Origin of the sequence: Mesorhizobium sp. M6A.T.Ce.TU.002.03.1.1 (assembly GCF_003997275.1) — a bacterium.
Classification (GTDB): domain Bacteria; phylum Pseudomonadota; class Alphaproteobacteria; order Rhizobiales; family Rhizobiaceae; genus Mesorhizobium; species Mesorhizobium mediterraneum.
In genome coordinates this window covers 1-40,617 of record NZ_RZTI01000048.1, presented here as the reverse complement: position 1 = coordinate 40,617, position 40,617 = coordinate 1, and the positions used below count along the sequence as shown (strand labels likewise).

The 40,617-nt window shown below is 61.2% G+C and carries 48 protein-coding genes, 1 tRNA gene and 1 pseudogene; 21 read left to right on the top strand and 29 right to left on the bottom strand.

Annotated elements, in window-relative coordinates:
• A partial coding sequence (gene metW, locus EOC93_RS16315; protein WP_127205129.1) for a methionine biosynthesis protein MetW occupies window positions 1–537 on the top strand: 537 nt, incomplete at its 5' end.
• A gap of 15 nt (window positions 538–552) precedes the next feature.
• Here the strand turns inward: metW and EOC93_RS16310 are convergent.
• A complete protein-coding gene (locus EOC93_RS16310; RefSeq protein ID WP_095485946.1) occupies window positions 553–873 on the bottom strand; it encodes a DUF1330 domain-containing protein in 321 nt (106 codons plus the stop codon).
• Between the two features lie 241 nt (window positions 874–1,114).
• Here EOC93_RS16310 and EOC93_RS35570 point away from each other — a divergent pair.
• From EOC93_RS35570 to EOC93_RS16295, 4 genes and pseudogenes are all read left to right on the top strand, one after another.
• A pseudogene (locus EOC93_RS35570) lies at window positions 1,115–1,194 on the top strand (methionine biosynthesis protein MetW); the annotation flags it as partial.
• 11 nt (window positions 1,195–1,205) lie between these two features.
• Entirely contained in the window at window positions 1,206–1,388 is a 183-nt protein-coding gene (locus EOC93_RS16305) for a methionine biosynthesis protein MetW (RefSeq protein ID WP_245329896.1), read from the top strand.
• Between the two features lie 122 nt (window positions 1,389–1,510).
• On the top strand, window positions 1,511–2,503 hold the full coding sequence (locus EOC93_RS16300; protein WP_095485945.1) for a glycosyltransferase: 993 nt from the start codon (window positions 1,511–1,513) through the stop codon (window positions 2,501–2,503).
• Window positions 2,504–2,741: 238 nt separating this feature from the next.
• Window positions 2,742–3,674 (top strand): glycosyltransferase family 2 protein, encoded by a 933-nt coding sequence (locus EOC93_RS16295; RefSeq protein WP_095485944.1) that lies wholly within the window; start codon window positions 2,742–2,744, stop codon window positions 3,672–3,674.
• Window positions 3,675–3,687: 13 nt separating this feature from the next.
• Here EOC93_RS16295 and EOC93_RS16290 read toward each other — a convergent pair whose 3' ends face one another.
• The 3 genes from EOC93_RS16290 to EOC93_RS16280 form a co-directional block, all read right to left on the bottom strand.
• Window positions 3,688–4,500, bottom strand: a complete 813-nt coding sequence (locus EOC93_RS16290) for a DUF1194 domain-containing protein (protein ID WP_245461475.1) — start codon at window positions 4,498–4,500, stop codon at window positions 3,688–3,690.
• A 200-nt stretch (window positions 4,501–4,700) separates the two neighbouring features.
• Complete coding sequence (locus EOC93_RS16285; RefSeq protein WP_127205127.1) at window positions 4,701–6,527, bottom strand: ABC transporter ATP-binding protein/permease; 1,827 nt, start codon at window positions 6,525–6,527, stop codon at window positions 4,701–4,703.
• A 120-nt stretch (window positions 6,528–6,647) separates the two neighbouring features.
• Complete coding sequence (locus tag EOC93_RS16280) at window positions 6,648–7,424, bottom strand: methyltransferase domain-containing protein (RefSeq protein ID WP_127205126.1); 777 nt, start codon at window positions 7,422–7,424, stop codon at window positions 6,648–6,650.
• Window positions 7,425–7,521: 97 nt separating this feature from the next.
• Between EOC93_RS16280 and gloB the strand changes: the two genes are divergently transcribed.
• Together gloB and EOC93_RS16270 are read left to right on the top strand one after the other, a co-directional pair.
• Window positions 7,522–8,289 carry a hydroxyacylglutathione hydrolase gene (gene gloB / locus EOC93_RS16275; RefSeq protein ID WP_127205125.1) on the top strand — a complete coding sequence of 256 codons (768 nt, stop codon included), beginning with the start codon at window positions 7,522–7,524 and terminating at the stop codon, window positions 8,287–8,289.
• Window positions 8,290–8,312: 23 nt separating this feature from the next.
• Window positions 8,313–8,753 carry a cupin domain-containing protein gene (locus tag EOC93_RS16270; RefSeq protein ID WP_127205124.1) on the top strand — a complete coding sequence of 147 codons (441 nt, stop codon included), beginning with the start codon at window positions 8,313–8,315 and terminating at the stop codon, window positions 8,751–8,753.
• Here EOC93_RS16270 and EOC93_RS16265 read toward each other — a convergent pair.
• Genes EOC93_RS16265 through EOC93_RS16255 form a run of 3 tightly spaced genes read right to left on the bottom strand, consistent with a single transcriptional unit; the run spans window position 8,728 to window position 11,100 of the window.
• Window positions 8,728–9,396 (bottom strand): lysoplasmalogenase family protein, encoded by a 669-nt coding sequence (locus tag EOC93_RS16265; RefSeq protein ID WP_127205131.1) that lies wholly within the window; start codon window positions 9,394–9,396, stop codon window positions 8,728–8,730. The two genes, EOC93_RS16270 and EOC93_RS16265, sit on opposite strands and share 26 nt — an antisense overlap.
• Window positions 9,396–10,283, bottom strand: coding sequence for an EamA family transporter (locus EOC93_RS16260; protein WP_127205123.1), 888 nt, complete (start codon window positions 10,281–10,283; stop codon window positions 9,396–9,398). Before EOC93_RS16260 ends, EOC93_RS16265 begins: the two co-directional genes overlap by 1 nt.
• A gap of 28 nt (window positions 10,284–10,311) precedes the next feature.
• Window positions 10,312–11,100, bottom strand: a complete 789-nt coding sequence (locus EOC93_RS16255; RefSeq protein WP_127205122.1) for a DUF3108 domain-containing protein — start codon at window positions 11,098–11,100, stop codon at window positions 10,312–10,314.
• 254 nt (window positions 11,101–11,354) lie between these two features.
• On the opposite strand from EOC93_RS16255, the gene rpmB reads away from it, so the two are divergent.
• The 3 genes from rpmB to EOC93_RS16240 all read left to right on the top strand — a co-directional run bounded on the left by rpmB (window position 11,355) and on the right by EOC93_RS16240 (window position 13,118).
• Window positions 11,355–11,651, top strand: coding sequence for a 50S ribosomal protein L28 (gene rpmB, locus EOC93_RS16250; RefSeq protein WP_006328411.1), 297 nt, complete (start codon window positions 11,355–11,357; stop codon window positions 11,649–11,651).
• A gap of 81 nt (window positions 11,652–11,732) precedes the next feature.
• Complete coding sequence (locus EOC93_RS16245; protein ID WP_127205121.1) at window positions 11,733–12,413, top strand: queuosine precursor transporter; 681 nt, start codon at window positions 11,733–11,735, stop codon at window positions 12,411–12,413.
• Between the two features lie 3 nt (window positions 12,414–12,416).
• Window positions 12,417–13,118, top strand: coding sequence for a hypothetical protein (locus EOC93_RS16240; RefSeq protein ID WP_126104719.1), 702 nt, complete (start codon window positions 12,417–12,419; stop codon window positions 13,116–13,118).
• A gap of 41 nt (window positions 13,119–13,159) precedes the next feature.
• On the opposite strand, the gene EOC93_RS16235 is transcribed toward EOC93_RS16240, so the two are convergent.
• The 4 genes from EOC93_RS16235 to EOC93_RS16220 form a co-directional block, all read right to left on the bottom strand.
• Window positions 13,160–14,191, bottom strand: a complete 1,032-nt coding sequence (locus EOC93_RS16235; protein ID WP_095485932.1) for an esterase-like activity of phytase family protein — start codon at window positions 14,189–14,191, stop codon at window positions 13,160–13,162.
• Window positions 14,188–16,086: a cobaltochelatase subunit CobT gene (cobT, locus tag EOC93_RS16230; RefSeq protein ID WP_127205120.1), complete on the bottom strand. Its 1,899-nt coding sequence runs from the start codon at window positions 16,084–16,086 to the stop codon at window positions 14,188–14,190. Before cobT ends, EOC93_RS16235 begins: the two co-directional genes overlap by 4 nt.
• Window positions 16,087–16,097: 11 nt before the next feature.
• On the bottom strand, window positions 16,098–17,084 hold the full coding sequence (gene cobS, locus EOC93_RS16225) for a cobaltochelatase subunit CobS (RefSeq protein ID WP_095485930.1): 987 nt from the start codon (window positions 17,082–17,084) through the stop codon (window positions 16,098–16,100).
• Window positions 17,085–17,207: 123 nt separating this feature from the next.
• Window positions 17,208–17,837 carry a J domain-containing protein gene (locus tag EOC93_RS16220; protein ID WP_095485929.1) on the bottom strand — a complete coding sequence of 210 codons (630 nt, stop codon included), beginning with the start codon at window positions 17,835–17,837 and terminating at the stop codon, window positions 17,208–17,210.
• Window positions 17,838–18,030: 193 nt separating this feature from the next.
• Between EOC93_RS16220 and EOC93_RS16215 the strand changes: the two genes are divergently transcribed.
• The gene (locus EOC93_RS16215; protein ID WP_127205119.1) at window positions 18,031–18,333 is read left to right on the top strand and encodes a BolA family protein; all 303 of its coding nucleotides are present in this window, start codon (window positions 18,031–18,033) and stop codon (window positions 18,331–18,333) included.
• A 3-nt stretch (window positions 18,334–18,336) separates the two neighbouring features.
• Here the strand turns inward: EOC93_RS16215 and EOC93_RS16210 are convergent, their stop codons facing one another.
• The 4 genes from EOC93_RS16210 to EOC93_RS16195 all read right to left on the bottom strand — a co-directional run bounded on the left by EOC93_RS16210 (window position 18,337) and on the right by EOC93_RS16195 (window position 21,896).
• Entirely contained in the window at window positions 18,337–19,140 is an 804-nt protein-coding gene (locus EOC93_RS16210) for an alpha/beta hydrolase (protein WP_127205118.1), read from the bottom strand.
• Between the two features lie 82 nt (window positions 19,141–19,222).
• Window positions 19,223–20,116: a transporter associated domain-containing protein gene (locus EOC93_RS16205; RefSeq protein ID WP_127205117.1), complete on the bottom strand. Its 894-nt coding sequence runs from the start codon at window positions 20,114–20,116 to the stop codon at window positions 19,223–19,225.
• Window positions 20,113–21,294, bottom strand: a complete 1,182-nt coding sequence (gene aroB, locus EOC93_RS16200) for a 3-dehydroquinate synthase (protein ID WP_127205116.1) — start codon at window positions 21,292–21,294, stop codon at window positions 20,113–20,115. Before aroB ends, EOC93_RS16205 begins: the two co-directional genes overlap by 4 nt.
• A complete protein-coding gene (locus EOC93_RS16195) occupies window positions 21,291–21,896 on the bottom strand; it encodes a shikimate kinase (RefSeq protein WP_127205115.1) in 606 nt (201 codons plus the stop codon). The genes aroB and EOC93_RS16195 overlap by 4 nt, the downstream gene beginning before the upstream one ends.
• Window positions 21,897–22,043: 147 nt before the next feature.
• Here EOC93_RS16195 and EOC93_RS16190 point away from each other — a divergent pair, with 147 nt between their 5' ends.
• The 5 genes from EOC93_RS16190 to EOC93_RS16170 all read left to right on the top strand — a co-directional run bounded on the left by EOC93_RS16190 (window position 22,044) and on the right by EOC93_RS16170 (window position 26,017).
• Window positions 22,044–22,196 carry a histidine kinase gene (locus tag EOC93_RS16190; protein WP_095485924.1) on the top strand — a complete coding sequence of 51 codons (153 nt, stop codon included), beginning with the start codon at window positions 22,044–22,046 and terminating at the stop codon, window positions 22,194–22,196.
• Window positions 22,197–22,220: 24 nt separating this feature from the next.
• Entirely contained in the window at window positions 22,221–23,138 is a 918-nt protein-coding gene (locus tag EOC93_RS16185) for a site-specific tyrosine recombinase XerD (protein ID WP_127205114.1), read from the top strand.
• Between the two features lie 99 nt (window positions 23,139–23,237).
• Window positions 23,238–24,188, top strand: coding sequence for an acetyl-CoA carboxylase carboxyltransferase subunit alpha (locus tag EOC93_RS16180; protein ID WP_095485922.1), 951 nt, complete (start codon window positions 23,238–23,240; stop codon window positions 24,186–24,188).
• A 198-nt stretch (window positions 24,189–24,386) separates the two neighbouring features.
• Window positions 24,387–25,715 (top strand): murein L,D-transpeptidase family protein, encoded by a 1,329-nt coding sequence (locus tag EOC93_RS16175; RefSeq protein ID WP_095485921.1) that lies wholly within the window; start codon window positions 24,387–24,389, stop codon window positions 25,713–25,715.
• A gap of 11 nt (window positions 25,716–25,726) precedes the next feature.
• On the top strand, window positions 25,727–26,017 hold the full coding sequence (locus EOC93_RS16170; RefSeq protein ID WP_127205113.1) for a sulfurtransferase TusA family protein: 291 nt from the start codon (window positions 25,727–25,729) through the stop codon (window positions 26,015–26,017).
• Window positions 26,018–26,031: 14 nt separating this feature from the next.
• On the opposite strand, the gene EOC93_RS16165 is transcribed toward EOC93_RS16170, so the two are convergent.
• Window positions 26,032–27,147, bottom strand: coding sequence for a GTP-binding protein (locus EOC93_RS16165; protein WP_095485919.1), 1,116 nt, complete (start codon window positions 27,145–27,147; stop codon window positions 26,032–26,034).
• Window positions 27,148–27,151: 4 nt separating this feature from the next.
• Window positions 27,152–28,324 (bottom strand): D-alanyl-D-alanine carboxypeptidase family protein, encoded by a 1,173-nt coding sequence (locus tag EOC93_RS16160; RefSeq protein WP_127205112.1) that lies wholly within the window; start codon window positions 28,322–28,324, stop codon window positions 27,152–27,154.
• Window positions 28,325–28,548: 224 nt separating this feature from the next.
• Between EOC93_RS16160 and EOC93_RS16155 the strand changes: the two genes are divergently transcribed.
• Complete coding sequence (locus EOC93_RS16155; protein ID WP_127205111.1) at window positions 28,549–29,712, top strand: M20 aminoacylase family protein; 1,164 nt, start codon at window positions 28,549–28,551, stop codon at window positions 29,710–29,712.
• A gap of 101 nt (window positions 29,713–29,813) precedes the next feature.
• Here the strand turns inward: EOC93_RS16155 and EOC93_RS34115 are convergent, their stop codons facing one another.
• Entirely contained in the window at window positions 29,814–29,960 is a 147-nt protein-coding gene (locus EOC93_RS34115) for a hypothetical protein (protein ID WP_164547102.1), read from the bottom strand.
• Window positions 29,961–30,038: 78 nt separating this feature from the next.
• Entirely contained in the window at window positions 30,039–30,338 is a 300-nt protein-coding gene (locus EOC93_RS16150; protein WP_095485916.1) for a DUF768 domain-containing protein, read from the bottom strand.
• 236 nt (window positions 30,339–30,574) lie between these two features.
• Between EOC93_RS16150 and EOC93_RS16145 the strand changes: the two genes are divergently transcribed.
• A tRNA-Arg gene (locus tag EOC93_RS16145) sits at window positions 30,575–30,651 on the top strand.
• A gap of 266 nt (window positions 30,652–30,917) precedes the next feature.
• Here EOC93_RS16145 and EOC93_RS16140 read toward each other — a convergent pair.
• Window positions 30,918–31,148: a hypothetical protein gene (locus EOC93_RS16140; RefSeq protein WP_127205110.1), complete on the bottom strand. Its 231-nt coding sequence runs from the start codon at window positions 31,146–31,148 to the stop codon at window positions 30,918–30,920.
• Window positions 31,149–31,529: 381 nt separating this feature from the next.
• On the opposite strand from EOC93_RS16140, the gene EOC93_RS34450 reads away from it, so the two are divergent.
• Window positions 31,530–31,745 (top strand): hypothetical protein, encoded by a 216-nt coding sequence (locus EOC93_RS34450; protein WP_206437548.1) that lies wholly within the window; start codon window positions 31,530–31,532, stop codon window positions 31,743–31,745.
• Between the two features lie 248 nt (window positions 31,746–31,993).
• The gene (locus tag EOC93_RS16130) at window positions 31,994–32,530 is read left to right on the top strand and encodes a J domain-containing protein (protein WP_127205109.1); all 537 of its coding nucleotides are present in this window, start codon (window positions 31,994–31,996) and stop codon (window positions 32,528–32,530) included.
• A 444-nt stretch (window positions 32,531–32,974) separates the two neighbouring features.
• On the opposite strand, the gene EOC93_RS16125 is transcribed toward EOC93_RS16130, so the two are convergent.
• Window positions 32,975–33,253 carry an HNH endonuclease gene (locus EOC93_RS16125; RefSeq protein WP_164547101.1) on the bottom strand — a complete coding sequence of 93 codons (279 nt, stop codon included), beginning with the start codon at window positions 33,251–33,253 and terminating at the stop codon, window positions 32,975–32,977.
• Window positions 33,254–33,379: 126 nt separating this feature from the next.
• Between EOC93_RS16125 and EOC93_RS16120 the strand changes: the two genes are divergently transcribed.
• Window positions 33,380–33,685 (top strand): hypothetical protein, encoded by a 306-nt coding sequence (locus EOC93_RS16120; RefSeq protein ID WP_127205107.1) that lies wholly within the window; start codon window positions 33,380–33,382, stop codon window positions 33,683–33,685.
• 294 nt (window positions 33,686–33,979) lie between these two features.
• Here EOC93_RS16120 and EOC93_RS16115 read toward each other — a convergent pair whose 3' ends face one another.
• From EOC93_RS16115 to EOC93_RS16080, 8 genes are all read right to left on the bottom strand, one after another.
• Window positions 33,980–35,029 carry a phosphatase PAP2 family protein gene (locus EOC93_RS16115; RefSeq protein ID WP_127205106.1) on the bottom strand — a complete coding sequence of 350 codons (1,050 nt, stop codon included), beginning with the start codon at window positions 35,027–35,029 and terminating at the stop codon, window positions 33,980–33,982.
• 3 nt (window positions 35,030–35,032) lie between these two features.
• Window positions 35,033–35,722, bottom strand: a complete 690-nt coding sequence (locus EOC93_RS16110; RefSeq protein WP_164759160.1) for an isoprenylcysteine carboxylmethyltransferase family protein — start codon at window positions 35,720–35,722, stop codon at window positions 35,033–35,035.
• Window positions 35,694–36,491: a sterol desaturase family protein gene (locus EOC93_RS16105; RefSeq protein ID WP_127205105.1), complete on the bottom strand. Its 798-nt coding sequence runs from the start codon at window positions 36,489–36,491 to the stop codon at window positions 35,694–35,696. Before EOC93_RS16105 ends, EOC93_RS16110 begins: the two co-directional genes overlap by 29 nt.
• A gap of 105 nt (window positions 36,492–36,596) precedes the next feature.
• Window positions 36,597–37,121: a prepilin peptidase gene (locus EOC93_RS16100; RefSeq protein ID WP_127205104.1), complete on the bottom strand. Its 525-nt coding sequence runs from the start codon at window positions 37,119–37,121 to the stop codon at window positions 36,597–36,599.
• Window positions 37,122–37,130: 9 nt separating this feature from the next.
• The gene (locus tag EOC93_RS16095; RefSeq protein ID WP_127205103.1) at window positions 37,131–37,664 is read right to left on the bottom strand and encodes a tetratricopeptide repeat protein; all 534 of its coding nucleotides are present in this window, start codon (window positions 37,662–37,664) and stop codon (window positions 37,131–37,133) included.
• Between the two features lie 69 nt (window positions 37,665–37,733).
• Window positions 37,734–38,684, bottom strand: coding sequence for a type II secretion system F family protein (locus EOC93_RS16090; RefSeq protein WP_127205102.1), 951 nt, complete (start codon window positions 38,682–38,684; stop codon window positions 37,734–37,736).
• A gap of 18 nt (window positions 38,685–38,702) precedes the next feature.
• Window positions 38,703–39,674, bottom strand: a complete 972-nt coding sequence (locus EOC93_RS16085) for a type II secretion system F family protein (RefSeq protein ID WP_127205101.1) — start codon at window positions 39,672–39,674, stop codon at window positions 38,703–38,705.
• Window positions 39,674–40,617 (bottom strand): CpaF family protein (locus tag EOC93_RS16080; RefSeq protein WP_164759158.1); only part of this gene is annotated, 944 nt, incomplete at its 5' end. The genes EOC93_RS16080 and EOC93_RS16085, both read right to left, overlap by 1 nt.

The window sequence follows — 40,617 nt, the reverse complement described above, 5'->3', positions numbered from 1 at the left end:
GTCGGCTCCGGTGATGGTCTGCTGCTCGAATTGCTGCAGGCGACGAAGCAGGTCGACGGCCGCGGGATGGAACTGTCGCAACGCGGCGTCAACGAATGCGTGGCGCGCGGCCTGTCCGTCATCCAGGGCGACGCCGACAAGGACCTCAAATTCTATCCCGACAAGGGTTTTGATTTCGTCGTCCTGTCGCAGACCTTGCAGGCGACCCGCAACCCGAAGCTGGTGCTCGACGAGTTGCTCAGGATCGGCAAGCACGCCATCGTCTCCTTCCCCAATTTCGGCCACTGGCGGGTGCGCCTTTCGCTGTTCCTCGACGGGCGGATGCCGGTGACCAAGGACCTGCCATACTCCTGGTACGACACGCCCAACATCCATTTCTGCACCATCCGCGACTTCGTCAATCTCTGCGATGAGCTCGGCGCAACGGTGGAAAAGGCAACCGCGCTCGACGCCAATGGCCAGAAAATCGGTCTGTCGATGCCGTGGTGGTTCTGGAATTTCTTCGGCCAGCAAGCGGTGTTCTTGTTGAGACGATGACGGCCGCATTTCATCCTATCCGAGCACGTCGGTGGCCTTGTGCGGGTGCTGGACGCCGTCGACCAGGACCACATCGGACTGGGAATTCTCGGTGCGCAGGGGCAATATCTCCTGATAGGCGGGCGACTGGTACCATCCGCGCGCATGCTGCATGTCCGGAAATTCGATGATTACGAGGTGCCCCGGCCAGGTGTTTTCAACCACTTCCACCTCGCTGCCATGCACAATATAGCGCCCGCTAAACGGCTCCAGCGTTGCATCGATTTTCTGCAAATATTCGACAATCTGCGGCCCTAACGTGACTTGGTGCATATGGGCAACGGCGTAAGCGGTCATGGCTGAGATCCTTGCTGATCGAAGCCAACAATAGGCGGCTTCACGAACGACAATTGCCTATGCGCCCTACGGTGGTCGATTACCTCTGAAGTTATAAGAATGCATACAGGACCAACTCAGCGCATGACCCCTGAAGATTGTAGGCTTTCCGGACCGGCATCATGCGCCAGGCATTCGCGCGTGACTCCGAAAAGTTGCAGACTTTTCGGACCGGCATCATGCGCTAGCCAAAGGCACGATCATGAGTGTCAATCACGCCCAGCGCGTCGACCTCGAAGTCGTCGCCGACCTCATCCCGGCGCAGGCACGGGTGCTGGACGTCTGCTCCGGTGATGGCCTACTGCTCGAATTGCTGCAGGCGACGAAGCGACTTCGTCAACCTCTGCGACGAGCTCGGCGCGACGGTGGAAAAGGTAACCGCGCTCGACGCCAATGGCCAGAAAATCGGTCTGTCGATGCCGTGCTGGTTCTGGAATTTCTTCGGCCAGCAAGCGGTGTTCCTGCTGAAACGGTAGCTCGCTCCAAGGATTGCAGTGTTTCTTGATCAGCAGGCGTTGCTATGTATAACTAACCTGAACCGGTATCGTCGCGAGCCGCGTCGAACAAAGTGACCTCTGATAAATTTTGCGGTGTAAAGATGGTTGAAGAACAGCCAACTTATTCCCTCGTTGTGGAAATGGATAACGCCAAGTCGATCGACTGGGACGAGATCGGCGTTGCGTTGACTGCCTTGGCTCGAGAAATCGCCGTGGTTTCCTCAGCTGGTCTTGCAAGACCGCAGGTTGTCATCTCCCACGGCGGGCGAGATGAGGACGCCGCCTCGCTGCGTAGCAGTATCACAATTGAAGCGCCGCAGTTGGAACGGGTTGCCGACCTGATCTTCACCGCTTGCCCAGGCGGTCGATATTACGACCTCAAGAACAACGGCATCCTGTCAACCAATGGAGATATCGTTATCTTCATCGACTCGGATACCGTGGCAGAATCGGGCTGGCTCCCAACTCTGCTTGACCCGTTTCAAGATCCTGAAATTATTTGCGTGAACGGATATACATATCTTTCGTACGATGATTTCTTTTCCAGGACGTTCGCGCTGCTTTGGTTTTTCCCTATGCCTGAGGCAGATGCACGATTTGCTAACAAGCGAGCGATCAACGCCAATAACAGTGCCTTTCGGCGCGACTGGATTGTCAGCCATCCCTTTGCGAAACACAATGGATTCAAGGTTTCTTGCACTCTGCTGACGCATGAGCTTCGACGTGAAGGCCACAAAATTCTGAACGTCAACGCACGCGTCTATCATTACTCGCCACGTGGTTGGCGGTTCTTTTTCTGGCGCGCGTTGGTAACAGGCCGCGATGCCGACCGGAAGTTTGTGGAGCTGAAGTCGCCCAGTCGCACGCAGCGGATTGTGAAATCGTTCAGCCGATGGTTCACCATGTCGTGGCGCACAATGCGACGCGTAACTGGCCATGCCCGCCAGACAGGCATGCCGCTTTGGCAAATTCCATTATCTCTGATTGTCGGTCTGGCATTCTACAGCTTGGCGTTTTGGGGCCAACTCAGTTTCGCTGCGGGTCTCGTTGGCGACGAAATCGAAGTCGTGCCTGATTATGTCGGACATAGTTAGGCGCTGCTGCGTTCGTGGTTTCGGTCGTTTCTTTGAATGGGTTAGGAAGCGGCCACCAAGCGGCTCTAGCGTGGCATCAAGAATTCGCCAATGCCCGACGAGTTCCGCCGCAATACTTTGTGATGACATGATCGCTTCTTTTTTGTAGCGTCGAATCGAACGCAATCCTGGGGCGGGCATGGAAACGAACATCCAATCCATTCGATGGCTGTGGAACGCGGGGCGTAGCTGAGGCGACATGCCCGAGATGGACCCTGCTCCACTCATCACTGTGATCACGCCGACCCACAATCGGCGCAGCACGGTCTTGCGCGCCGTGGAGAGCGTGCTTGCGCAGAACCTTACCCGCTTCGAGCACATTGTCGTCGACGACGGCTCGACCGATGGCACGGAAGCGGCGCTGGCTGCCATCCGCGACCCTCGCCTTATCTATGTCGGCGCGAAATGGCGAGGCGCCAACGCCGCCCGCAATGCCGGCATCGAACGGGCGCGGGCGCCTGTGGTGACATTCCTGGATTCCGACGACGTCTACTTGCCGAACCGGCTGGAGCGGACACTGGCGTGGTTCGAGGAGAATCCGACGCTTGAAGTGCTCATCAGTTCGTTCGTGTCCCTGAAGGGCGACCGCAGCAGCAAATGCATCAACCGCGGCGCGTTCCTGACACGGAACACGCTGGAAAGGGCGTTGGTCGCGCAGACGATCTTCATAGCCGGATCGGCGATTACCGCCCGGCGAGAGGCCTTGCTGGCGATCGGCGGCTATGACAGCGACATCGCACGGATGCAGGATCGCGAGTTGCTGTTGCGCTTCGCCGGGCGCAGTGGCGCGCAACTGTCCGAAGAGGTCGACTGGAAAAAGTACAATTCGGAGAATTCGATTTCGCGACAACGCGACGGCTATGTCGAAGCCTACGCAAACCTGATCTGCAAACACCCCTACATCATCGACCGTTATCCCGACATTCCGCCTTACATGATCGCACGGCAGATCATCGCCGATACGATTAAGGGCAGGATTTCGCAGGCATTTGCCGGTTATCTGGCCAACCGATCGTCGAAAGCGCTCGGCTACTCGCTGCCGCAACTGTTGCGCGGCTATGTCGGCGGCCGGCGCTGGCGTCGTGATCTCTACGATGAGTTCCGCACCAAATATGGCGCACGGCCAGCCTGAGCCAAACAGAAGCTCATCGGTCAAGTTCCGGAAAATACGGATCGGAGAAAAACCGCCGGCCGCGCTCGCCTTGCAAACAGTCGACTGGTGCTGCCGCGCCGATCCGGATCGTTCCGGGACCGGCCTTGGGATCGGCCCAAGGGTCGGCAACACCGCTTACCTCTAGGACCAGCTTGCGGCGTATGGCGGTCACGAATTCGGAAGCGGCGTAGACCGGCAGCACGAAAGAGCCAGGCCCACCGGTAACGCACTCGGCATAGTATTGGTCGAGATGGCTGAAGCTGGGCGATGGGCTGATCAGGATCGGCAGGCCGTTGATGACGATGCCGTTTGCCACCGCGGCGTCGCGTGTCGTGGTGACGGGCATGCCGATGTTGTTGGGGCCATCGCCTGAAATGTCGATCACCCTGCGTGTCGCGTCGAAAGCGGTTCCACCGAGAAGCTTCGCGCCGAAGGCGAGCGCGCCGGAAATCGAGGTGCCGCGAAAGCTCCTGAACGGGCGGGCCTCGATCTTGTCGGCAAAAGCGCTGGCGCTCTCGGCGTTGTCGATGACCTGCCAGGCAATGAGCGCATCGTCGCGGACGGTGCCTGCCCATTCGAAATAGGCGAGCGCGATGCGGCCCTTCACACCCGAGCGTACCGCCTTGATGAAGTCGGGATGGCGCAGCGCCTCGACATAGCCGGCGCGCTGCAGGGCGAATTCCCTTTCGTCTATCGAGTGCGAAATGTCGACCGCCAGCACCAGTTCGACGTCCACGGCAATGGTATCGGCAGGCGCGGCCAGTGGTGCTGCCTGACCCCAGGCAAGGCAGGCAAGCAGGCTAATGCATGTCGCCCAAAAGTGCGCAGCGGTTCTGGGGTAACGACATGCATAGAAACAAAGACTTAAAGCGTGTCGCATGAATCTCTTCAACGGGACGCGCTTTAAGCGCGTCAAGCATGGGTTCAACGCCGCAGACCTCCGAGCGATACCGGCAATCTTTCGCTGCGATCACGGCGAAATAAAGCTTGGCTGGGTATGGCCGGCTATGTCTCTTGGTAGGCTGCGGCGACGGCCGGGGGAGGCTCGATCGCGCCGGCCCTGACACGGACTGGCTTGAGGGCTGGTCGGCCGACATCTCTCACGATCGCCAAAGAGCGCGGAAAGAATTCACTGTTATGTTGGCCACGGCCGATATTGAGGATCGCGGCGTCGGCAAGACGGGCCTCCAGCATCGACAGCACCCGCCTCAGCGTCGCGCCGTCGAACGTGTCCAAAGCCTCGTCGATGATCACCCATTTCGGCTGCCGCAGGACCAGCCGGGCAAAGGCAAGCAGGCGCTGCTCGTCATCGCTCAATTCACGCTCCCAGCGCGCGGAGCGGTCGAGCGAGGACGACAGACGCTCGAGACCGACGTCGGCAAGCACCGCCGAGATCTCGGCATCGCTGACAGCGGCATTAGCGTGGTCGAGCACCTCGCGCAGTGTGCCGAGCGGAAAATAGGGCTTGCGGGGAACGAAGGCGGGCACCTCTCCGGCCGGCATGCCGATCCGCCCGCTTCCCCACGGCCACAGACCGGCAATGGCGCGAAAGAACAGCGTCTTGCCGGCGCGCGGATCTCCGGTGATCATGACGCGCTCGCCGGCGCGGATTTCGACATGGGCCTCGGCGAGCTTCGTGCATCCATCCCGCGACGCAATCTCGAGTTTCTCGAATGTCAGCCTGCCATTCGGATTCTCGCCGATTGTGATGCGTTCTTCGGCGTCGTGCAGCACATCCGTTTCAACAAGCGCGATGCGGAAATCGGCGACGCGCATCAGCGTGGCGCGCCAATCGGCGATGCCGCCGATATTGTTGATGAACCAGCGCAACGAGGAATGCACCTGGTTGAAGGCGCCGACAGCCATCATCAGCCCGCCGAAGCTGATATCGCCGGCGAAATAGACCGGCGAGGCGACGAGGATCGGCGCGACGACAGTGATCCAGCCATAGGTGTCGGTCACCCAGGAAAGATTGATCTGGGCGCGGTAGATACGCCGCATCGCGCCCAGCACCGTGCCGAGGTCGAACTCCAGCCGTCGTCTCGCGTCGGCCTCGCCGTGCGCAAGCGCGATGGCATCGACATTCTCGTTGACGCGGACCACCGACGAGCGCAGCTCCGCTTCACGCGTATAGCGGTCGCTGTTGAAGCGGATGAGCGGCCGTCCGACCAGCCAGCTCAGCCAGGAGGCGGTGCCGGCATAGAGGATCGCGGCCCACACCATGTAGCCCGGAATGGCCAGCGAATAGCCGCCGATATGGAAGACGAAGCCCGAAGACAGCGACCATAAGACGCCGACGAAGGAAACAAGCAGAATAAACGACTGCAATAGCCCTATGCCGAGACCGGTAGAAAGATCGGAGAGATGCCCGGCATCCTGCTGCAGGCGCTGGTCGGGATTGACGCCGATGGCGCCGGCGTTGGCTAGCCGGAAGGCGCGCGCCGGCCGCATCCATTCACCGATCAGATCGAGGGTCAACGCCTCACGCAGCTTCAGCCGAATCATCTGGTCGAGCCAGGTCTGGCCGACATTGAGCACCACAAGCCCGCCGGCGATGGCGGCAAAGATCATAAGCTGGTGCAGAAAACCCTGCATGTCGCGCCGCGCCAGCGCGTCGTAGAAGGGCTCGTTCCAGCGATTGAGCAGGACCTGCCCGATCGAGGTTGCCACAATGACGGCGACTATGCCGATGCTGGCCCAGAGCAGTTGTTTGCGGATCGGCGAGGTACCCAGCGCCAGCTTGATTGTCGCCAGTTGGTCGCGCAGGCTGCTGGCCTCGATCGACGCGGCAATTGGCTTGGTTTTGGCCTCGACATCCGGATGATCAGCCATTGGTGAAGTCCTTGAATTCGAAAAGCGGTGCTGAAACCGGTGAACATGTCGGCTCAATCGGGTAGCAAACCCGCCCTCGACAGATAGGAGAGAAAAAGCGCGATTCCGATCACGAAAATGTCATCGACGGACTGGCAATGTTGCGTCCCCGGTCCGCGATATCCGGCCGAGCCTTGTGGCGCCATGCGGCGAGAAAACCGGCACGAAGACGCGGCGAGAGGCGCGCTGGACGACCGGCACGCCCTGATAGAGCCGCTTCTGCGCCTCGACCACGATGACGCCGGAAAAGATCGGCCAGAGCCTGCGGCCGGCGCGTTCCAGCACGTTGTGGAGCTGCATCATGAAGCGTCGCCGCGATGGTGGGAAAAACAGGGCATCGGACCAGGCGGCGGGCGTGAAGTTTGCTTCGCGCAGCAATTCGGTGAGCTGGCCGCGCGAGAAAGGCCGGCCGCTGCCGAACGGCGTATGCTCGAAACGGGCCCAGACACCGCGCCGGTTTGGCACGACGATGACGACGCGGCCGGCGGGCGACAGCACCCGCCAGATTTCGTTCAGCGTCTCGCGCGGATTCTCGGCATGTTCGAGTGAATGGACGAGCAGCATGCGGTCGATGGAGGCATCGACCAGCGGCAATTCCTCATCGAAGACCAGCGCGGTCGCGGTCGGCCCCGTGGCCGGCCAGACCACCGCGCCTTGCGTCGCCGGCATGAAGGCAAAGACCCGCTCTGCGTCGGTGCCGAACCGCTCCAGCCACGGCAAGGTGTAGCCCAAGCCGACCAGCCGCTCATTGGGCACAACAGCCCATATCGAGGACAACGCCATTGTGATCGAGCGTTCAGCCAATCGCCCGAGCGTGGTCGAATAGAAAGAGCGGAGATCGACGATATCGGAATGCATGCGCGGGACGGTATCTTCGATGCCGTCCAAGTTCAACAAAGGCGGATGACATCCGCGGGCAAGCGCCCTATGTCTGCGGCGATAAAGGAGAGATGCGATGCCGGTCGAAATCGAACAGTTCATGTGCCGCAGCGACAATTTCGGTGTGCTGGTGCACGACCCCAAAAGCGGCCAGACCGCGATTATCGACGCGCCGGAGGAGGCGCCGATCCTGGCTGCGATCGAGCGTACCGGCTGGACGCCGACGACGATCCTGACCACCCATCACCATGCCGACCATGTCGAAGCCAATCTGGCGCTGAAGGAACGCTTCAAGCTGCGCATCGTCGGGCCGGAGGCGGAAAAGGCCAAGATCCCCGGCATCGACGAAACCGTCGAGCAAGGCTCGGTCATCCACCTCGGCGAGGAGAGGATCGACGTGATCGCCACGCCCGGCCACACGGCGGGCCATGTCTCCTATCATCTGCCGGCGTCGAAAGTGGCGTTCACCGCCGACACGCTGTTCGCGCTCGGCTGCGGCCGACTGTTTGAATGCAAGCCGCCGGTGATGTACGATTCGTTGAAGAAGCTCGCGGCACTTCCGGCCGAGACGGTCGTCTATTGCGGCCATGAATACACGCTTTCCAACGCCCGCTTCGCGCTGACCGTTGACCCGACCAATTCGGCACTGAAGGAACGCGCCGCGAAAATCGAGGCGCTGCGCGCCGATGGCAAGCCGACGCTGCCGACCACGATCGGCGAGGAACTGTCGACCAATCCGTTCCTGCGCTGGCATGATCCGGCAATCCGCAAGCATCTCGGCATGGAGAGAGCATCCGACGTCGAAGTGTTCGCCGAGATACGCAAGCGCAAGGATAAGTTCTGAGCGCCATTTATGGTCTGGAAACCGTGACCACCTCCGCCGAAATCATCGCAACGCTCGGCCTGAAACCGCATCCGGAAGGCGGCTGGTATGCCGAGACCTTCCGCGATGGCGCAGAAGGCGCGCGCGGCCATTCGACCGCGATTTACTTCCTGCTGGAGCAAGATCAATTGTCGGCCTGGCACCGGGTCAAGGACGCGGCCGAGGTCTGGCACTTCTATGCCGGCGCCCCGCTGGCGCTGTCGATGCATGAGAAAGACGGGCCGGTGATCGAGCAGGTGCTCGGCACGGCACTGGCGGCCGGCGAGCGGCCGCAGATCGTCGTGCCGGCAGGCTGGTGGCAGTCGGCACGTAGCCTGGGCGAATGGACGCTGGTCGGCTGCACCGTGGCGCCGGGCTTCGATTTCGCGGCCTTCGAACTGGCCGAACCGGGGTGGAGTCCTAACCCAGCAGGAAACCCATCGTGATCCCCAGCTGGGCGGCGTAATACAGCGCCCAGACCGCGTAGCGCATCCAGGCGCGGTGCGGCGAGATGGCGGACAGCAGGTACTTTTCCGAGGCGAGCAGCCCGTCGGACGCCATGAATAGCACGGCGCCGCTGATAACCCAGAAATTGCTTAGGGTGAGTGCTGAAATCCCCATCGCAAGGATTGCCGCGATATAGACGCTGACCGGAAGGCGCAAGGCGGGACCGACGCGGCGCCAGAGCGCAAAAAGCATGGCGAGCGCGAACACGATCATTGCCACGGCAATCGCCGCACGCCACGGCTCGGCTGGGAGCAGGCCGATCCCACCGCCGAAACGCAGGAACAGCGCGATGTAAAGCCCATGCGCAACGAGAAAACTGGCCAACCCGCCGAGAAAAGCCTTTTCAGCGTCGCGCGACAGGAACGCATCGCCGGTGGCGCTGAGCGTCAGCGCCGCGACGAGCAGCCAGGGACCGCCCTGCAGCGATGCCAGCACGGCAAGCATCGCCACGGCCAGCGTCTTTGCCGCCGAGCGCGCCAGCGTTGGTGACATGTCGATGGTGAAGGCGTAGATCACGGCCGCCACCAGCGAAAACAGCAGCGTCGCATTGGCGTTGGCGTCGATGCCGCCGGGAAACGGCATCACGCCCCGGCCTCGCTCGTTGTCTGCTTGCGTAAGAACAGCGATTTCGCCGCAAGGGCTGCCCCGCCGGTGATCAGCACGCAGGCAGCGAGGATGCGCAAGGACGGCTCGGCGAAACCGGCTGATATCAGCACCAGCGTCGACAGCAGCGGCGCGGCATAGCTCGCCGCGCCCAGCACCTGGATGTTGCCGCGCTTGACGCCGATATCCCAGGCGTAGAAGGCCGCGCCCACCGGCATCAGCCCGAGGCCGAGCACGGCCAGCCACTGGCCGGCGCCGACGGGCAGCACCGTCTCTTCCAGCATGAGATGGCAGATAAGCGAAAGCGCTGCGGTAGCCGCACAGAACCAGGTGACGATGCTTGTAGGCACCGACGGGAAGCGCCGCGACAACAGCGAATAGGACGACCACAGCACGGCGCAGATGCCGGCCATCGCATAGCCGAAGGCATAATGTGCGTCGAAGGCAAGCCCGCCGCCCTTGGTGACGATCAGGAAAGTGCCGGCGAGACCGAGCAGCGCGCCGACGACGTGGTTCCAGGCCAGCCGCTCGCCTGGCATCAGCGCCGACCCGAGCACAATCAGCAGCGGCCATAGATAGGCGATGAGGCTCGCCTCCACCGCCGGCGCGTTGCGCAGCGCGGTGAAGTAGAAGAAATGATAGCCGAACAGGCCGGCAATGCCGATCACCCACACTCGGCGCGGTATCTTCTCGCTCCTGTCGGCGGCCGGCATGAACAGCCGCGCGACGAGCCCGACACCGGTGCCGATTGTGAAGGTGATCGCCGAGAGCAGGAACGGCGGCACCGCGCCGGAAGCGTCCGTAAGCAGCGCCAGCAGCGCCCACATGGCGACCGCCGAGAAGCCGATCAGTGTTGCGCGCCCCATATCCGTCTCCGGCGGCGCGCGATCGCGCCTATTCTGTTGCTTCGAACCGCTCCGCGCTGACGGTGAGAGTGCCGATTTTCGTCGTGACCGTGGCGTGGATCGGCGCATATACGCCGGTTTGGCCAAGCGGCGCAAACGTCACCATGATGCGGCTGCGCTTCTTCAAGTAATTCAATGCCTTGCGGTTCTTGCGATAACCCGCCACCGGCTCAAAACCCATCCTGCAAGTGACGGTATCGCCCTTGTAGCCGCGCACCGAGGTCGAGCCCTTCGAATCGTAGGTCAGCGTCAGATTGGCGCGCATCTCGCCGTCGTAGAGTTTCACCGTGCGCCCGCAGACCTCGTCGAGACTATCGGCATGGATCACGGTGGCGGCCATCGGATCGAGCACCGACGCGAGATCGCCGGCGCCCAGCGGTATCCAATTCTTCGGATTGCGCTTCTTCGGCGCCGGCACGACCTTTGTCGCGGTAACAGTGCCATTGGCGAACTGTATATCGATCATCGACGCCTTCTCGCCCGACTTGTAGTCGGCGCGGAACGCCTGCGGCTGCAATCGCTTGCCCAAAATCTTGCCCTTTGACGAGATCGTGCCACGCGTGTCGTCGAACATTGTGGCGAGGCCGGCGCTGGAGACGCTGCCGTCGATCGAATAGGTGTCGCCTTGGTAACTGCTGGAAAAGGTTGCCTTCGCCACAGAGAGGCCGAGGATCGACACCGTATACTCGCCCTTGAAGGATTGCGGCGTGGCGGCGGACGTTGCCGCCGGCGCCGCAACTGCAAGCAAGGCAGCAAGAGCATGAGACGAACGAAGCATGGCGGGATCGGTCCTCGATTTTTGACCGGAGATGGCAACTCCGGCCTGGCATGTCCCTGTGCGACCGCTTATAGGCTGAATTCCGGCCTTTATGTGAAAGGCGCCGTCACACCATGCGCAAGCCGGAGCTTGACGCATCGGCGAAATGCAACTAAGGAACGCCAACTTTTCCATAAGGCCGCCTGACCGAAACCGCGCGCCACCCGGCGCGGGCTCAAAGGTTTGGCCAGACCGAGAACTGAAGGTTTAGAACCATGTCCCGCACCTGCGAACTCACTGCCAAGGCAGTCATGTCCGGCAACAATGTGAGCCACGCCAACAATAAGACCAAGCGTCGCTTCCTGCCGAATCTCGTCAATGTGACGCTGATCTCGGAAGCGCTGAACCAGAATGTGCGCCTGCGCATTTCCGCCAACGCGCTGCGTTCGGTCGAGCATCGCGGCGGCCTTGATGCGTTCCTGGCCAAGGCCGACGCCAAGGAGTTGTCGCAGCGCGCCCGCCTGCTGAAGAAGCAGATCGCCAAGAAGCTGGCCGAACAGCCGGCCGCTTAATTTTTCAGGCGGCTGCCTTCCAAGGAGTGTCGTCCGAACTCGGTATGACACCCCGCTGGTTCCATTACCCAGGATAAAAAAATGAGTTTTTTCTCCCGATATCTGCCCTTTGTTGCGGCCATGGCGCTTGTCGTGGTGGCGTCGAACATCCTCGTGCAGTTTCCGGTGCAAGGTGCGATCGGCGGCCTGTCGCTGGCCGACATTTTGACCTGGGGCGCCTTCACCTATCCCTTCTCGTTCTTGGTCACCGACCTTGCCAATCGCCGCTACGGCCCGGCCGTGGCGCGCCGGATCGTCTTTGTCGGCTTCATGGCGGCGGTGATCTGCTCGATCCTCATCCCGCCCTTGCTGTTCCGCCACGGCCTGATCGAATTCGAGACGGCCGCCGACCGGCTGGTGCGCATTGCGGCGGCTTCCGGCGCCGCGTTCCTGATCGCGCAATTGCTCGACGTGACCGTATTCAACCGGCTGCGCCGGCAGAGCTGGTGGCGCGCGCCGATCGTCGGCACGCTGGTCGGCTCGGTGTTCGACACCGCCGTGTTCTTCACCGTCGCCTTTTCGGCGGCCTTCGCCTTCGCTGGCCCGAACGATGGCTTCGCGCTCGAAACCGCGCCGCTGATGGGCGTGCTGTCGGTCGAGACCATGCGCTGGGTGTCATGGGCGCTCGGCGACCTCGGCGTGAAGCTGATCATCGCCGTGGTGGCGCTGATCCCCTATCGGCTGCTTGCCGCCCGCTGGAGCCAGCCGGCACTGGCGGCATAGGCAGTGATCCCATGGGTCCAGCTCGACACTGCAAAAACGCCTGACGGCGGCCAGGAGCTTCGCCTGAAACGGCGCGGCGCCGAGTTCTCGATCATGCTTGGCTCGAACGAGCTGATGAACAGCCGCCTCAGCGGCTCCGAGGAAGCGCTGGCCAGCCTGACTTGCCAAAGGATTGCCGGCCGCAGCCAGCCGAAAATCCTGATCGGCGGGCTGGGCATGGGCTTCACGCTGCGCGCTGCCCTTGCCGAGCTTGGCGCCGATGCCGGTATCGTTGTTGCCGAGTTGGTGCCCGCCGTCGTGGCGTGGGCGCGCGGCCCGATGGCCTCGGTGTTCGGCGGCTGTCTCGACGATCCGCGTGTGATTGTTCGCGAAGCGGATGTCGGGCAGCTCATGCGATCGGAAGCCTCTGCCTGGGATGCCATTCTGCTCGACGTCGACAACGGGCCGGAAGGAATCGTCCACAAGGCCAACGATGCTCTTTACAGTCTAGCCGGGTTGAACAGCGCGAGAGCAGCGCTCAAGCCCGGCGGCGTACTGGCGGTCTGGTCGCAGGGACCCGACAGCGGTTTTACCCGCAGGCTCAAGCAGGCAGGCTTCGCGGTCGAGGAAGTCAAGGTCCGCGCCAACGGCAAGCGTGGCGCGCGCCACGTCGTCTGGGTCGCGATCAACGGACTCCGGCCTGCGGCAGCCAGCGCGAAGCTTTAGATTTCTTTTCGGCTTATCGGCCATCCCTCGCCGACCGCCTCTCAATCCTCGTGCAGGACGAATTCCAGGTAGAGGTTGCGTTGCAGCATCGAGTGGTTGTCGTCCGAGATCAGCGACACCATCAGCGCGCCATCGTCGCGGGTCCAGACGTCGAGCCCTTCCATATTGTCGATCTGGTAGGCCATGTCGGCTTCCATCAGCACCGGCCCGTCGGCGACGGCGCCCTTCTCGACGCTTTCACCATAGATGCGCCTCAGCCGCATCTTGACGCCGCCGGCCATCGAGAAGCTGCGCTCCAAAAGCAGAAGGTCGCCGTCCGGCAGGAACGCACCGTCGGTGATGTCGAATTCACCGTTGCGCTTGACGGTGAAGACGCCCTTGTGCGGCCCTTCGATGACAGCCGCATAGATGTTGCCTGATTTGTCGAGGCTCTTTTCCGACACCACGACCAGCCCGCCCTCGTGCTGCCCGTGAGGATTGGCATGGGTGCCTGTCTCAAAGCCGCGATTCCGACGAAGCTCCCAGGCCGGAATCAGGAAGTCCAGTTGCTTCAACGGCGCCTTCATATCGTGCGGATCGAATTTGAACTGGGCGACACGGTGATTGCGCTCGAAGCCGACCGTGGCAATGCCGTCCTTGACCGCAAGGCCTTCGGCGTCGACCTCCCATTTCTCGTCGATCGGCTGGCCTGATGCGTCGATCATCTGCTGCATGCGGAAATTCTGGATGCCCGACGGGCGCTTGTCGGCATCATGAGTGACCGTGCCGAAGAACCAGAAACCGGTGTCGGCGACGCCGATGAAATCACTGCCGGGCTTGAGGAAGCGAAACGCCGACAGCGCGCCGAAATCGCGTGACGGCGAAGTCATTTCCAGCCCGCCGACGAATTCGAGCGGACCGAACCGCTTTTCGTCACGGCCGATGTGAAACCGGGTTATCGGCCGTGCCGAGATTTCGATCGGCTCGACCGAAACAGGGCCGACTGCGATGGAAGGCGACAAGGCGATGCCGGCAAAGAACAGCGCTGTGGCGGCGAAAAGCGTCTGCCGAAAGCCGCCCCGCAAAAAAATCATCCGGCACGCCGCATGCCGCCGCGTCGCGTGTCCCGCGCGCTTTCCTCGCCAAACAGCGAAGCGAGCTGCTCGGTCATGGCGCCGGCCAGTTCCTCGGCGTCGACGATGGTGACGGCGCGCCTGTAATAGCGGGTGACGTCGTGGCCGATGCCGATGGCCAAGAGCTCGACCGGCGAGCGCGTCTCAATCAGTTCGATGACGGCGCGCAGATGCCGTTCGAGATAGTTGCCCGGATTGACCGACAGTGTCGAATCGTCGACCGGCGCGCCGTCCGAGATCATCATCAGGATCTTGCGCTGCTCAGGCCGGGCGATCAGGCGGTTATGCGCCCACAGCAACGCCTCGCCGTCGATGTTTTCCTTAAGCAGGCCCTCGCGCATCATCAGGCCCAGATTGCGGCGTGCCCGCCGCCACGGATGGTCGGCGGATTTGTAGATGATGTGGCGCAAATCGTTGAGCCGCCCGGGATTCGGCGGCTTGCCTTCCTTCAGCCATTTCTCGCGTGCCTGACCGCCCTTCCAGGCGCGGGTGGTGAAGCCGAGGATCTCGACCGAGACGCCGCAGCGCTCCAGCGTCCGCGCCAGAATGTCGGCGCAGGTGGCGGCGACCGTGATCGGCCGGCCGCGCATCGAGCCCGAATTGTCGAGCACCAGCGTCACCACCGTGTCGCGGAATTTGGTGTCCCGTTCCTGCTTGAAGGACAGCGGCTGCATCGGATCGATGACGACGCGCACCAGCCGCGCCGGATCGAGATAACCCTCTTCGAGATCGAAATCCCAGGACCGGTTCTGCTGCGCCATCAGGCGGCGCTGCAGCCGGTTGGCCAGCCGGCCGACAACGCCCGACAGGTTGGCGAGCTGCTTGTCGAGGAAGGCGCGTAGCCGATCCAGCTCCTCTTCCTCGCACAGGTCTTCCGCACCCACCGTCTCGTCGAAGGCGGTGGTGAAGACCTTGTAGTCGATCTCCTTCGACAGATTGGCGAAGGGATTGTCGTTGCGGCGCGCCTCGCCGGGCGTCTCGGCATCGGCGTCGTCATCGTCGGACAGATCGTCGGCGGTGGCATCGGATGCCTCCGTCTCGGCCGACTGCTCGTCGTCGGACGACGCCTCGGTGTCGTCGGACTGCGACTGCTCGGAGCCGGAATCGTCCTCGCCGCCCTCCTCGCTCTGCTCCTCGCCTTGCGGCTGGTTGTCGTCATTGTCCTCGGAGTCTTCGGTCTCCTGGTCGTCGCCGAGCTCCTCGGCCATTTCCATGGAAGCCAGCATCTCGCGCACGACACGGGCGAAGGCCTGCTGGTCGTCGAGCTTTGCCGACAGCCCGTCGAGATCAGCGCTGGCCTTCTCCTCGACCCACGGGCGCCAGAGGTCGACCAGCCGCTCGCCGCTCTTCGGAACAGTGCGGCCGGTCAGCTTTTCGCGCACCATCAGGGCCAACGCCTCCTCGATCGGAGCATCCGCCTTGTCCTTGACGTCGATGAGGTTGGCCCTGGCGTATTTGTCCTCGAGCATCAAGCCGATATTGTCGGCCACACCTTGCATGGCGCGGGAGCCGATCGCCTCGACGCGGGCCTGCTCGACCGCATCGTAGATGGCGCGCGCCTGTTTGCCCTCGGGCGCCAGCCTGGTGTGGATGCGCGCGTCGTGGCAGGCGCGCTTCAGCGCCATGGAATCGCCGAGACCGCGGGTGATGGCGATATCGGCCTTCGACGCCTTCTTCGGCAGCTCGGGCAAGCGGGCGCGGCTGCCAGCGAGCGCCGGCCGGTCCTTGGCGAAACCGACTTCGAGTTCCTTGTCGCCGGCGATGGCGCGCATGCAGACGGTGACGGCGCGCTTGAAGCCGTCGGCTTCAGACCCCGTCTTCGACTTGTTGCGCGTGTTGTCGCCCGGACCCGCCATCGAGACCCTGCTTAGCCCAGCACCACATTGGCGGCGCTCTCCGGCAGATCCTCGCCGAAGGCGCGCTGGTAGAACTCGGCCACGAGCGAGCGTTCCAGCTCGTCGCACTTGTTGAGGAAGGTCAGCCGGAACGCCATGCCGATATCGCCGAAGATCTCGGCATTCTCGGCCCAGGTGATGACCGTGCGCGGGCTCATGACAGTCGAAAGATCGCCGTTGATAAAGGCCGAACGCGTCATGTCGGCGACACGCACCATCTTGTTGACGATCTCCTTGCCCTTGCCGTCGCGATAGTGCTTGGCCTTGGCCAGCACAATGTTCACCTCATTGTCGTGCGGCAGATAATTCAGCGTGGTGACGATCGACCAACGGTCCATCTGCGCTTGGTTGATCTGCTGGGTGCCGTGATAGAGACCGGTGGTATCGCCCAGCCCGACCGTGTTGGCGGTGGAAAACAGCCGGAATGCCGGATGCGGGCGGATAACCCGGCTCTGGTCGAGCAGCGTCAGCCGGCCGGACGATTCCAGCACGCGCTGGATGACGAACATCACGTCCGGACGGCCGGCATCGTATTCGTCGAAGCACAGCGCGACATTGTGCTGATAGGCCCAGGGCAGGATGCCGTCGCGAAACTCGGTGATCTGCAGCCCGTCCTTGACGACGATCGCATCCTTGCCGACGAGATCGATACGGCTGACATGGCTGTCGAGATTGACGCGCACGCACGGCCAGTTGAGACGGGCGGCGACCTGCTCGATATGCGTCGATTTGCCGGTGCCGTGATAGCCCGACACCATGACGCGGCGGTTGTAGGCGAAGCCGGCGAGGATCGCCATCGTCGTGTTCTTGTCGAACAGATAGTCCGGATCGATGTCGGGCACATGCTCGCTCGTCACCGAGTAGGCCGGCACCACCATCTTGGACTCGAAGCCAAATTTCTCCTTCACCGACACCGTGGTGTCGGGCAGGTTGGCGATGTCGCGATCGACCTTGTTCATCACTATCAACGTCTCCACGGGCGAAACGCCTGATTTCGCCGGCAATCTATTTTGTCCGGGGGCGGTCTTAGAGCCTTTTCCAACCTTATGAAAGTTGGAAAACGACACGAACCGTAAGGTCGCTCAGCACAATCCTGCCTGCTTGAGCACGCGATATGCCTGGAGCACATCGCGGAACCGGTCTTCCGAACCTCTGTCGCCGCCATTCGCATCCGGATGGTGGCGTTTCACCAGTTCCTTATAGCGCGCCTTGATATCCTTGCCAGTCGCCTTTGTATCAAGGCCAAGCGTTTCCAGCGCCTTGGCCTCAAGCGGCTTGGCCTTGCGCTCGCGCACCTCGCGCGGATCCTTCGGACCTTTGAACAGGTCGAACGGATCGCGCATGCGGTTGTAGTAGCCGGCGCGGCCGGAACGCTGCTGGGCAAAATCAGGCGAGGAGCGCGTCGAGGCGCCGTTGACGCCCATCTTCCATGTCGGCCGGTGGCCGGTCATCGCCTCCTTCTGGAAGCGGGCGATCTCGGTGTCGGGGACACCGGAGAAATAATTGAAGCCTTTGTTGTACTCGCGCACATGATCGAAGCAGAACTGAAAATACTCGCCCTCCTTCATGCGCCCGACTGGCGCGCGATGGGTGCCGGCCTCCTTGCAACCGTCCCACTGGCAGATCGGCGAGCGCGACTTCAGCTCCGCATCCTTCTCCGGGCGGATGCGGATTTTCTCGAAATATTTGGGGTACGGTTTCATCTCACCCATTTATGGGCTGTTCGCCGGTGCGAAACAAGAATTGACATTTTCGCGATGATCGCCCTAACCGCTGAATCGCGGCATAAAGCGGGCGATTGGCGAATTTTGTCGCGGCGACGGCTTTACGCGTCCTCCTGGACGCGCAAAGAGCACCGATTTTCGGGGGTCATACGCCAGCCATATGTGGTGAAGGGAAATACGAATGTCCATACAGTCAACGATGGAAGGCAAGTTGAAGAAGGCGTTCTCGCCGGAGCGGCTGATCATCATCAACGAAAGCCATCTCCATGCCGGCCATCACCATCAGGACTCCGACCATCACGGCACCTATGACGGCACCGGCGAGACGCATTTCCGCGTTCGCATCGTCTCCTCAGCCTTTGCCGGCATGAGCCGCATCGAACGCCACCGCGCGGTCAACGAATTGCTGGCCGACGAGCTGAAGGCCGGTGTCCATGCGCTGGCGATCGAGCCGGCCGCGCCGGACGAAAAGACCAGGTGGTAGGCATCAGCCGAGCGCTGCCTTCAGGAAAATCATCACCGCACGGGTCAAGGCGTCGCCCTCGTCGCCGAAATCGCGATTGATCGACGTGTGCGAATAGGCGCTGCCGTCGAACAAAATGACTTCCGTTCCGGTTGCCCGCAGGCGCTCGGCGAAGGCCTGTGAGGCTGCCGCACGACCCGATGCGCGCGAATAGGCGACGAAGGCCGGCGGATGCTTGCGGCTCCCGGCATGGAAGGCTGGCGACAGCGCGCGCCATTGCGCCGGATCGGGAAAGGCCCTGGCATAGGCCCGCGTCATGCCGCCGCTCCTCGCAAGCGCCTCCAGATCATAGGCCTTGGTATCGTTCAGAACCAGCGCCGCAACGCCGGGCAGACCGCCGCGCAGCCCGGTCAACGCAGCGAGATAGCAGCCGGCCGAATGGCCCATGACCGCTATCCGGTTCGGATCGCCGCCGTGTCTGGCGATGTTGGCGCGCACGTAGCGATATGCCTGCTCGACATCGTCGGCCTGGGTGGCGACATCGGCCTTAGGCAGCATCCGATAGTCGATGGAGACGAAGCAGAAGCCATTGTCGAGCAGGAAGTCCGGCTTAACGTCGACGTTGGTGCGGTTGCCGGCCCGCCAGGCACCGCCATGGATAAAAATGACCACAGGCAAGCCGGTTGCGCCATCGCGCGAGTAGATGTCGAGCTTGGCCGGTCCGTAGTCGAACGTTTGCGGAGACGGCGAGCGCCGGCGCGATGACGCTGAAGCGCTGGCAGGCAGCAAAGCCATCGACATCAAAAGCAGGGTTCGCCGATCGATCACCGTCATCTCCAGACAGCCCAGTCGAAAGTGCACGCTGGCGCGGCGAGCGTCCAGTCAAGGATTGGTTAGCCGGGACAAGAAGCTAAATGTCGCCGGCCGGCCTGATCCTCAGCCTTGCGATCCGGTTCTTGTCGCGCTTCATGACGACGAAGCGCTTGCCGTGAAAGGTGAAAGCCTGCTTCTCGTCCGGGATCAATTGCGTCTCGTGGATGACGAGACCGGCAATGGTGGTGGCTTCCTCGTCCGGCAGGTCCCAGTCGAGTGCCCGGTTCAGGTCGCGGATCGGCACAGTACCGTCGACGACGACGGAGCCGTCGGCTTCCTGCTTGACGCCCTGAATGTCGATATCGTGCTCGTCGGCGATCTCGCCGACGATCTCCTCGATGATATCCTCCAGCGTCACCAGTCCCTCGACCTCGCCATACTCGTCGACGACGATGGCGAAATGCGCCTTGCGACGCAGGAAGGCATTGAGCTGTTCCTGCAGCGTCGTGGTGTCGGGCACGAACCACGGTTTTGTCGCGATCTTCATCACGTCGATCTGGGAAAAGTCGTTGCCGACATCGTTCAGCGCGCGCAGCAGGTCCTTGGCATGCAACACACCGACGATGTTGTCGAGTGAGCCCTTCCACAAGGGCATGCGGGTATGCGGGCTCTGCAGGATCTCGCGCACCACCGCTTCCGGCGGATTGTCGGCGTTGACCGAGCGCATATTGGTGCGGTGGACCATGACATCGGACACTTCGAGCTCGTCGAGATCGGACAGGCGGCCGATGCGGGCGCGATCCTCGCGCACCGCCTGGCCATTGCGCCGAACATCATCGACGGCGCCGCGCGGTTCATCATGGTTCGAATGCTGCGGCTCGATGCGCTGCAGTTCATAGCCGAAGGCGGCGAGCAGCCGCGCGCGAAAGGCGAAAGCGAGCAAGCCGAGCCCGGCCAGGACAGCAGCGACAATCCAGCCGGTGTCGTTCATCCCGGGCGGCTTTTCTGCTGACCCGGGCGGCTTTTCTGCTGACCCGGACGGCTGTGCTGACCCGGATGGTTCTCCCTTAGAAACGACAGCACTTCCGACGCCGGCACGTCCCTGGCGATGAAGGCCTGGCCGATGCCGCGCGTCAGGATGAAGGTCAGCGCGCCGCGCGACACCTTCTTGTCCTGGGTGATGAAGGCGAGCAGCGCCTCGGCATCAGGCAGTTCGCCCGGAATGTCGGTCATGCGCCAAGGCAGGCCGACGGCGCGAAGGTGCGCCTCGACCCGCGCCGCATCGTCGGGACTTGCCAGATTGAGCCTGGATGAAAAGCGATAAGCCAGCGCCATGCCGATGGCGACCCCCTCACCGTGGACGAGACGGGCGCTGTCATAGCGGGTGGCGGCCTCCAGCGCGTGACCGAACGTGTGGCCGAGATTGAGCAACGCGCGGTCGCCGGTCTCGAACTCGTCGCGGGCGACGACATCGGCCTTGGCGCGGCAGGCTTCGGCGATGGCTTCGGCCCGCTCCGGGCCGCCGGCAAACACTTTGCCCCAGTTTTCCTCCAGCCAGGCGAAGAAGCCAGGGCGATCGATGAGCCCGTATTTGGCGAGTTCGGCATAACCGGCCCTAAATTCCCGGATCGGCAGCGTGTCAAGCACTTCGGTATCGGCCAGCACCAGTTTCGGCTGATGGAAGACGCCGACGAGGTTCTTGCCGCGCGCGCTGTTGATGCCGGTCTTGCCGCCGACCGAAGAGTCGACCTGCGCGAGCAGCGAAGTCGGTATCTGCACGAAATTCATGCCGCGGCGCACGATGCCGGCGGCAAATCCGGCCAGGTCGCCGATGACACCGCCGCCGAGCGCGATGACGACATCGCCGCGCTCAAGCCTGGCTGCCAGCACGCCGTCCACCACCTCCTCGAGATGCGCGAAACTCTTGGTCTTTTCCCCAGCCGGCAACGTGATGACGGCAGGCTGAATGCCGCCCTTTTCGAGGCCGGCCTTCAACGTTTCGAGGTGTGCTGCGGCGACATTGTCGTCGGTGACCACCGCGGCGCGCGTGCCTGGAAGGCGACGCGAAATCTCGGTGCCCGCGCGCGAAAGCAGGCCGGAGCCGATTAAAATGTCATAGGCACGATCGCCAAGCCCGACTTCGACGGTGACTGTCGCATTGACGCTCACGACCGCACCTCGCCTGTCGCGGCCGCAACGCCGAAATACCCGCAAAGCGCGCTCACCACCTCGGCCGCAATGACCTCCTTGCGATCGTCGCGGGTCGGCACGGTGACATCGGCGCCTGCGTAGACCGGATAGCGCTCGGCCATCAACCGCTCGATCACGGCGCGGGGATCGGCGCTTTTCAAGAGCGGCCGGTTCTGCTTCTTGGAAACGCGGTCCATCAAGAGATTGATATCGGCCTTCAGCCATACCGACACGCCATGGCCGGCGATCGCCTCCCGCGTCTGCGCGCTCATGAAGGCGCCGCCGCCCGTCGACAGCACCTGCGGGCCGTGCTCCAGCACGCGCAGGATGACGCGCTGCTCGAGCGCCCGGAACTCGGTCTCGCCATAGCGTTCGAACAATTCGGGGACGCTCATGCGCGACACGCTTTCGATCTCCTGATCGCTGTCGATGAAAGGCAGTCCCAGGATCCCCGCCACCTTGCGGCCGATCGCCGTCTTGCCGGCGCCCATGAGGCCGACAAAGACGATGGAACGGTTGCCCAGCCGGCTGAGCAGCGCGGCATGGCTCTCGTCAGGAGGATTTGCTGGTAGCGCGCTCATACGGACCTCGTTGCCGGCGTATCGACATCAAAAGCCTGTTTGCGTCAAGCGTGGCGCGCGCCGAGCTTCGTCCTTGAATTGGCCGGATTGGCGTCTCATAAGGGCACAGGGTTTGGAAACGCAGAACAAGAAGACGGGCGAAAATTGATGCCGACACTGTTCCGCTTTGTCGTGACGCTCACGATTCTGGCCGGCATTGTCTATGGCGCGATGTTCGCTCTGGCGATGTTCGTCGAGCCGAGAAAGGCCGAAATGAGCGTGCGCATTCCTCCGGAAAAGCTCAATCCCAAGAAAAACTGATCCCAGGAAAACTGACCCAAAGAAATGAACAGCGCAGCCCGCATCGAAGCCTTTCTGGAAATGATGAGCGCCGAGCGGGGCGCAGCCGAAAACACGCTTTCCAGCTATCGCCGCGACCTCGAAGACGCTTCGGCCGAGATCGATGGCGGGCTTGCGGGCGCCGCCGCCGGCGATATCCGCGCCTATCTCGACGATATCGCCGCGCGCGGTTTTGCCGCCACCTCGCAGGCACGCAAACTGTCGGCGATCCGCCAATTCTTTAAATTCCTTTACGCTGAAGGCCTGCGCGGCGACGACCCGACCGGAACCCTGGACAGCCCGAAGAAGGGCCGGCCGCTGCCGAAGACGATGAGCGAGGCCGACACCGGCCGGCTGATCGACCGTGCGGCGCAAGAGGCAGCTGACGCCTCGCTGAACGATGGCGACAGCCTGGCGGCGCTGCGCCTGCATGCACTGGTCGAGGTGCTCTACGCCACCGGCCTGCGCGTTTCCGAACTGGTCGGCCTGCCGGTGACGGTAGCGCTGCGCGACGATCGTTTCTTCATGGTGCGTGGCAAGGGCGACAAGGAACGCATGGTTCCGCTGTCGGCAAAGGCGCGCATGGCGATGCGGACCTGGCTCTCTGCCCGGGCAACGGTGCCGGCTCTCGCAGACAGCCCGTTCCTGTTTCCGGCAGCAGGCGATAGCGGCTATCTCTCCAGGCAGGTCTTCGCCCGCGACCTGAAGGGCCTTGCGGCGCGGGCCGGCATCGCCTCGGCGAAAATATCGCCGCATGTGCTGCGCCATGCTTTCGCCAGCCATCTCCTGCAGAACGGCGCCGACCTCAGGGCCGTGCAGCAGTTGCTTGGCCATGCCGATATTTCAACGACGCAGATTTACACGCATGTGCTGGAGGAGCGGCTGGTGCGGCTGGTCAACGATCATCATCCGCTTGCCGACTAGGCGTCATATCGCTATGTGAGGACCACGTTCCATCGCCCGGAGCCTCTGTTTCCTGGGTTCCGCCAGTCATTGCCTCCCGGTCTATCGGTCCGCTCAAGAATGTACAATTACCTCGATTTCGAAAAGCCGGTCGCCGATCTCGAAGGCAAGATCCTCGAGCTGAAGAAACTCGCCGAGAATGGCGAGGCGGTCGATGTCGGCGATGAGATCAGCCGTCTTGAGAAGCGTTCGCGCGACGCCCTGCGCGACGCCTACAAGGCGCTGACCCCGTGGCAGAAGGTGCAGGTGGCGCGCCATCCGGACAGGCCGCATTGCATCGACTACATCAAAGGCCTGTTCAACGATTTCACGCCGCTTGCCGGCGACCGCAATTTCGGCGAGGATCAGGCGATCGTCGGCGGCTTTGCCCGCTTTCGTGGCGAGCCGGTGGCGATCATCGGCCAGGAAAAAGGTTCGGACACGGCCAGCCGGCTGAAGCACAATTTCGGCTCGGTGCGACCGGAAGGCTACCGCAAGGCGGTGCGGCTGATGGAACTCGCCGACCGTTTCAACATCCCGTTGCTGACGCTGGTCGACACGGCCGGCGCCTATCCCGGCGTCAACGCCGAGGAGCGTGGCCAAGCGGAAGCCATTGCCCGCTCGACATCGGCCTGTCTCGGCCTGAAGGTGCCGTCGATCTCGGTGGTCATCGGCGAAGGCGGCTCAGGCGGTGCCATCGCGATCGCCACCGCCAACCGCGTCTACATGCTCGAACACGCCATCTATTCGGTGATCTCGCCGGAAGGCGCCGCATCGATCCTGTGGCGCGACACCACCCGCTCGAAGGATGCAGCGACCAACATGAAGATCACCGCCCAGGATCTGCTGGAGCTGAAGATCATTGACGCCATCATTCCCGAACCGCTGGGCGGCGCCCATCGTGGCCCGGAAGCGGTCATCGCCGCCACCGGCGACCTCATCGCCAAGACGATGAAGGAATTCTCCGGCGCCAACACCGATTTTCGTGAGCAGCGCCGCGAGAAATACCTGGCTATGGGGCGAAACCTTTAGCAAGACGAGGTTCGGCGCCGCAATGTGGCGAGATTGAGCACGTCCGCCACAAAAATGCCGCGGCATTCGGTTCAATCAAATTGCCGTAAGGGGATGCGCCCGGCGCTTGCGGTAAGGAATTTTCAAGGTTAACGGGCTTAGGGTTGGGCCTGGCGGCGCTGATGCCTGCGGTCCGAAAGAAAAGACATAGCCATACCCATGTTTGCCAAGCTCGCCCGCACCGGACTTCTGATTGCCGCGATAGGGGTCGCCGGCTGCAATGATTCTTCGATGAAGGATTTTGCCCCCCAGGCCAACAAGCCGCTGCCCGACAAGATCCTGGCCGGCATGAAGGCCAAGGGCATGACCCGCACCTCGCCGGTGATGGCCCGCATCTTCAAGGAAGAGGGCAAGCTCGAAATCTGGAAGGCCAAGACCAACGGCCGCTACGACTTGGTCGCCAGCTACGACATATGCAAATGGTCGGGCAAGCTGGGTCCCAAATTCACCGAAGGCGACCGCCAGGCGCCGGAAGGCTTCTATACGGTCCGTCCGGCGCAGATGAATCCGCGGTCGAGCTACCACCTTGCCTTCAACATCGGCTATCCCAACGCCTACGACCGCGCCAATGGCCGCACCGGTTCTCATCTGATGGTCCATGGCGCCTGCTCGTCGTCGGGCTGCTATTCGATGACCGACGCGCAGATCGAGCAAATCTACGCCTTCGGCCGCGATGCGTTCCAGGGCGGGCAGACCGAATTCCAGATCCAGGCCTTTCCGTTCCGCATGACCGCCGCCAACATGGCGCGTTATCGCAAGGATCCGAACTACGAATTCTGGAAGATGCTGAAGGTCGGCTACGACAATTTCGAGATCACCAAGGTGCCGCCGAAGGTCGACGTCTGCGAGAAGCGCTACGTCTTCAACCAGGTCGCGGCCGACGGCGCGACATTCGATCCGGCCGGCGCCTGCCCCACGACGACGCAGCCGGATTCGTTGAAGAGCGCCTTCAATGCCTACCAGAGCACCTACGAAGCGGCTTTCAACGGCGCGGTCAAAGCCAGCGTGCCGGCCCCCAAGCCAACCATCGCCGGCATCAAGGAAGCCAGCATCGTTTCCGAGTGGTCGAAAAAGCGCGCCCGTGGCGAACGCGTGCCGATCGAGCCGCCGTCGTTCAACGCCGACGGCTCGGTGACAGAGACGGCGCGCATGGGCCGCATCGATTCGCCGGCCGGCCGGAAGATGGCCGCGCTGGATGCGGAGAAAGCCGCCAAGCAGAAGGCCGAAGAGCAAAGGCTTGCCGCCATAGAGGCGGCCAAAGCCGAGAAAGAGGCGGCCAAGGCTCAGGCTCTGGCCGAAACGGAAGCGGCCAAGATTAATTCGCTGGCCGAAGAGGGGGATGCCGTGGCCGCGGCCGAAGCGCCTGTCGCCACCGCGACAATCGCGTCGCCCCAAGCTGCCGCCCCGGCCGAAACGCAGGCGGCCAATGCCGATCAAAGCAGGGTGACAAAGCTGAAGAACAAACTGCTCGGCATGTTCGGCGGCTGAGGTTCTCGCGCTTGGCCAAGCCTACTTCCGTCTATGACCTCAAGGGCCTGAACTGCCCCCTGCCTGTGCTGAAAGCAAAAAAGCGGCTGGCTGCGATGCGGCCGGGCAGCAGGCTCTGGCTGGAAACCACTGACCCGCTGGCCGTCCTCGATATTCCTGCTTTCTGCACCGATGCCGGCCATCGCTTGGTCGAAACGGCAGCGGTTTCGGGCGCCCATCGCTTTCTAGTCGAGCGCGGCGAGCAGTCGCTAGACCATGATCCCGAAAAGTGGAATCCGGTTTTCGGAAAAGATCGTGGTTAACCAATAGGTTAAAATCAACGCCCGGCGATGGCCAGCGGGTTGTTTTCCAGCGCTGCGCGGTCGGGTGTGTCTATCGACGGCCGGTTGGTGAAGGCGGCAAACAGCCGGCGGACATAGTCCTCCGGCATGTCGAGCGTGATCAGCACCAGCCTTGTGCCGCGTTGGCCGTCCGGCCAGGACGGCAGCCGCGCCGGCGGATGCAGGATCTTCTGCACGCCGTGGACGACCAGCGGCCGCGCCGGGTCTTCCAGCAACTCGATGACGCCCTTCATGCGCAGCAGGCGCTCGCCATGCGCCGATCGCAACAGGTCGAGGAACATCTCGATCGCCGAAAACGGCACCGGCCCGTCATGAACGAGCGAGTAGGAGCGCACGCGGGAATCGTGCCGATGGTCGCTATCGTGGTCATGGCCATGGTCGTCGTGGTCATGGTCGCCATGGTGGTGATCATGGGCGGCTTCCTCGCCGAGCCAGCGTTGCACCTCGGCGGACTTGGTGGCTGGGTTGTAGAGGCCGCAATCGAACAGCGCCGCTACATCGGTCCTTTTGTCACCGGCCTCGAGCAGTTCGGCACCCGGATTGATCTGCCGCAGCCGGGCCCGCAAGGTCTCGACGTCGCGCGGATCGGTGACCAGATCGGCTTTCGTCAGCACGATGCGGTCGGCGACGGCCACCTGCTTCACCGCCTCGACATGGGCGTCCAGCGTCGCATTGGCGTTGACCGCGTCGACCAGCGTGATGACGCCGTCGAGCCGAAAGGCCTGGACCAGCGCCGGATGCGCCATGATCGACTGCAGCACCGGCGCCGGATCGGCGAGGCCGGTGGTTTCGATGACGACGCGGGCAAGCCGGGCGATACGGCCGGTCTGCAGCCGGTCGACGAGATCAGCCAGCGTGTCGACCAGCTCACCGCGCACCGTGCAGCAGAGACAGCCGTCGGAGAGCTGGATGATGCCGTCGGAGGCCTGTTCGACCAGGAGATGGTCGATTGCCACCTCGCCGAACTCGTTGATGATGACGGCGGTATCGGCGAGTGCTGGATCCCTGAGCAGCCGGTTGAGCAGCGTCGTCTTGCCGGCGCCGAGAAAGCCGGTCAGCACCGAGACAGGGATTGGGAAGCCGCTGCTCATCAGGCTAGTTCAAGGCCTTGGCGGGCTGGCCGCCTTTGGCCGCCGTGGCGGAACCGATAACTGTGGGCTCGGCACCGGGCGGCGTCGGCAGGTCGGGGCGCCAGCTCGGCAACGGCACGTCGGCATATTCCCGGCCCGATGTATCGAGCATCGCCTTCGGCTTCGGCCCGGTGGCGCCGCCAAGGCCGACGGCGACCAATGTCGGCACATGGTCGAGCTTTTCCCGATAGGGCGATTTTGGCGCATCCTTATCGCCGACGGGGACGGCAGCTTCCGACTGCTCCTTAGCCGGCTTCTTCTTGCAAAGCTCGTCACGCATGTCATTGACCGATGTCGTGTCGCCATAGGCAGGCAGCGCCGCGACCGTGACCCAGTTCGGCTCTTGCGCCGTGAAGCCCTGGTCGAGCAGTCTCGCCGTGGTCTCGGCGCGGGTGATGGTCGACTGTTCGCCAAGCACGACGGCGACCAGCGTGCGGCCGTTTCGCGTTGCCGAGCCAATCATGTTGAAGCCCGAGGGGCAGACGAAGCCCGTCTTCATGCCGTCGGCGCCCGGATAGCGGCCGATCAGAAGATTGTAGTTCGAGATCTGCTTCTTGCCGACGGCGAGGCCCTCGATCGAGAACCATGGGGCATATTGCGGGAATTCCGTGCGGATCGCCATCACCAGCAAACCGAGGTCGCGCGCCGTCGTATACTGGTCCGGCGAAAAGAGCCCGTTCGGATTGACGAAATGCGATCCGGTCATGCCGAGCCGGCGTGCCTCGGTGTTCATGCGTTCGGCGAAAGCGGCTTGCGAACCGCCAATGTTCTCGCCGACGGCCATGGCGACGTCATTGGCCGATTTGACCAGCATCATCTTCAGCGCATTGTCGAGCCGCATGACCGAGCCCGGCTTGAAGCCCATTTTGCTCGGCGGCTCGCTGGCGGAACGTTTCGTGACCTTGATCGGCGAATCGAGCTGGACCTCGCCCGCGGCAATCGCACGAAATGCCACATAAGCGGTCATCAACTTGGTCAGCGAGGCAGGATACCAGCGCTTGAAAGCCTCCTGATGCTGGAGGATCTTGCCATTCTCCAGGTCGAACACGATCGTCGGATTGGCGAGAGCCGGCCCGGCCAGCACCGGAAGCGCCACCGCGCCCGCCAGCAATAGTCTAGGGAAATGCTTGTACCGCATGGAATCCGAAATCGCCTCTTGCCGCAGTCGCCTCTGGCTCCGTAAGATTGTTACGCGATCGCCAGCATAGTGATCCGGCCCTCTACCCGGATCCCAGTCTTGCGGTGCTATTTACCCTATGTGACGTCAAGATGGCAAAGTGCCTGAATGACAATTGTAACAGTAGGCACAATTGCAAAGCAGCAGGCAGAACCCGTCTGCTCCAACAGCGAGATGGAACCATCATGCCGATCCTGAACCGCGCCGCCGAAATGCAAGACGAGGTCGCCGGCTGGCGCCGCCATTTGCACCAGACGCCAGAGCTGAATTTCGACGTCTTCAAGACCGCCGCCTTCGTCACCGAGAAGCTGAAGGCCTTCGGTTGCGACGACGTGGTGACCGGGCTCGGCAAGACAGGCGTCGTCGGCATCATCCGCGGCCGCCTGGGCGAAGGTACGACCATCGGCCTGCGCGCCGACATGGACGCGCTGCCGCTCAATGAGATCACCGGCAAATCCTACGCCTCGACCGTTCCGGGCAAGATGCACGCCTGCGGCCATGACGGCCACACCGCGATGCTCTTGGGTGCTGCCAAATATCTTGCCGAGACGCGCAATTTCGCTGGCTCCGTCGCGGTGATCTTCCAGCCGGCCGAAGAAGGCGGTGGCGGCGGCAACGAGATGGTCAAGGATGGGATGATGGAGCGCTTCGACATCTCCAAAGTATTCGGCATGCACAACATGCCGGGCCTGCCGGTCGGCCAGTTCGCCATCAAGCCGGGCCCGATCATGGCGGCCACCGCCGAATTCACCATCACCGTCAAGGGCCGGGGCGGGCATGCGGCGATGCCGCACGGCACGATCGACCCGATCGTCATCACCAGCCAGCTCGTCGGTGCTCTGCAGACGATCGCCTCGCGCAGCACCGATCCGGTCGAAGCTGTCGTGGTATCGGTAACGAAATTCCACGCCGGCGACGCCTACAACATCATTCCCGAGAGCGCCGAGATCGCCGGCACCGTGCGCACGCTGAAGAAGGAGGTCGCCAGGAAGGCGGAAGAGCGCGTGCGCGCCATCTGCGAGGGAGTAGGCGCGGCCTTCGGCGCAACGATCGAGGTCGATTACAAAGCCAATTATCCCGTCACCTTCAACCATGCTGAAGAGACGGTCTTTGCCAGTGACGTCGCGGCTGATATCGCCGGCGACGCCCATGTGCACCGAGCCATCCAGCCGGTGATGGGCGGCGAGGATTTCTCTTATATGCTGGAGGCGCGGCCGGGCGCCTTCATCTTCATCGGCAATGGCGACACCGCGGGTCTGCACAACCCGGCCTACGACTTCAACGACGAGGTCATCCCGCACGGCATGAGCTATTGGGTGAAGCTGGCGGAGACGGCGCTGGCCGCCTGATGAATGTGCCTGAGCCCGTCCTCGGCTTGACCTGAGGGTGCGCTGCGATTTTGAGATGGCGACAAGGCCATCGAGCTCAGGACGTGGCGATGCTCCGATCGTCACTTCCGACCGGACGGCTTCCGCGCAAGACCGAAGGCAATGCCTAGCGCAATGCCGATCCCGATGCCTGCAATGATGTTGTCCAACGCGACGCCGATTGCCACGCCGATCACAACACCGAGTGTGATGTGTTTGGCATCTATCATGCCGGGTCATGTAGAGTGGAAGGGGAGAGCCGCAACCGCAGGCCATCCGTCGGCTACCAACCGATGTTGCCTGGATCGCTACGGGCCGCTCTTCGAGTCGTCGACCTTCAGCGCTTCCATGACGGGCGCCAGATCACTCTCTTCGACCGGGTCTGTAGCCTGCGGCTGTTCGCCTGTCCGGGCCTTGTGCAGAGCTTTCTCAATGGCCTCTTCGATGTCGCCGATCTCGTCTTCGCGTACCTCGTGACCATAGCCGGCCGCGTCGGCATCTTGCTCGAATTGCTGCACCAGGACGGCCACGCTCACTTCGCTCTCGGCGGGCAGATCGCCGACGTTCTCCCGGAGCCAGGTTTCAAAGAACTCTTTTGTGGCGCTCATGCGGTATCTCCTTCGGCACACTAAATCGCAGCGGTGGTCCGAAGTTCCGCCATCCCCAGGTTATCTTTGCGGTCCAACCCTCCCGGATCAGTCTATAGAGTGGTGATGATCAATTTCGAATTGTGAGCAGAAGCCTCTCGACGGCTGTGCTTCAACGGCCATCGTCGAAACCGACCGATTGGGTGCAGAGCGCCTCTTGGCGAAACGGTCCGAAGCGGCTATGTGTCGGGCCGCGTGGTCCCGTAGCTCAGTAGGATAGAGCGGCAGATTCCTAATCTGTAGGTCACAGGTTCGATTCCTGTCGGGATCACCATAGTTTTCAACTACTTTGCGACCAATCGCCGTACTTTTTGCTAATTAAGTGCGACGAATTTCATAGGCTTTCAGACTTTGGGCGCGCATGCCCCAAGTACGAGTGGAGAAATGCCGGCCGCAGAAGCGCAGGACGCCCTTGCGCGACATGGCGGACTAGCATGGAAGCCTAGGAGAACATCTACAACACCTGGGCCTCCTCAAGCTGGTTCGCATGGCTATTGAACAGACCTGCCGGCCGGCGTGCTGCCGAGCGCGGAAGCCGTGCTACTGCCCTACGGCCGCGAGTCTGTCCATGAAGGCGAAGCCCTTGCCAAAGCCATCATTGAGACGGTTGAAAGGCTGGCCCGATGATTCGCCTTGAATCAATGCCGCGATGAGGAGCGAGCAATCGAGCTCCTCCGGAAACGAAACATTTAAGTCACTCTGAGTCGCCATACGAAGCGACCTCAATCTTGCTGTCTTCGCGGCGCGTTCGGCGCGCTCAGCCTCAGCCATCACCTTCGCGGAGCGCCTAACTGTGCTATTTCCCAGCCAACACATCTATTCGATCCAGTAGAATTCCGATGCCCCGGTCATGCCCTGACTCATTGAGATTGTCGCCGTTCATTGTGATGAAGCCGGTTCGATCGGTGAGGTTAAGATCCGCGTTGCCGCCAGGCGCGGGCCGATCGCCTTGGCAATAGCCGTGGGCGCGCGCCACCAACGCGCGAGTAGCCCGAGCCGTGCAAATCATACTGCTTACGCTCGATGTGGCTGCGCTCGGCCGGCGCCTATCTGGGCCATCACCAAGATCATCGCGGCAAATGACTAGCGGAACAGATATTTTGATACCTCTGGATTGCCTCGTCTCCACATAACGTTATCCAGAAAGTAGTGATGCACGTTGATGAATATCCACGCTATGAAGAGGAACAGCGACGAGCCGAACACCTCTTTGTTGTAAGGAACCAAAACGGACAACGCGATCGGGACCAGCCAGAAACCGAGAATCCCCAGAATTCCACCAATGATGATAAATCCCAGCACCCGAAAACGGTCTTGGGCGTCATTGAACTGAACCTACGGTCCATCGACCTCAACACTGGCGTCTGACGCGAGCCGACGTATATCGGCGGATGACCGGAATGAGGGCAACCCTTTGCAGGGGCGAAGCTTGCGCGCTAGTATCTGCAAAACGGGAGGGGGGACTAATGCCACGAATTGAGCGAGTAGAGACCCGCAAGCGCGGATTTCTGGCCTTCAACGTGTTGATGGGCATCATCGACTAGCTATGACCGCAAGACACTCCGGCGACGGTCTCTCGACTGTGTGCGCAATAGCGATGTTGTGGGAGCACCACTTTGTTCATTGATTACTACGAACTCCTAGAAATCAGCCCGAACGCCAACTCGGAAACGATAGAACGGGTATTTCGTTATTTTGCTATGCGCTACCATCCCGACAATCAGGATACCGGCGATGCATCACGCTTCAGTGAAATCGCGGAGGCCCATAATACTCTCAAAGATCCTCTCAAGCGCGTGCAGTACGACATTCAGTATAAAGACAATTTGAAACTTCGCCGCGAGTTGATTGAGGAAGTCAGCAACACTAAAGGAATCGAACGGGACGGCGTCATTCAAGCCAAACTGCTCTCGCTACTTTATGTCAAACGCCGACAAGACGTCAACAAGCCTGGAATTGGCGATGAAGAACTCGAACGCATGTCGGGCTGTCCGCGTGAACATCTGGAGTTTCATCTCTGGTATCTAAAAGCAAAAGGCTGGATAGGAAGGGTCGAAAACGGGATGTTCGCGATTACCGTAGAAGGCATCGATCGCGCCAATACCGAACATCGTCGTGACACCTCCACCAGACTACTGAATCATACAGGCTGAAGAGTGGAAGCTCGCGTGCCAGTGCCCCTTGGATTAGCCCTTAGGAGCCCCACCAGCGCGCGTTCCGGCTGGCCGCTCTCAGCGCCTCGCGCACGCCGGCGCTTCTCGCTGGCCTGAATGAGGCGCTGCAAAGCCCTGGCCTGAACTCCGGCCTGGAATCGCTTTATCGCCGCCAGCTTTTCCTCCTCGCGCGCCAATCGGTAGACGTCGGGCAAAGGCTGCCAGTCGGCCGGCTTCTTCCGCATACACCATTGAGGCTGGCGATATCCCCAGTACTCGATACCGACGAGATCGGAACCGTCGAACCAGCATGAAACGTTCAGCTTGGGAAAGTGCAAGACCCCTTGCCGCCCACCAGATCTTATCGATGGCGCTCTCGCCGGTGCCTTCCGCCCAGGGCGTCCAGCCGCGGCCTGGACGATCTGTCAGTTCGCTGTCGCGCATTCAGACTCCGGGCGCATTCGAGCGCTCGGCGCCCATAGCTTTTCGTTGCTTGGCAGCGTTCATTCGCCGGCCGGCACTCTGATTGCACTTACGGCAAGCGGCGGCCAGATTGGACCGCTCGTTCGTGCCGCCAAGCATTTTGGGCTTCTTGTGCTCTAGGGTGGCTTGCTTCGGTCCGGTCTCGGTGAACGGTTCCCTGCAATAGTAGCATTTCCCGCCTTGGATCTCGACCAGTTCGCTTCGGACTTTGGCTGAATTGAATTTCAGCTTCTTCTTCATGGGGGTTGGTTCCCCCCCTTTTTGGTAAAGGGACCACGACCTCGATCCAAGGTCAAGCCTTGCATTGGCAGCCGCTTGACGAAGCCGCCGGCCCCAACGCATTCTCCCCTTGGGGGAGAGATGGCAATGGCCGATCTTCCATGGGGCAAAGCAAAGCCCCGCAACAGCATTCCATATGGCTGGATACTTGTCGCTGCCATGGGCGGCGCTGCAGCGGGCAATTACCTGTGGTCGAACTCATCCAATCTGGCGAATGCGGTAAGTGCATTCGTCTCGTCTGCTGGCTGTGACATCAAGGGCAATATTTCAATCGACACCGGTGAGCGCATCTATCATGTCCCCGGCCTGACGACGGACGCCTACGGCCACCTGTTTCCTCGGGCCGACGATGCCACCGAACTGGCCAATGCCGAGGCGGCTCTTCTGCAGTGACTGCGACATGGACGCGACATGGCCAAGCAAGGCCTTGCTCCACAAGGCTTGCAGGAAGTTTCCTAACTGTAGGTCACAGGATCGATTCCTGTCGGGATCACCATGGTTTCAATAAAGTAGCGCCAAAACATGAGCGGACGCGCCCTGTCGACTCCGCCATCACGATCGGGCACGTCACACAAATCCCCCACCCGGTAGCGTCTTCGTCCCGCCTGTCGGGATCGCCATAGTTTCAGGCACTTAGAGGAGTCCCGCGTACTTTTTCTGTGATTTAAGTACGGCGAACTTTCCGACTCAGCGGCCGGCTTCCGATCCCACCGCTGATCTCGCGACGCTGTCGGCCTTTCCGCGCTCATAAGCGCCAATCATTCTCACGGCAAAAATCGAAGCCACGCCAACCATTGCGCCAGCAAGCACATCAATCAGGTGATGCCCACCCTCGGGAAGGGTGGCGATGATCATCAGAGCATTCAAAACAGCTATCGGCCACATCAGCCAGCGATAGTCGCGAAGCGCATAGACGACTATTATACCGAGAGTTGTATGGTAAGACGGGAAGGTAACCAGTCCATTGCTTCTGGTCATGATCAGATCGAACGGTTCTCCGGATCGCAGTGCCATCAAAGTCTCGTGATGCCACATGCCTGCCCGGGCTGTAAAATGGTTGAACTGTTCTGCAGTTGGCTTGAAGTACGCATAGGCGCCTTCGGCCGGTACGAGCGTCATTATCGCTCCAGCGAGCACCGATGAGACGGCTAGCATCGCGATGAACTGCAGGCTCCTGTCATTTCTGTTTGTGGCTATATTCAACAATAGGACAAACGGCACCTGTGGTCCGAGCGCATGGTAGGCAAAGATCAGCACAGGAGCTACCAGCTGATTATTTGTGACGGAGAGGAACCAAAGCCAATCGAAGCCCATTCGCGCATCGATAGCGGCGAGCACCGGGTCGGCAAGCGGGCGCCCAGTGGCGCTGGCCACATGCATTAGAATAGTCGTGCAGATCAGCAGTGGGACAAAGGCTGCCGCGACAAGCACCAAGCTTCCAAGGAAATCGGATGCCCGGCGAACAAATTGGCCTGCCCGCGAGCAATCATCCCGTAGGCGCCGCGTGACAAGCCACGAAACCAAACCAGCCAAGCAGATGCATAGTGCCACTGCTCTAATGTCATGCCAGTTAAGTGGCGAAAAGCGGACGGTCGAATAGGGCAGCCACAGCAGGTCAACAGCCCCAAGCAGGCCTGAAGTGAACAACGTTGCGTAAAGGTAGTTTCTTGCGCCCATAATCCTCACCGCAGCATTGGATGAATTTACCCGCCTTGAGCGTGTTTTGAGATGCGACATAGGCTATCGCGGGTCAGGCGCCGGCAAAGATGCGCCAGAGAAACGGGGCAAGAGCATCGGAATGCGCTGGGCGTATTCATGATATTCGGGAAACGTCGCTCGCAAGACCCTCTCCTCGTTGATTATCCGCCGGTATTGGAATGCGAGGGCGATCGCGCAGATTGCGACTGTTGCCCATGTCGGATTACCGAGAAGAATGCCGAGCAGGACGATCGCCTCGCAGACATAGAGCGGGTGCCGCACGATTTGATAGGGGCCTGCGGTGACGAGCCGTCTGGCCTGGGCAGCGATGCTGAACGATCTGCCGAGCCACCATAGGCACCAAACGCAAAGCGCGAAGCCGATGATGGTAATCAGGTTGGCAGTGAGCTCAATCTGCGGAAGTATCTCGACTCGAGGGACAGCAATCAAAGTTACGGTGGCAAAGCATCCGACCAGCGCCGAGATTCGGGGTTCCAGTCCCTGCGCTGTCTTCAGCGGCGGAAGACGCGCCACTGTCGTAGCAACAACGAGTACAAGGAAGCCGAGAGCGGCAACGTCTGCTACGACCCCGATAATTCGCGCTATGGGCCATTCAGCGCCGCGAAGAGCTATAACCAATACTCCGGCCTTCAAAGTCGCGCAGAATGTGAAGTAAAGTGTCATCGTTGCGCGCCCGATGAAATCACGCGTCGCCGCTGGTGGGAGCTTCATGGATTTTGCCCTTCGGAATAAACGGATAGGCGAGTTGCTCGACGTAAGTTGGTGGAATGGGATCATCGACGCCATAGCGCTCCGGCACCGCTTTGCCAGGCAGGTACATCGTCCCAAACAGCGCGTCGATGAATGAAAGTTGGCCAGCGAAATTCTTGTCGTACGCAGCGCGCTCATGAGCGTGATGCCAATGATGGAACTGAGGTGAGGCGATCAGCCATCGAAGCGGACCGATGTTTAGCTTGACGTTGGCGTGCAGCAACAGGCCGTGGGCGTAAAAGACAAACGCGAACACGATGATCGCTGGGTTGCTGAAACCCAGCAGATATACAGGCACGAGTGACACGCTTTTTGTCAGCGCCAGGTCAACAGGATGAATCCTGTGCGCTGCAAGCCAATCAAGTTCTTCAATGCTGTGATGAATCGCATGGAAGCGCCACAAAAATGGAACGGCGTGAAGGGCTCGGTGTGCCGAGTAAAAACCAATGTCCGCGATGACAATGATTTCTATAACCTGGAGCCAATATGGCTGTGATGAAACTGCGCTACTGATATAGACCGGCACCAGCCGCCCCACCGTGCTCGTTGCCAGTGTAACAGCCGCAATCAGGCCAAGGCTTATAGGAACGCCATTGAACAGAGCGTAGATGAGATCGTTGAAGAAGGCTTTCCTGAGGATCTTTTGACCTGGCCTTAGAGCGAACAGGCGCTCGATCGGAACGAAGATCAGAACCGCAATCAAAAGCGCTTTGAGATTGAAAATGTCCATACCGCGCCCCGCCGGCAAGACCCAATCCAAGCACTTCGCCGAATTGAGCGCAAGTTAATGGTTTCCGAAAGGTTAATTGAGAAGGTGATTTGCGCGCCACGAGTGTCAGACCGAGAAGCCGCCTACAACCGTCAAGTTGCTATAGAGCTGAAACGCTATCGTGCAGATCGCTGCGAGCGAGATCGGCACGCCAAACGGCACAACGCCTTTGCGGTCCAGGTGCTGAACATACAAGCGGAAAGCGCCTTGCGGCAGCATGAACGGATTTTTCACGATCAACGCCGTGGCGAGGGCGAAAAGAAGCAGCAGTGCGGAGAACACAAGGAGGCCGCTGCCGCCGATCAGCAACGGCACCACCGCCATCAGCTTGACGTCGCCAGCCCCGATCTTGCGCATGGCCCAGAACGGAAAGAGCGCAACAAACAGCAAAAGACCGGCAAGCGCGCTCAGGCCCATGTCCCACCACGACCCGGATTGCACCGACAGGAGCTGCAGCGAGCCCAGACCCAGGCAAAGCAGCAGCAGCACATTCTGGTTGGATATCTTCTGGGTGGTAAAGTCGAGCCAGGCGATCCTTGCCAGCAAAGGAATCGCTAGCCCCTTCAGCAGCAGCGATGCGGCGAGCAACATGCTATCGCCTTACCGCTCGAGATTCTTCACGCTGGACGACAGGAGCTGCAGATTGTTGGCCACGGTCGGATCGTTGGGCGCCAGCTCATAGGCCTTGAGGAAACTGCTGCGCGCGTCCTGCAGCTTGCCGCGCAGCAGATAGGAATAGCCGACATTGTTGTAATATTCGGGTGTCCCGCCGACGAGCCGGAAGGCCTGGCGATAGGCCAGGTCGGAGAGGTCGAAGCGGCGGATGCGATCGCTAGAGGCGGCCAGGCCCATCCAGGCACCACCATCATTGGGCGCCAGTTGCGTCGCCTTGTAGAACAGGGCGCCGGCATTGCCGTAGTTTTCCGCGCGGAACTGGTTCTTGGCTTCGGCGACAGCCTGGTCCGAGGCATAGTACTCGACGTCGCTGACCGTCTTCAGCCCGTCGAAGGCATCGCCAAAGGCAGTCACGTCACCTTTTGAGGGCTCGTTGGTGCGCACGACGCCGCTGGTACCAGCCGTCTGACAGCCGGAAAGCACGATAAGAAGCAAACCGGCTACGGCTGCGAGGCGCATTGGCCCTGTCATTTCGTCCCCCAAAAGAGTTCTCACCGACTCTGTATTTCGACCAAAGCATACACCTGCCTAGAAGAAAATGCCCTTCATCCGAATGATGACAGGCAGCATGACGACCATCATCACCACCGGAAAGATGCACAGCCCCAATGGAATCATCATCTTGACCGGCAAAGAGTTGGCGCGTTCTTCGGCCCGAAGGATTCTCTGTCCACGCATTTCGTCGCTATAGACGCGCAGGGCTTCTGTCAAACTTGTACCGAGCTCCTCGGATTGCCGGAACAGAACCGCCAGCGCCCGTGCCTCTTCAAGGCCGATGCGGTCAGACAGTTCGCGCAGTGCCTCGCGCAACGGCTTGCCGGCGCGCAGCTGCAGATTCATGATCGAAAGCTGGATGCCAAGCCATTTATGGGTGCCGGCCAGTTCATCGCTGACGCGCTCGACTGCCGCCTCGAGGCTCATGCCCGCGTCGGCGCAGGTGATCATCATATCCATGAAATCCGGAAATCCGCGACGATAGATCTGCTTTTGCCCATTCTCGAACCGGTCGAGCGCGATACTTGGTATGACAATGCATGCCAGACCAAGCAAGGCTGAACCTCCAAAAGCAACAAGACTGGGCAATTGGGGCGGTAAAATCTGGGACAGGAGTGCATAGGTCGCAACAAAGCCGACGCAGACTGCGCCGAGCCGCGACAGAGTATAAATGAGCGGCGCGCTTGATTGGTAGAATCCGGCGCGAAAGAGCTTCGCGTCCAGGGCGCTGGGCTCGTCCCGTTCCTTTTCGATCGATCGAAAATACGCCTCGACTGGCCGCTGTGCCGAGATCCTGGCCAGTTCTTCCTGTCCTACAAGTGAGCGGCGGTTGGGAATGCCCCCTGCCATCAGGCTTTGCGCAACCAGTTTCCTCGTCTGCAGCGCCGGCAAGAAGACGAGCGAGCCAACCAGGAAAAGCGCCACCGCCGCCAGGAAAACAGCGATAGAGACCAGAAGGCTCAGATCCTGGGTATTCGAAAACAGGTCTATAGCCTCGCTCCTTCAAAAATCGAAATTGACCATACGGTACATGATAACGTCACCCAGCAGCGCCCACAGTCCGAAAACCAGGAACACCGGCATGATCAATGGGCTGTCCCATACATCGCCATAGTAGCTCGGAGCGATGCCCATGAGGATGCCGAACATGAAGAGCGGAAACAATGAAATGATCCACCCCGACATTCGGCCTTCGGCGGAAAGCGCCCTGATTTTCAACCGCAGTTTCTGCCGTTCGCGCAGCACCGATGCGAGGTTCGACAGGATCTCGGTCAAATTGCCACCGGTCTTGGCCTGAATCGACAGCGACACAGACAGCAGTTGAAGGCCCTCGAAACCGACGCGTTGCGACAGTTTCCGCACCGCGTTTTCAAGGCTAAGGCCAAAGGTGATTTCGTCGGAAACAATGCCGAATTCGGTGCCGAGCGGATCAGGCATTTCGCGGGCCACGAGCCCGATCGCTACGGAAGTCGGATGACCGGCGCGCAGCGAACGCACGATCATGTCAAGCGCATCCGGCAATTGCTTCGCGAATTTCTGGATTCGCTTGGCACGCGCGCGGCGGAGAACCAGAAACGGCAGGACGAATCCGATGAGAAGAAAGATGATACACGAAACCACCGCTGAGAAGTGCAGCAGGAAAGCCAATACCAGTGCCAGTACCAGTCCAGCGAGAATAAATATCGCGACAAACGACAGCGGATTCCCGGTAATGCCGGATTGAGTGTATAGCCTGTTCAACCCGACCGCATTGAAAAGAAAATCACCCGAGCCGGTAAGCCCACGTTCTCGCAGCAATCCCTGCAAGGTCTGTTCGGCCGGAACCTCGTCAGCGAGCCGCTTCAGCCGACGGTTGATCGTGCTGACCGTTGAACGGCGCTTGGAGTAGGTCATGTACAGAGCCTCGGCCGCGAGAATAACCGACGCCGCCGCCATCACATAGATGAGGTAAAGTAAGGTCTGGCCCGACGGCATCAGAGCGGAACCTGCGGATTGAAGGCATCCTTGGCGAATTGGTGGCCGAGCGTCGCCGCTTCCTGGGCAAAGCGCGGACGGATGCCGGTGGCGCGAAATTCACCGACGATCTGACCCTCCGCATTCACATCGCGGCGAACGAAATGGTAAAGTTCCTGCAGTTGGACGACATTGCCTTCCATACCGGTGATCTCCGAGATGGAAACGACCCGCCTCCCACCGTCTGAAAGGCGCTGTGTCTGCACGATGATGTCGATGGCCGACGCAATCTGTGCCCGAATTGACTCATGGGTCATCGGCATCCCCGCCATGCCGACCATCTGTTCGAGCCGCGAGATCGCGTCGCGTGGCGTGTTCGCATGGATGGTGGTCATCGAGCCTTCATGGCCGGTGTTCATCGCCTGCAGCATGTCAAAGGCTTCTTCACCGCGCACCTCGCCGACGATGATGCGGTCCGGCCGCATGCGCAGCGCATTCTTGAGCAATTCGCGCTGGCGGACCTCGCCCTTGCCCTCGACATTGGGCGGGCGGGTTTCGAGCCGGCCGACATGCGGCTGCTGCAATTGCAGTTCCGCCGCGTCCTCGATGGTGATCAGGCGCTCCCTGGCCGGGATGTAGCTCGACAGAGCGTTGAGCAAGGTCGTCTTGCCGCTGCCGGTGCCGCCCGAAACCAGGATCGACTTGCGTGCCTGCACCGCGATGCGCAGCAGGTCGATCATCGGCTGGCGGATTGAATTGAACGCCATCAGGCGCTCGAGCGAATAGGGGTTTTTGGAGAATTTGCGGATCGACACCAACGGGCCATCCACCGAGATCGGCCGCACCGCGATGTTGACACGCGACCCATCTTCCAGCCGCGCATCCACCATCGGCGCCGATTCATCGACGCGTCGGCCGATCGCCGAGACGATCTTGTTGATGACACGCAGCAGATGCGGCTCGT

Excerpts from the sequence above, each read along its gene's own strand:
- EOC93_RS16310 (WP_095485946.1), bottom strand. The coding sequence starts at position 873 with ATGACCGCTTACGCCGTTGCCCATATGCACCAAGTCACGTTAGGGCCG.
- EOC93_RS16305 (WP_245329896.1), top strand. The coding sequence starts at position 1,206 with ATGGCCTACTGCTCGAATTGCTGCAGGCGACGAAGCGACTTCGTCAAC.
- EOC93_RS16300 (WP_095485945.1), top strand. The coding sequence starts at position 1,511 with ATGGTTGAAGAACAGCCAACTTATTCCCTCGTTGTGGAAATGGATAAC.
- EOC93_RS16295 (WP_095485944.1), top strand. The coding sequence starts at position 2,742 with ATGCCCGAGATGGACCCTGCTCCACTCATCACTGTGATCACGCCGACC.
- EOC93_RS16285 (WP_127205127.1), bottom strand. The coding sequence starts at position 6,527 with ATGGCTGATCATCCGGATGTCGAGGCCAAAACCAAGCCAATTGCCGCG.
- EOC93_RS16280 (WP_127205126.1), bottom strand. The coding sequence starts at position 7,424 with ATGCATTCCGATATCGTCGATCTCCGCTCTTTCTATTCGACCACGCTC.
- gloB (WP_127205125.1), top strand. The coding sequence starts at position 7,522 with ATGCCGGTCGAAATCGAACAGTTCATGTGCCGCAGCGACAATTTCGGT.
- EOC93_RS16265 (WP_127205131.1), bottom strand. The coding sequence starts at position 9,396 with ATGCCGTTTCCCGGCGGCATCGACGCCAACGCCAATGCGACGCTGCTG.
- EOC93_RS16260 (WP_127205123.1), bottom strand. The coding sequence starts at position 10,283 with ATGGGGCGCGCAACACTGATCGGCTTCTCGGCGGTCGCCATGTGGGCG.
- EOC93_RS16255 (WP_127205122.1), bottom strand. The coding sequence starts at position 11,100 with ATGCTTCGTTCGTCTCATGCTCTTGCTGCCTTGCTTGCAGTTGCGGCG.
- rpmB (WP_006328411.1), top strand. The coding sequence starts at position 11,355 with ATGTCCCGCACCTGCGAACTCACTGCCAAGGCAGTCATGTCCGGCAAC.
- EOC93_RS16245 (WP_127205121.1), top strand. The coding sequence starts at position 11,733 with ATGAGTTTTTTCTCCCGATATCTGCCCTTTGTTGCGGCCATGGCGCTT.
- EOC93_RS16235 (WP_095485932.1), bottom strand. The coding sequence starts at position 14,191 with ATGATTTTTTTGCGGGGCGGCTTTCGGCAGACGCTTTTCGCCGCCACA.
- cobT (WP_127205120.1), bottom strand. The coding sequence starts at position 16,086 with ATGGCGGGTCCGGGCGACAACACGCGCAACAAGTCGAAGACGGGGTCT.
- cobS (WP_095485930.1), bottom strand. The coding sequence starts at position 17,084 with ATGAACAAGGTCGATCGCGACATCGCCAACCTGCCCGACACCACGGTG.
- EOC93_RS16220 (WP_095485929.1), bottom strand. The coding sequence starts at position 17,837 with ATGGGTGAGATGAAACCGTACCCCAAATATTTCGAGAAAATCCGCATC.
- EOC93_RS16215 (WP_127205119.1), top strand. The coding sequence starts at position 18,031 with ATGTCCATACAGTCAACGATGGAAGGCAAGTTGAAGAAGGCGTTCTCG.
- EOC93_RS16205 (WP_127205117.1), bottom strand. The coding sequence starts at position 20,116 with ATGAACGACACCGGCTGGATTGTCGCTGCTGTCCTGGCCGGGCTCGGC.
- EOC93_RS16195 (WP_127205115.1), bottom strand. The coding sequence starts at position 21,896 with ATGAGCGCGCTACCAGCAAATCCTCCTGACGAGAGCCATGCCGCGCTG.
- EOC93_RS16190 (WP_095485924.1), top strand. The coding sequence starts at position 22,044 with ATGCCGACACTGTTCCGCTTTGTCGTGACGCTCACGATTCTGGCCGGC.
- EOC93_RS16185 (WP_127205114.1), top strand. The coding sequence starts at position 22,221 with ATGAACAGCGCAGCCCGCATCGAAGCCTTTCTGGAAATGATGAGCGCC.
- EOC93_RS16180 (WP_095485922.1), top strand. The coding sequence starts at position 23,238 with ATGTACAATTACCTCGATTTCGAAAAGCCGGTCGCCGATCTCGAAGGC.
- EOC93_RS16175 (WP_095485921.1), top strand. The coding sequence starts at position 24,387 with ATGTTTGCCAAGCTCGCCCGCACCGGACTTCTGATTGCCGCGATAGGG.
- EOC93_RS16165 (WP_095485919.1), bottom strand. The coding sequence starts at position 27,147 with ATGAGCAGCGGCTTCCCAATCCCTGTCTCGGTGCTGACCGGCTTTCTC.
- EOC93_RS16160 (WP_127205112.1), bottom strand. The coding sequence starts at position 28,324 with ATGCGGTACAAGCATTTCCCTAGACTATTGCTGGCGGGCGCGGTGGCG.
- EOC93_RS16155 (WP_127205111.1), top strand. The coding sequence starts at position 28,549 with ATGCCGATCCTGAACCGCGCCGCCGAAATGCAAGACGAGGTCGCCGGC.
- EOC93_RS34115 (WP_164547102.1), bottom strand. The coding sequence starts at position 29,960 with ATGATAGATGCCAAACACATCACACTCGGTGTTGTGATCGGCGTGGCA.
- EOC93_RS16150 (WP_095485916.1), bottom strand. The coding sequence starts at position 30,338 with ATGAGCGCCACAAAAGAGTTCTTTGAAACCTGGCTCCGGGAGAACGTC.
- EOC93_RS16140 (WP_127205110.1), bottom strand. The coding sequence starts at position 31,148 with ATGGCTGAGGCTGAGCGCGCCGAACGCGCCGCGAAGACAGCAAGATTG.
- EOC93_RS34450 (WP_206437548.1), top strand. The coding sequence starts at position 31,530 with ATGCACGTTGATGAATATCCACGCTATGAAGAGGAACAGCGACGAGCC.
- EOC93_RS16125 (WP_164547101.1), bottom strand. The coding sequence starts at position 33,253 with ATGAAGAAGAAGCTGAAATTCAATTCAGCCAAAGTCCGAAGCGAACTG.
- EOC93_RS16120 (WP_127205107.1), top strand. The coding sequence starts at position 33,380 with ATGGCCGATCTTCCATGGGGCAAAGCAAAGCCCCGCAACAGCATTCCA.
- EOC93_RS16115 (WP_127205106.1), bottom strand. The coding sequence starts at position 35,029 with ATGTCGCATCTCAAAACACGCTCAAGGCGGGTAAATTCATCCAATGCT.
- EOC93_RS16110 (WP_164759160.1), bottom strand. The coding sequence starts at position 35,722 with ATGAAGCTCCCACCAGCGGCGACGCGTGATTTCATCGGGCGCGCAACG.
- EOC93_RS16105 (WP_127205105.1), bottom strand. The coding sequence starts at position 36,491 with ATGGACATTTTCAATCTCAAAGCGCTTTTGATTGCGGTTCTGATCTTC.
- EOC93_RS16100 (WP_127205104.1), bottom strand. The coding sequence starts at position 37,121 with ATGTTGCTCGCCGCATCGCTGCTGCTGAAGGGGCTAGCGATTCCTTTG.
- EOC93_RS16095 (WP_127205103.1), bottom strand. The coding sequence starts at position 37,664 with ATGCGCCTCGCAGCCGTAGCCGGTTTGCTTCTTATCGTGCTTTCCGGC.
- EOC93_RS16085 (WP_127205101.1), bottom strand. The coding sequence starts at position 39,674 with ATGCCGTCGGGCCAGACCTTACTTTACCTCATCTATGTGATGGCGGCG.